Raw genomic sequence first — 57,671 nt, 5'->3', positions numbered from 1 at the left:
CGCACATTCCGTTCCTGTTCTGGCTATCGAAAGATTACCAACAAAATTTTGCCGTCAATGCTGATTGCCTGGCAAAGAAAGCTGCTGAACAAGTTTCTCAGGATAATATTTTCTCAACGCTGCTGGGAATGATGGATATTAAAACCTCAGAATATCAATCTGATATGGATATTATTGCCACATGCCGTAAAGCCTGACCCTTCAGGCGGCAGGAAAATTCTGCCGCCTGAGCCTTGCCTTAGACCGACTGGTCTATTACAGTATTCCCCATGAACAGACATCCTGAACATGACACTCGTGAACACCTCCTTGCTACCGGCGAGCAGCTTTGTCTGCAACGTGGGTTTACTGGCATGGGATTGAGCGAGCTGTTAAGCACAGCTGAAGTACCGAAAGGCTCGTTTTATCATTACTTTCGGTCAAAAGAAGCATTTGGCGTGGCGATGCTTGAGCGTTACTACACTGCTTACAACCTGCGTTTACAGCAGCACTTTTCCCACAATAGCGGTAATTATCGAGAAAAATTGCTGGCCTGGTACCAGGAAACGGTGACATGGTTTTGCCAGCACGGCAGCTTGATCAGTTGTTTAACGGTAAAGCTTTCGGCTGAAGTGTGTGATCTTTCAGAAGATATGCGCGCGGCCCTGAACAAAGGTGCCGCACAAATTGTCTCCCAGATTGCAGATGCACTGGAAAAAGGTGATGCCGAATCAAGCTTGAAATTAACCGGCTCAGCGTTAAGCCAGGCCCAGGTAATTTATGCTTTGTGGCTAGGAGCAAGTCTTCAGGCGAAGATTTCACGTAGCGCGGTACCGCTAGAATGCGCCCTCGCCCACGTAACTCAATTATTAGCGGAGCCTTTCTCCTGACAGGCTTTTTATTTAATCAAATAGTAGACGACCGGTCTATTAGAGGCGTTTTATATGTCAGCAGATAAATTATTTACTCCACTGAAAGTCGGCGCGATTACCACGCCTAACCGTATCTTTATGGCGCCATTAACCCGCCTGCGTAGCATTGTGCCTGGCGATATTCCAACGCCATTGATGGGTGAGTACTACCGTCAGCGTGCAAGTGCTGGGTTAATTATCAGCGAAGCAACGCAAATTTCAGCGCAGGCTAAAGGCTATGAAGGCGCTCCAGGCTTGCATAGCGATGAGCAAATCGCAGCATGGAAGAAAATTACCGCAGGCGTCCACGCCGCAGACGGTCGTATTGCAGTACAGCTGTGGCATACCGGCCGTATCTCCCACACCAGTATTCAGCCAGACCAGCAAGCACCGGTTGCGCCATCTGCAATTTCTGCCGGAACGCGCACCTCATTACGTGATGAAAATGGCCATGCCATTCGCGTCGATACCTCAATGCCACGTGCTCTTGAGCTTAATGAAATCCCAGGTATTGTGAATGACTTCCACCAGGCTGTAGGTAATGCACGTGATGCTGGCTTTGATATGGTCGAATTACACTCTGCACACGGTTACTTACTGCATCAATTCCTGTCACCAACATCTAACCATCGTACCGATGAATACGGTGGCAGCCGCGAAAACCGCGCACGTCTGGTATTAGAAGTGGTTGATGCTGCACGCAAAGAGTGGAGTGCCGATCGCATCGGTATTCGCGTCTCACCAATCGGTTCTTTCCAGAATGTTGATAACGGCCCGAACGAAGAAGCTGATGCACTGTATCTGATTGAAGAATTGAACAAACGTGGCATCGCGTATCTGCACATGTCTGAACCAGACTGGGCTGGTGGTCAACCTTATACCGAAGAGTTCCGTCAGAAAGTACGTGACCGCTTTAACGGTGTGATCATCGGTGCTGGTGCTTACACGCCAGAAAAAGCCGAAACATTAATCGAGAAAGGCCTAATCGACGCAGTAGCCTTTGGCCGTGACTATATTGCTAACCCGGATCTGGTTGAACGCCTGCATCACAATGCAGAACTCAACGCCCAGCGCCCTGAAACTTTCTATGGTGGTGGTGCAGAAGGTTATACCGACTACCCGACTTTATAGACCCCTCTCATTGATAGCGGCGCTAGTTCGCCGCTATACTTACCTCACATTTAGAAATTAACCCTTTAATTCTAAGAGGATTTTGTAAATATGCGCTTACTTCACACCATGCTGCGTGTCGGCGATCTGCAACGCTCCATCGAATTTTACACTAACGTGCTGGGCATGACTCTGCTGCGTACCAGTGAAAACCCTGAATACAAATACTCTCTGGCATTCGTTGGCTACGGCCCGGAAACCGAAGAAGCGGTTATCGAACTGACCTATAACTGGGGCACCGATAGCTACGATTTAGGCAATGCTTATGGTCACATCGCTCTGAGCGTTGATGACGCGGCTGAAGCCTGCGAACGTATTCGTAAAAACGGTGGCAATGTCACCCGTGAAGCTGGCCCGGTAAAAGGCGGCTCCACCGTTATCGCTTTTGTTGAAGATCCAGACGGCTACAAAATTGAGCTGATCGAAAGCAAAGACGCAGGTAAAGGGTTGGGTAATTAATATCCTGTTACGGGTGCTCTCTGCGCCCGTTAGCTTCCCTTGTTAAAATTTGCCATAATGCGCGCTGCTTTTTCCCCGTATTAAGAGATCCTGATGTCTGACAACACGCAACTGCATAGCCTGTGCGACCGTTTTCGTGGTTTTTATCCGGTAGTCATTGACGTTGAAACCGCCGGGTTTAACGCTAAAACCGATGCTTTACTTGAAGTCGCAGCCATCACTTTAAAGATGGATCAAGACGGCTGGTTATCGATTGACGAAACCCTGCATTTCCATGTTGAACCTTTTGAAGGCGCAATTCTTCAACCTGAAGCGCTGGCCTTTAATGGTATCGACCCGCATAACCCTTTGCGTGGTGCAGTGAGTGAATATGACGCGCTGCACGCAATTTTTAAAATGGTGCGCAAAGGCATTAAAGACAGCGGTTGTAACCGCGCGATCATGGTCGCCCATAATGCGACATTCGATCACAGCTTTATGATGGCAGCGGCAGAACGTGCTTCATTAAAACGTAACCCGTTCCATCCATTTGTGACCTTTGACACTGCCGCACTAAGCGGGTTAGCACTGGGCCAGACGGTGCTCGCCAAAGCATGTATCGCCGCTGGCATGCCATTTGACAGCAGCCAGGCGCACTCGGCTCTATATGATACTGAGCAAACCGCCGAGCTTTTTTGCGAAATCGTTAACCGTTGGAAACGTTTAGGCGGCTGGCCTTTACCGCTGCCAGCGGACCCCGAATCCTGAGCATAAAAAAAGCGACTTTGATAAGTCGCTTTTTTATTTCTGGCAATTACTTAGTCCAGTTGCAAATTACTCTGCGTCTGGCTCTTCAGATTTGTGTTTGGCAGCAGATTCTTTAATCAGTGTCTGCAACTCGCCACGCTGATACATCTCAATAATGATGTCGCAGCCGCCAACCAGTTCACCATCAACCCACAACTGCGGGAAAGTAGGCCAGTTAGCGTATTTTGGCAGCTCAGCACGGATGTCTGGGTTCTGTAAAATATCAACATACGCGAAACGCTCACCACAAGCGGATAGCGCCTGCACAGCCTGGGCGGAGAAGCCACAGCTAGGCAGTTTCGGAGAACCTTTCATATAAAGAAGAATTGGGTTCTCAGTAATCTGTTGTTGGATTTTTTCAATAGTGCTCATTGCTTGCTTCCTCAAACCAAGTACTGGCATTAGTCTGCCATTGTAGCGATTGACGCCCTCTCCAGAAAACACCATTTTTTAAAGGGTTTTTCTGTCATACGCGATGGAGGGACAACATGTATTAAGAATAACACTTTTCCCGCCACTGAAAATCAGCAAATGACCCTATGCCTGATCAATAAATAGCCTTACAACCATTAGTTTGGTTAATTTTTTTGCGTCCGGTAACGAAACAGCAAGGCGAATAGTAAAAGGTTATTAACTTTATCGTGGTTAATAGATTAGAATCGGCGGGTTTCGCAAAATCATACACGGGCATGATGGTTTTTCTCATGCATTCATTTTCACCAGGGGATTGTCGAGTGGCGCGGATAACAAAAATTTCTATCACGCTCTGTGCTCTGCTATTTACCTTGCCGTATACACCATTGACGCAGGCGTCTGAGCACGCTCGTCCCGTGGCTGCGCAAAAAGCGCACGTTGTGAAAAGCACAACGAAGAGCACAGAAAAGAGCAGTAAGAGTAAAACCACCACCGCCAGCAAAAAAAGCACCACCTCAGTCAAAACAGCCAGCAAGAAAAAAGAAGCAACTGCCGCAAAAAGTAAAACCGCCAAAAATGCCAGCAGCGCTAAAACAAAGAATCTTGCAAAAAACTCCCGCAATAAAACTTCTAAGCTCGCAAAAGCTCAGCCTGTTACTTTCACCGAAAAATGCAGCAAGCCGCGTAAAGGCCATAAAGCGCATTGTGTAAAAGTTAAATCAGAGCAGCCAACGACGATTGCTGCGGCGCATAAAGTCCGTGTGCAAAAAGCACAAAAAACGGCAATGAATAAATTGATGGGCCAGATTGGTAAACCGTATCGTTGGGGTGGCACCTCGCCGGTTACCGGTTTCGATTGTAGTGGTCTGGTTTACTACGCATACAAAGATTTAGTGAAGTTCCGTATTCCTCGTACCGCTAATGAGATGTATCACCTGCGTGATGCCTCATCTGTAGATCGTGGGGAATTGGAAACTGGCGATTTGGTCTTCTTCCGCACCCAAGGTCGAGGCACCGCTGACCATGTTGGCGTGTACGTGGGCAACGGTAAATTTATTCAGTCACCGCGTACCGGGCAGGATATCCAGATCACCTCATTGAGCGAAGACTACTGGCAGCGCCACTATGTCGGTGCCAAACGCGTTATGACCCCTAAAACCATTCGTTAAACACTCTTATTAGAAAACCTACGCCTGCCCTTCCCTGGGCAGGTGAGTTCCCTCTTTTGCTTATCCTTTCAATTTGTTACCCTAAACCCGCACTAAAAGTGATGTTTAACAATAGATACCCAAATTAATTCGAGTTGCATCGCAGCCAACAAAGATGCGGCTCGAAGTATGAAGGGTAATAAGGAGTCAGCAATGTCGTTCGAACTACCTGCACTACCATATGCAAAAGATGCTTTAGCACCGCATATCTCCGCCGAAACTCTGGAATACCATTACGGTAAACACCATCAAACCTATGTCACTAACCTGAACAATCTGGTTAAGGGCACCGCATTTGAAGGTAAAACTCTCGAAGAGATCGTTCGTACTTCCGAAGGTGGCGTGTTTAACAACGCAGCTCAGGTTTGGAACCACACCTTCTATTGGAATTGCCTGGCACCAAATGCAGGCGGTGAACCAACTGGGGAGCTTCTGGAAGCCATTAATAAGTCGTTTGGGAGCTTTGCTGAGTTTAAACAGCAGTTCACTGATGCGGCTATTAAAAACTTTGGCGCTGGCTGGACCTGGCTTGTCAAACAAGAAGATGGCGCTCTGGCGATTGTCTCTACCTCAAACGCGGGTACCCCATTAACAACAGCGGCAACACCGTTATTGACTGTGGATGTGTGGGAACATGCGTACTACATCGACTACCGCAATGCTCGTGCTGGCTATCTTGAGCATTTCTGGGCGTTGGTGAACTGGGAGTTTGTTGCTAAGAATCTGGCAGCATAAAACCAAAAAGATATGGGCCGCGATTGCGGCCCATTTTAATCAGAGCGATGTATCAATGCAGTACGGCGGTTAACGCGCCACACACAATCAGTGCCAAAACAACAACCGTGGTCATGATTGAAAATTTCAGATCGGTACTCATTAGCAAACTCCTTTTATTACCCTACAATCGGTGTGTCGGATTGATTTTCCCACAATCAGACATAAAAATCCCCCTGGTTTTAACCTGATATCGCTTTTCCCTCTTTCACTTTTCTCCAGGATAGGCCAAAATCCCACGCTAATTTGTTGCGTACCATCTATTCAACGCCCTCCTCCCGTTTTATGTCGCAATCCCGGCATACCTGCAACCTTAACGTTGCCTCAGGAGTTAGCGTACGCAAACGTTTAACACATTGGTTATCAGGGGTTTACGATATGGCCCGGAGTGAAATTTAATGGCGACAATCAAGGACGTAGCGAAGCTCGCAAACGTTTCCACTACAACCGTATCACATGTGATTAACAAGACCCGTTTTGTGGCGGAAGAAACACGCAATGCGGTCTGGGCAGCAATTAAACAATTGCATTATTCGCCTAGCGCCGTCGCACGTAGCTTGAAAGTTAATCACACCAAAACGATTGGTTTGCTAGCCACTTCTAGCGAAGCACCCTATTTTGCCGAGATAATCGAAGCTGTCGAAAATAGCTGCTTTGAAAAAGGCTACACCCTGATTTTGGGTAATGCGCACAATAATTTCGAAAAACAGCGCGCCTATTTATCCATGATGGCGCAAAAACGCGTCGATGGGCTGTTGGTGATGTGTTCTGAATACCCGGAATCATTACTGACTATGCTTGAAGAGTATCGTCACATCCCAATGGTTGTGATGGACTGGGGCGAAGCCCGCGCGGATTTCACCGACTCCGTTGTCGATAATGCCTTCCACGGTGGCTATCTGGCTGGCCGTTATTTGATTGAGCGTGGTCACCGCGAAATTGGTGCAATTCCCGGTCAAATGGAACGTAATACCGGTGGCGGCCGCCATGCTGGTTTTATGAAAGCGCTGGAAGAAGCTGGTATCGCTATTCCTGAGAACTGGATTGTGCAGGGTGACTTTGAACCTGAGTCAGGCTACCGCGCCATGCAGCAGATAATTGGCCAGTCTCATCGCCCTACCGCGGTATTCTGCGGCGGTGACATTATGGCGATGGGCGCAATTTGTGCTGCTGATGAAATGGGTTTACGCGTGCCGCAAGATATTTCCATTATCGGCTACGACAACGTGCGTAACGCGCGTTACTTCTCACCGGCATTGACCACTATTCATCAGCCGAAGGATTCACTGGGTGAAACAGCATTCAATATGCTGCTGGATAGAATCGTCAATAAACGCGAAGAGTCGCAGTCGATTGAAGTACATCCACGCTTAATTGAACGCCGTTCAGTGGCAGATGGTCCATTCCGCGATTATCGTCGCTAAAAACAGTCAATGGAGCCTGCCTAAGCAGGCTCCTGCAACCACTCCTGATTCATCGTCTCACTATCCCCCAAATACTCCAACAGCCAGGCCAAAGCTGGCGAAGCATCATTTTGCCGCCATGTCAGGCAACATGCCGCGTCCGGGAATGGGTTATCGAGCGTCAGCTCACTCCACTGCCCCGAAGCTAACCACGGCTTTGCTATATGCAGTGGCACCATACCAATACATAAACCCGCGCTAAGACAATCAGAGCCAGATTCCCAGTCTGGAACCACAACTCGACGCTGATTATCCAAAAGCCAGGTAATGCGCTTCGGTAGCGAGCGGGAAGTATCTTCCAGTACTAACGACGGCCAGGCCCGTAGATCATCATCACTTAAGGTTCCGCCCTGCTGTGCCAGCGGGTGATTTGATGACACCACACAGCGCCAACTCAACGTCCCCATATCGCGGAACGCATAACGCCCCCCGACGGGAATAGCTTGTGTCGCACCAATCGCGACTTCAACTCGCCCATCAGCCAGCGCATCCCACACGCCGTTAAACACTTCCTGGAAGATACGCAGTTCGATATCCGGAAAATGACGATAAAAATCCAACACTAACTGACGTGTTCGTTCAGGTTTAACGATGTTATCGACTGCAATCGCCAGGTGCCCGCGCCATCCATTTGCGATCTGTTGACACTGCTGCCGTGTCGTCATCATTTTTTTGATAACAGAACGGCCTTCTTTCAGGAAAAAGACGCCAGCGGGGGTTAATTCAACATCACGATGGCGACGTTCGAATAACGGAACCGCTAACCAATCCTCCAGTTGCCGTACCGTATAACTGATAGCTGACGGCACGCGGTGCAACTCTTGTGCTGCACCACTGAAGCTGCCATTGCGCGCTACCGCATCTATCACTTCCAGCGAATATTCTGACCACATTTCTCTGCTCACAAATTTTTTGAACGCAACCTACAAATATTAGCGTTTCACAAGCCTATTTGCACTCCGTACACTCTCGCAGCGATCAACCTGCAAGATAAAACAAGAGAAAATTATGCAACCATCAAAAGGATTTCTTATCTGGCTGGCTGGATTAAGTGTTCTGGGCTTCCTTGCCACAGACATGTATCTGCCTGCTTTCGCAGCCATTCAGCAAGATTTACAGACCGATGCCTCCGCAGTCAGTGCGAGCCTGAGCCTGTTCCTTGCGGGCTTTGCGTTTGCCCAGTTAATGTGGGGGCCGCTGTCAGATCATTTCGGACGTAAACCAGTTTTGCTGGCCGGTCTAAGTCTGTTCGCCGTCGGTTGTATTGGAATGTTGTGGGTAGAAAGTGCCACTGCTCTGCTGGTGCTGCGCTTCGTTCAGGCCGTTGGTGTTTGTTCTGCCGCGGTAAGCTGGCAGGCACTGGTGACCGATTACTACCCGGCAAACCGCGCAAATCGCATTTTTGCAACGATTATGCCGCTGGTTGGTCTATCTCCGGCACTGGCTCCACTGTTGGGTAGCTGGATTTTGACCCACTTTGACTGGCAGGCGATTTTCGCCACACTGTTTGCCATCACGCTGGTGCTGATGATTCCAACTCTGCGCCTGAAACCACGTACCCAGCATCATCCGCAAACAGAAGACAATAAAGTCAGCTTTATGTCGTTACTGCGCTCTCGTGTGTATAGCGGCAACGTGTTGATTTACGCAGCCTGCTCTGCCAGCTTCTTTGCCTGGCTGACCGGCTCTCCGTTTATTCTGAACGATATGGGTTACAGCCCGGCGGCGATTGGCCTGAGCTATGTGCCGCAAACTATCGCCTTCCTGATTGGTGGTTACGGCTGCCGTAGCGCACTGCAAAAATGGCAAGGCAAGCAAATGCTGCCGTGGTTGCTGGCGTTATATACGTTGAGCATTTTCGGCACCTGGGCGGTTGCGGTAAGCGGCCACGCCACACTCACGTTATTGCTGATTCCGTTCTGTGTAATGGCGATTGCCAACGGTGCGATTTACCCAATCGTGGTTGCTTCCGCACTGTTGCCTTTCCCGCAAGCCACGGGTAAAGCAGCTGCGCTGCAAAACACGCTGCAATTGGGCCTGTGCTTCCTGGCAAGTTTGATGGTGTCGTGGTTGGTCGCTACACCACTGCTGACTACCACCAGTGTCATGCTGGTAACAATTGCTCTGGCCATGCTGGGTTATCTGCTTCAGCGCCGTAAAAATGCCGAAGTCTGGCAACCGGCTGAATCGGATGCACATTAAGATTAAAATTGCTCAGCCTCAACATGGTTAGCTTGCTAAGAATATGTGATTGAATCACCGCTTAAGCGAGCCTATACTCATAAACGGCTCAACAAATAACACCATAATAATCACATTAAAACGGGAGCCTCTTGGCTCCCGTTTTTGTTTTACATCTGTTTTTTTGGGGCGCCAAGCCCCCTTTCTCTGTTCTACGTCGGATATCAGGCACACGGAATTTTCCGTGACATTTCTCACATGCCCAAAATAGCGTCTACGCTGTTTTAAGGTTCCTTTCACATTGGTGATGGAGAAGCTATGAGTTCATCGTGTATAGAAGAAGTCAGAATAAGAAATAACCCGTGGTATCGGATTGTGAACGATATGCTCACGCGTGCAGGGGTAGAAATTAATGGCCCACGCCCTTTCGATATACAGGTTAAGCATCCCGATTTTTTTAAGCGTGTTCTGCAAGAGGGTACACTGGGTCTTGGTGAAAGCTATATGGACGGCTGGTGGGACTGCGAACGACTGGATATTTTTTTCCATAACGCCATTCGCGCCGGACTTGAGCGGCAACTCCCCCACCATTTAAAAGACACGCTACGTGTAGCCGCCGCGCGCTTAGTTAATCTGCAATCCAAAAAACGTGCGTGGATAGTCGGTAAAGAACATTATGATCTGGGCAATGACTTATTTAGCCGCATGCTTGATGAACATATGCAATATTCCTGCGGTTATTGGAAAGACGCTACCACGCTAAGTGATGCACAAAACGCCAAGCTTAAAATGATTTGCGATAAGCTGCATCTTGAGCCAGGAATGACGTTACTTGATATTGGTTGCGGCTGGGGCGGTCTGGCAGAATTTGCTGCCCGGAATTACGGTGTAGCCGTTCATGGTGTAACTATCTCCGCCGAACAACAAAAAATGGCGCAAGAGCGTTGTGCCGGGCTTAACGTTAATATTGCGCTGCAAGATTATCGCGAACTGGATATGCAATTTGACCGCATTGTTTCTGTCGGCATGTTCGAACATGTTGGGCCGAAAAACTATGCCACCTATTTTAATGTTGCCGACCGCAATCTAAAACCTGACGGTATTTTCCTGCTACATACCATTGGCTCGAATAAAACCTTTAACGGTGTTGACCCATGGATAGACAAGTACATTTTCCCTAATGGCTGTCTGCCGTCAGTGCGCCAGATTGCCGATGCCAGCGAAGATCATTTTGTGATGGAAGATTGGCACAATTTTGGCGCCGACTACGACAAAACATTGATGGCCTGGCATGAACGCTTCAATAACTTTTGGCCGGAAATTGCAGATAACTATTCAGAACGATTCAAACGCATGTTTAGTTATTATCTGAATGCTTGTGCCGGTGCCTTCCGTGCACGTGATATCCAGCTCTGGCAAGTCGTCTTCACTCGTGGCGTCGAAAACGGTTTACGGGTTCCGCACTGATTTCAACCCCGGCAACGCCGGGGTAAACTCAATCCTCGCAAGCATGTAGCATTTTCTTAACAAAATGTGAGTCCCTTCACGTTTCTTGCGCTCCTTTCTTCACGAGTTTGATCCCGTTAACACTTATCTCTTTATTCATTGGAAACCGGTTTCCATCTTGTTTCACAATCACCCTACTTCCCAAAAACAATAGCAAGGATACCGCCATGAGCATGTACCAAAAAATGGTCAATGTGATTGAGCAAAAAGTCACGCCAATGGCAGGAGCAATGGGCTCTCAGCGCCATGTCATCGCCATTCGCGACGGTTTTATCTCCGCCCTTCCGTTTATGATTATCGGATCATTCTTGTTAGTGTTTATCTTCCCGCCGTTCTCGCCAGACAGCACCTGGGGCTTTGCCCGCTCGTGGCTGAACTTCTCGCAAACCTACCGCGAACAGTTAATGCTGCCGTTTAACCTCAGCATGGGCGTGATGACGTTCTTTATCTCCGTCGGTATCGGCGCAAGCCTCGGGAAGCACTATAAGCTCGACCCGATTATGACTGGCTTACTGGCGTTTATGGCCTTTTTACTGGTCGCCGCACCGTATAAAGACGGGCAGATCTCAACGCAGTATTTCTCCGGCCAGGGCATTTTCACTGCGCTGATTACGGCGATTTACGCCAGCGAAATATACGCTTTATTAAAACGCCACAACATTACCATCCGTTTGCCGAAAGAAGTGCCGACAGGCGTTGCGCGCTCATTTGAAATTCTGATTCCGGTTGTGGTGATTGTTGCCACCCTGCACCCGCTGAATTTGTTTATCGAGTCCACCACTGGGATGATTATTCCCGAAGCAATCATGCATCTGCTGGCACCGTTAGTATCCGCATCCGACTCGCTGCCTGCGATTTTGATTTCCGTCTTTATTTGCCAGATTTTGTGGTTCGCCGGTATTCATGGTGCGCTTATCGTCACCGGGATCATGAACCCGTTCTGGATGGCTAACCTTTCCGCTAACCAGACCGCTCTGGCTGCGGGCAATGTTCTGCCGCATATCTATCTGCAAGGTTTCTGGGACCACTATTTGCTGATTGGCGGTGTTGGGTCAACGCTGCCACTGGCATTCTTGCTGTTACGTAGCCGTGCGATTCACCTGCGTACCATTGGCAAAATGGGCGTGGTGCCTAGCTTCTTTAACATCAACGAACCCATTTTGTTCGGCACACCAATCATCATGAACCCAATGTTCTTCTTGCCGTTTACTTTGGTGCCAATGATTAACGCAACGCTTGCTTATATCGCGACAAAATTAGGTTGGGTTGCACAGGTTGTCTCTCTGACACCATGGACAACACCTGCGCCAATTGGTGCTTCATGGGCCGCAAACTGGGCGGTAAGTCCCGTAATCATGTGCCTGATTTGTATGGTCATGTCGGCTGTGATGTATTACCCATTCCTGAAAGCTTACGAACGCACCCTGCTGAAACAGGATGAAGAACGTAATACACAGGAAAATGACAGCCCGATTGCAGCAAACTGATATTTTTTATTGCCTGCCCGGATGGCAGGCACGTCAAACGAGGAACGAAAATGAAATACCTATTTCCTGATAATTTCTGGTGGGGCAGCGCCAGTTCAGCACCACAAACTGAAGGTGAAACGCTCTCTTTTGGCAAGTCTGCCACCATTTGGGATCAGTGGTTTAAAGAACAACCAACCCGTTTCCATAACGGCGTAGGCCCTGCGGATACCTCCACGTTCTACAAGAATTGGAAACAGGACATCGCGCTGCTAAAAGAGCTGAACCATAATACTTTCCGTACCTCAATTTCCTGGGCACGCCTGATCCCTGAAGGGCGCGGCGCGGTAAATCAGGAAGCTGTGACCTTCTATAATCAGGTTATTGACGAGCTGCTGGCGCAAGGTATTAAGCCATTTATCAACCTGTTCCACTTTGATATGCCGATGGTAATGCAGCAGCAAGGCGGCTGGGAAAACCGTGACGTTGTCACGGCATATGCTGAATTTGCTAATGTTTGCTTTGACCTGTTTGGCGACCGCGTGAAGCATTGGTTTACCTTTAACGAGCCGGTAGTACCTGTCGAAGGGGGCTATCTGTACGATTTCCATTATCCGAACGTGGTGGATTTTAAACGCGCAGCCACTGTCGCTTATCACACCATGATCGCCCACTCTCTGGCGGTAAAGGCTTATCACGAGCGTAATGACGGCGGTGAAATCGGTATTATTCTCAACCTCACCCCTTCTTACCCACGTTCGCAAAACCCTGCGGATGTGAAAGCGGCGAACATCGCTGACCTGATGTTTAACCGCAGCTTCCTTGACCCTGCTTTGCGTGGTGAATATCCGCAAGAGTTGGTGGCCTTGTTGAAAGAGCATGGCCAGTTGCCTCAATGCCAGCCTGGCGATAAAGAGTTGTTGGCGGCAGGTGTCGTCGATTTACTCGGTATCAACTACTACCAGCCACGCCGCATCAAATGCCGCGATTCACTGGTAAACCCTGACAGCCCGTTCATGCCGGAATGGTTCTTTGAAGCCTACGAAATGCCAGGCCGCAAAATGAACCCGTATCGCGGCTGGGAAATCTACGAGCAAGGGATTTACGACATTCTCACCAACTTGCGTGAGAATTATGGCAACCCAAATTGCTATATTTCCGAGAATGGCATGGGCGTTGAAAACGAACAGCGCTTCGACGAAAACGGCCAGATTCAGGATGACTACCGTATTGATTTCGTGCGCGACCACCTGAAGTGGCTGCATAAAGGCATCAGCGAAGGGAGCAACTGCCTTGGTTATCACATGTGGACGTTTATTGATAACTGGTCCTGGTGCAACGCTTATAAAAACCGTTACGGTTTTGTCTCGTTAAATCTCGAGACTCAGCAACGCACCATCAAGAAAAGCGGCGAGTGGTACAAAGCAACCGCCGCAGAAAATGGCTTTAACGATCGTACGTAATCTCCGCATACGGGCCGCGAGGCCCGTTTCTGGCTGAGAAGCGGGAAACTCACACCATGTCGAATATTAATGATGTAGCACGCCTGGCGCAGGTTTCTAAAGCAACCGTTTCGCGTGTTTTAAGCGGCAGTCGCGGCGTGAAAGAAGAGAGTCGTCAGGCCGTTTTACGCGCGGCGGAAATACTTAACTACAAGCCGAATGCTATCGCTCAATCTTTGAGTTCCCAGTCAACTAATTGCATTGGCGTTATCTGCGCAACCGAACATATTCAGCAGTCAACTGGCTATCTGCAAGCTCTTGAGAAACAGCTTAATCAGCATCAGAAACATTTGCTGTTACGCTTTGCCAATGACCATGACAGTGTGGCGCAGGCGGCACAGGAACTTTCTAACGGGTTGTGCGACGCACTGGTCGTGGTGGGGGCTCGTTTTCCGTTACCGGAACTTGATGACGACATCATGTTGATTGATTGCCTGAGCGGTTCACATAACCTCAGTATTCAGTGTGACCATATTTTTGCTGCAGAAACGGCAGTGCATTATTTATGTAATCAAAAGCGGCGACAAATCGCTTTGATTAACTTTGCCAGTGGTGAAGCGGCAGCGCTCACACTTGAAGGTTATCATCAGGCGCTTCACAACCATGTCGTGCCCTTCAACCGCCAGTTGGTGATTGACGATGAATCATCGGTGCGCATTGCACTGCAACGCTTGATAAACCGTGGAGTGAAGTTTTCTGCACTGCTGGTCACCGATGATACGCAGGCGCAAGAAGCAGTAATGATGCTCAATCAATACCAGTTAAAAGTACCTGAGCAGGTGATGGTGTTCAGTCTTGACGGCTCAACCCGAATGCCTGGTTCGAATGCTATTCCCGCCATTAAATATCCGCTGGAGAGTATTGCCCGTCGGGCAGTAGAGTTGTTGCTTGGTGAACGGCATACCAGTGATTTGGTGCGCGGAAGTTTGTTGATTGCTTAATACAGTCGGATGTCGCCTAAACGACATCCGACAAAAACCGTTTATCACGCCTTCGGTAGTAACGCATCCAAAGTCGCTTCACGCTGTGCGAGCACGCGCTCAACGGTATCTACAATTGCCTGGGTTTGCGGGTCAATTTCAATATTAATACGATTGCCGAGTTTCTTACTACCAAGCGTGGTGCGCTCAAGCGTTTCAGGAATTAAATGCACGCAGAAACGCGATGCCGTCACTTCACCCACCGTCAGGCTAATACCATCAATGCCGATATATCCTTTATGCAGGATATATTTCATCAACGTTTTATCGCGTATTTTAAACCAGATTTGGCGGTTATTTTCTGAAGTCAAAATTTTCGCCACTTCGGCGGTGGTCATAATATGACCGGACATGAGGTGCCCGCCGATTTCATCATTAAATTTGGCGGCGCGTTCAACGTTGACACTGTCGCCCACCACTAGCTCGCCGAGGTTGGTAATGCGCAGCGTCTCTTTCATAAGGTCAAAGCTGACGTGGTTGCCATTGATTTCTGTGACCGTCAAACAACAGCCGTTGTGCGCAACCGACGCCCCTGTTTCAAGGCCAGGTAACATCGCGTCGGGCATTTCAATGACGTGCGTACGGAAGTTAGGTTTCTCATCAATGGAGACCAGGGTCGCAGTGCCCTGCACAATACCTGTAAACATCGTAAAGCTCCTGGTAATTAAATGGTATTGAACATACCCGTTAGCATTCGAGTTACAGGTAGGCGGCCAGGGAGCAAATCCGCAGGAGCCTACTTGAGTAAGTGACTGGGGTTTGTGAGTGCAGCCAACACCCCTGTAGCTCGAAGGATGACGGGTATAATAGATAACGCAACACTTTAACAGTTGGAAAAAATGCTTACCAGCTATCCGCACTACCCCACCATTATTTGGCTGGCGTATTCGTTTTCAGCCGCTACAATAGTCAGGCTAATTCCCCTGCGATTCCTATTTTTCTGCCATTTCTGGCGGTCTTGCTGTCTTTCTAATAACTAAAAATATTCAGGTGTTCAAATGCAGAAGTACATAGTTGAAGCCCGCCAGTTACTCGCACTGGCGATACCCGTGATCCTCGCGCAAATTGCACAAACCTCAATGGGTTTTGTCGATACCGTGATGGCCGGTGGCTACAGCGCAACCGATATGGCCGCTGTGGCAATCGGTACATCCATCTGGCTACCCGCCATTCTCTTTGGTCATGGCTTGTTAATGGCGCTGACGCCAACCGTCGCGCAACTCAACGGTTCAGGGCGTCGTGAGCGCATTGCTCACCAAATTCGCCAGGGCTTCTGGTTGGCGGGATTTGTCTCGGCGCTGATCATGATTGTCCTGTGGAATGCGGGCCATATTATTCATGCGATGAAAAATATCGACCCGGAACTTGCCGATAAAGCCGTAGGTTATTTACGTGCGCTGCTGTGGGGCGTTCCGGGTTATTTGTTCTTCCAGGTTGCCCGTAACCAATGTGAAGGACTGGCAAAAACCAAACCCGGTATGGTGATGGGCTTTATTGGTCTGTTGGTCAATATTCCGGTCAACTACATCTTTATTTATGGCCACTTTGGCATGCCAGAACTCGGCGGTGTCGGTTGCGGTGTAGCAACAGCTGCGGTGTATTGGGTAATGTTTTTCTTCATGATTTCTTATGTGCGAAAAGCCCGCTCAATGCGCGATTTGAAATTGCCGAAAGGCTTTATCAAGCCCGACTGGAAAGTTATATATCGCCTTACCCAACTGGGTCTGCCGATTGCCCTGGCTCTGTTCTTTGAAGTGACACTGTTTGCGGTTGTCGCACTATTGGTCGCGCCGCTGGGTATTGTTGACGTTGCAGGTCACCAGATAGCCCTGAACTTCAGCTCGCTGATGTTCGTTTTGCCAATGTCACTTTCAGCAGCAGTCACTATCCGCGTGGGCTTCCGTCTGGGCCAGGGTTCAACACTCGATGCGCAAACCGCCGCCTGGACAGGTATTGGTGTTGGTATGTGCATGGCAACCCTCACGGCTATCTTTACCATCGTGATGCGTGAGCACATCGCCCTGCTCTACAACAGTAATCCAGAAGTTGTCGCGCTGGCGGCGCATCTGATGTTACTGGCAGCGGTTTACCAACTTTCCGATTCCGTGCAGGTTATCGGCAGCGGTGTGCTACGTGGTTATAAAGATACACGCTCCATTTTCTTTATAACGTTTATCGCCTACTGGGTGCTGGGATTGCCAAGCGGCTATATTCTTGCACTCACCGATTGGGTTGTTGAACCGATGGGGCCAGCAGGATTCTGGACCGGCTTTATCATCGGTCTGACGTCTGCTGCGATTATGATGATGCTGCGGATGCGTTGGTTGCAACGTCAGCCTTCAATCACTATTTTGCAGCGCGCCGCACGATAAACCCGAATAGCCGCCGTTTTGGCGGCTATTTTTCCAGCGGGTTGCACAGATGCGCAGCAAACGAGTGAAATATGGAAGAAAATTGTGGTTTAACGCTTGCAAGGCTCAGGAGCTGCCGCTAATATTCGTCCCCGTTGTCACAGACAACACAGTGCGTCCGTAGCTCAGTTGGTTAGAGCACTACCTTGACATGGTAGGGGTCGGTGGTTCGAGTCCACTCGGACGCACCATTCTAAGTTTTACCGCAACAAACAGTGCGTCCGTAGCTCAGTTGGTTAGAGCACCACCTTGACATGGTGGGGGTCGGTGGTTCGAGTCCACTCGGACGCACCATTCATAAAGAAACATTCAAAGCTTTATCTCTCCGGTCATAAAACCCTAACTAATCCAGCTATATTTCGACTACTCAACTCAATTCCTATTAAAACTCTTTTCTTAGTATCTCTGATTTTTGTTGCTTACCAGGGCAATGAAGACAATGTGTTACTAATGCTCCAGGCAACATTCACCAGATAACTAAATGAAGCTGGAGCCAAAAGATAGCCTCATTGGGCTACCCTTTTTGTTTAATCAGCACGTAGCGGTTGAGTAGCTGATTCAGATGCATATCCGTCTGAGTGGCCAATGCCTGTGATGGAGTCTCATCAAGCTGCCGTAACTGCTCTTCCACAGGAATCGTTTTGTTGAACGACTGTTGGATGCCAAACACCATCGTCTTAAGCTCACTGACCGTCATGTATTTGCCATGCTGCTCGTCCAATCCGTTCAGGCGGCTAGCGAGTTGCTGGAGTTGCTCCATTCCCTGATGCCAGTCATTCATCTTTTCCGGCGGCCATGCTGACTCCTTTAATTGCTGCTGCCAGCGTGAGGATATTTGCATCGCAAGCGGTGTCTGTGGCCACAATGCCTTTACCTGCCCAACGAGCTGATTACCATAATTCAGCGCCCAGTCTGGTTGGAGCATAGTGAGCTGTTTCAATCGCTGCTCTACCGCCTCAGGATAAGCGTTATCGCTAAGCCATTCGGGTTTCTTCTGCTGTAAACTTTGGATTTGCCCGGCCGAAAGAGCGGCTGGCCATGGCGCGATTAATGCCTGTAACTGAGCCAATTCAGGATCTTGTCGATGCATATAATTCCAACCGTACAGCGACATCCCACCGACCACCAGCATAGTGGCGACCCCAGAGATAAATGGCTTCCACGGTTTTACCGGCACAGAAATACTGACGGTTTCGCCCTTCGCTTGCGGCTCTGCCTGAGCAACGTACACCCATGTAGTGCGCGAACTGTTACTGGCCGTCGTTGCGGATACGTTTGCTGGCAGGACAATACCTGTAGTAGTCGCACCGTTGTTACCTGCTTTAACATCACTGTTTTCCAGCCGTATGGCCGACGCCTGTAGCTGGTTACGTAATACGTCCATCTGGCTTAAATGTTTTAGCTCGAGGCGTTGCAGCACATCACCCAGATTAGCGAGATGTTTTTCTGCCTGATAAAGCGCGCCGAGATCAGCATATTCCAGTGTAAAAGTACGCACCATCTGCTGCACTCTTTGGCTTAAACCGCTAAGAACTTCCATCCGTGCATGCGTGGCCTGCGGCCATATTGCGCCCCACTGGTAGGTAATCAGCGCCACCACAATCGCTAGTCCTTCGTTTAGCCCATAAAGCCCGGCAAGACGAGTGCGAGCCTGGGTGTACCATGCCGCCGTCTGAAGCTCTACGCCGTTACGCTCAAACAAATTCAGGCACAACGTTTCCACAAGCTGCCAGTTCACATCCGGCCGTGCCGGATGTGTAAGTTTACTCAGTTCTTCGCGCAGTGCCGCAAAATCGGCAAGCCCACGCGGGTCGCCGCCGGTTTTCAGCGTGTGTGGGTTTTTATCATTCATGGTTTTATTCTTGAGAAGAGGAAAAGAGAACGAACCCACTACATCCGGGTAGTGGTATCAAGGTAGTTCTGCTGTTTAAGATGGCGGATAAGCACCCGCCCTTCCGGCATAAAATCAGTGCCATAGCGCACCAGACCAATACCTTTCAACTCAGCATCAATCGCATAAGCCAGTTCACCCGGCATTTTTTGCTCAAGCAGCATAATCGTCAGGCTTTTTAGACGTGGCTCGTATTTCAACAGCACGCTGGAAAGCGTGTTCATCAACTGGTGCGCAGTCCCCGGTAAACCCTGCAGAATTTTGCTCATATCTGGCAGGCCATAATCCGGCAAGTGGCTTAATGTCCCCTGGCGGGCATTGAGAATGCGCTGCATATTGTCGAGCACCGAGAGAATGACCTGGTTTTGCTCGCTGACCTGATGGAGCTCAAGACCACCGGTGAAGTTCCCCGTGAGCATTTCATAAAGCGAAGGCTGCGCCATATTATTTATCCTTCAACGCAGTCAGCGTCATGCCCTGGTTATTCAGCTCAATCTGGCGCGCGTTATCCGGGTCCAGGTCATCGCGGCTTAATACCACACGCCATGTGTCGTTGGTAAAATCCGGAGACATGAACATCCCCGTCACAGCTACAAAGTGAGCTTTCTCATCCAACGGCACATCAATAGTTACAGCCGCTCCTGGGCGAATACGTATATCCTTCTCGGTGATTAAATCAGCCTTAATCGCCTGGCTGTCGTCAGCAAATAGCGACGGATAATCCGTACCATCAAAAACCTTGCGGTCTTTTAACTGATAGATACGCACTACCATGGCCAACGGTGCGCCACCTGCGTTGTTGTTGATCGCGTCACGCGCTGTGATATCCAGATGCAGCATTTTTACCTGCTTATAAAAAATGGATTTCGTCATAGCCACAGTGCTATCGCTCACTTTCTGAGTCAGGCCGCAGCCGCTCAAGGTGGCAACTATTGCCAGCGGAAGTAACACGCCATATTTTTTACCAGCGATAATCGCCATGCTCATCGGTATCCCTCCGGTTAAGATTTTCCTGAACGCGCTGATAGCGACCCAGGTTAATAGTGATCAGTTCATCTTTATGATTTGTTGTAATGTCACGCGCACGCATCACCGCAGTTCTGCCGAGCAGCACGCCACTGAGCTGTGGCTGGCAGGAGAGCTGTGCATCCGGCAGCAAACTACGCAGCACCGAAAGCTGAAAACGCACATTCAGCCGCGAGCCAAGATAGACCTGCAACAATGCCTGCAAATCTGTGTACAGTTGCCCGCCAGGCAGCCATTCATGGGCTTCATCGGCATTGTTTGTCTGCAGTCTCAGTAGTACCTGGCTATTCACATCAAGCGCGTGGCTGCCCATAACCGGGCTGTTGCTCATACTGACAGGATTACGCGCACTCATTGCAAGCTGCTTACGCAGCGGAATACGGCAGCGATCATGTGCAATCACACGCGCTTTGGTATCCGGAGCTAACAATTGGACAAGCGCGATAATCCCTTCGCTGATCCGGGTCGGCAAACGCATCATGCCGGTCAGCGCAAGAAAACGAGAAACAGGCGTGGCGATATTCTGCGCGCAGCCTTTAATTCCCAGGCCGCACAAACTCAGCAGATAGCGGGATGTCTTGTCCGTACCACCAGGTGCGAAGGTGGCCGGATAAGAGTATTTACGCCAGATGCGGTAGTGTTGGGTGATTAACCGGTGGTTAAAAATATCCAGAAAATCGCTGACCGCCTCATGCCCATCGCGGCGCTGAGTAATATCGTCGATATAGGCAGTAGGCAGCGGTGACTCCACACCATACAGCCCCATAAAAGTGGTGCGGATAGTAGGCGGTAGATGCGCTTGTTCCGGTATTTCCACTCGTTTAAATTCACTGGCCGGAAACCCCATGCCCGGATGAGGACGAAAACGCACCGGGTCGTGTTTAACCTCCCAGTGGCTTCCCAGGGCTGGCGCTTCGGGCTGACTGCGCTCCAGTAGCTGGCAAAAACGATAAAACTGGGTATACGGCAGTTTATCCTGGAGCTGTGCGATTAACCAGGCAGACGCTGGTTGTGATTCTCGTTCCATCGGATACATTTCCCGGCAGGCTGGACAATAAGGGTGAGTTGATTAAACAGGTGAATATCGGCATACAGTGCAAGGAAGCGGTTGAGCATTTCACCAAACAGGTGGATATCACCCTCACCTGTAAAGCCATTGCTATCCAGCGTCACTTCGATATCAAGACCGCGTAGCAAGAAACCTTTTTCAAAACGCTGAATCTGGTGATGCTGCACTTCAAGAATGGCGTCCAGACGGCGGTTATTGAGTTCATCGCCCTGCCAGTTGTACAACTCTAACGTGCCACGCAACACCTCAGCGCTGCTCATCAGGTTCAGATAACTCGAACCCAGATGACTCAGCACACGCCACTGGAAACTGTCTTCAGCGGGAGGATACGACGGCAAAGTTGGTTTGCAGAGATTGCGAACTTTCAGCGGTGTTTGCAGTACGACCTCGCAACGATCAAGCAATGTGCTCTGAAGTGCTTTACGCGGTAACTGGCCATTGGTGCCGGTGATTTTTAGCGAGACAGGTTCGCGGGAAATCAGTTTATCTGCTTCCCACATCTCACCGCCCAGAATAAGCCATGTGTCATGCAACCCGGTAACACCTCGCCTCACACGCGTGTGGAAGTAACGCTCCGGTGCATGGCGGCGCTGCATTCCCCCCCGATGGCGGAAACTGGTAAACGGGACATAAGTTGCGTCTGATGTTCGATTTGAACCGGTCACGGAATCCACGGAGTAAATCTCAGTATGCCCATCTTGCAGGCGGCGAGGGCGTAACAGGTATTCATTTTCCAGACCGTTGATAATCAACGGGTCCGCTTCAAGTGAGAACAGGTTAACCACCGGCACGCAGTGCAGCATCAGGGCATCATCCGTCACCGGTAAATCGCTCGGCCACTGACTGTTTAGCACCACTTCGATATCCAGATGCGTGATTCCGGCAGGCAATGTCACGGTTTCCAGACCATTGAGATGCACAAACATAAACTTCTCGCGGAAGGTGAAATACTCCAGCAGTAATTGATATCCACTGAATGCGCTTTCCCCTTTTGGCCACAGTAAGTCTTCATCGGCAAACCCGCCGGGTGAGAACCAGCCATCCACTTTTATGCGATCTGTCTGATTAGGCAGGCGCAAATAAAACGCCGCCTGCCGACGAGTTAGCGCCAGATGTAACGCGCTACTTACCGCCGCTTCTCCCGCCAGATAAAAACACAGACGCTTCAAATCCACCTGTGCCCAGTCCGCCTGAGTGCTGCATGCGAGACGCAGGCGTAACACAGATCGACCATCAGGTTCTGTTGTCATCACCACTTTTGAAACTTCAAGCGGGTTCAACACCATATCGCGCGTGGTGCGGTACTGGCAGACGGTTTTCTTCGGTCCAACGGGGCGAGAATAAACTTCCATACCCACAGGTACCGTTTCGGCTATTTTCATCGCTGGCACGTCAGGACTTAACGACACAATCGAAAGCGAAGGAATGGTGCGTAAATAATGCGGCCACAACATGCTCACCAGACCTTCGGTGAACTCCGGCAGGTCGTCATCAATTTTTTCGCGCAGTCGCCCCATCGAGAAGGCAAAACCTTCGAACAGGCGCTCAACATAAGGGTCGGGAATACCGGGCTTATCGAGATCGAGCATCGCAGCGCGGTCAGGGTGAGTTTGTGCAAATTCTTTTGCCGCATCGCGCAGATAGCGCATTTCGGCATCGTAATAACGCAGGGTTAAATCTTTCATTTTTTTCGCATAATAATGGATTGAGTAATCATTACCAGTACATAAAAATAAACGTTATGTGGCTCAGTAATTGATGGATTGTTCAGATGGATAAATAGTTTTAATAACCTTTAATAAACAGGGTTGCTATTTTATTTAAGCCGGGCGCAGGCGAACGTTGAACCCTGAGAACAGCTTAAGGTAAACAGTTCCTTTGCCCGTACACTACTTTTTTCAACACCTTTAGCCTCAGCGTACATTGTTCCCAGTAAATACTGTGCGGCTACATCACCTTTCGCCACGGCTTTTTCGAACCAATATTTCGCTTTTGAATAATCAACTTTAATACTTTCACCGTTCAAATACATATAAGCAAGATTTGACTGTGCTGTGGTATTTCCTTTCATTGCTGATTTTTCATACCAAGAAAAAGCTAGCTTATAATTCTGCTCAACCCCATCACCATTATAATAAATGTCACCTAAAGAGTTTTGGGCTCCTGCGTGACCTGCTTTAGCAGCAACTTCATACCACATTATTGCTTGAGAGATATTTTTAGGTGCACCAAAGCCTGTATGCAACATATCCCCAAGTGTATTTGCGTCGCCAGCATTAGATGCATATGCAGAAAGGGATTTATCAATATCCAAATAATCATCAGCTTGTTTATTTTCATCTTCTCCATAGCAAACAGAGAAAGAGGATACAAACAATAAAAATGACAGCGTTATTATTCTATTCAAAATTTAATCTCTCATATTCATTGATAGCACTCACCAGTTCCCATAGGGGTATTGTTTACCTTTTATGAATTCCTTTGTTTTGTTGCTATACCCTCGAGAGAAGTCACTCCCGGTCACTCCTTTGCACATATCCAAATTTTTACCCGATACAGTTGTTATTTTTGTGCTGGTTAGCTCTATATTAGGCTTGCCATTATTATTCAACCAGACTCGAATCTTTCCTTCCGGAGCCAGACCAATCGCCATATACTGAAAATAATATGTGTCTTTAGAGTCATACCAGTCTGGCTCTGAACTCAGCATTTTCTTTTGAGTGTCTGCTGCAAAAAACAGGGTGGTTTCATACACTTTCTTATCAATAATTGAGTCCCAACAGAACTGAATCATTTGTGGCGGGGATTCAGCCTGATTAAAAGGTGAAGTACCTTTGCCAAGGTATTTACTCCATGTGCCAACACTGTTTCCCTGCGGCTGGTCTATAGTCTGGTAGACATAACCATAGCCATCAGTGTCCAGTAGTTTTACCAGTGTCACCTGTGCAGGCAAGGCCTTCGGGGTTGAAAATGTGAAATACCATTTGTCCCAGGGTGCTTTAAAACTTCCGCCCGGACTCTGTGCATTACTGTCACTGCAGCCTGTTAGCAGCAACAAAGGTAACAGACCTGATATTATTCTCATGATTTTCTCCTTGCATATTCCATACCTCGATGATAATCACTCACCAGTTACCATAAGGATATTTTTTATCTTTTATGAATAACTTCATCCCTTCACTATATTCATACCCATTTGGGAAGTTTGTTTCGTCTTTGCACATATCCAAATCTTTGCCCGATACAGTTATTATTTTTGTGCTGGTTAGCTCTATATTAGGCTTGCCATTATTTTTCAACCATACACGAACTTTCCCTTCTGGGGCCAGGCCAATAACCATATGGCGAAAATAGTATGCTTCTTCTGGATTATTCCATTGTGGCTCTGATGAAGCCATTTTCCCCGAGGTGTCAGATGAAAATAATAATGTCGTTTCATATACTTTTTTATCAATAATAGAATCCCAGCAAAATGTAAGTACTTGCGGAGGTGCATCTCCTTTATTAAAAGTTGTAATACCAATACCTACACGGGGCCCCCATGAGCCAACGCTGTTCCCTTGAGGTTGGTCTATTGTCTGAAACACATAACCATAGCCATTAATATCAAGTAATTTTACTAATGTTACTTGGGCGGGAAGTGCTTTAGGTGTTGTAAAAGAAAAATACCATTTGTCCCAGGGTGCTTTAAAACTTCCGCCCGGACTCTGTACATTACTGTCACTGCAACCTGTTAGCAGCAACAAAGGTAACAGACCTGATATTATTCTCATGATTTTTCTCCTTGCATATTCCATACCTCGATGATAGTCACTCACCAGTTACCATATGGATATTTTTTCCCTTTTATGAATTCCTTTGTTTTGTTGCTATACCCTCGAGAGAAGTCACTCCCGGTCACTCCTTTGCACATATCCAAATTTTTACCCGATACAGTTGTTATTTTTGTGCTGGTTAGCTCTATATTAGGCTTGCCATTATTATTCAACCAGACTCGAACCTTTCCTTCCGGAGCCAGACCAATCGCCATATACTGAAAATAATATGTGTCTTTAGAGTCATACCAGTCTGGCTCTGAACTCAGCATTTTCTTTTGAGTGTCTGCTGCAAAAAACAGGGTGGTTTCATACACTTTCTTATCAATAATTGAGTCCCAACAGAACTGAATCATTTGTGGCGGAGATTCAGCCTGATTAAAAGGTGAAGTACCTTTTCCAAGGTATTTACTCCATGTTCCTACGCTGTTTCCCTGCGGCTGATCTATGGTCTGAAACACGTACCTATACCCCTTGGTATCCAGTAATTTTACCAATGTCACCTGAGCAGGTAATGCCTTTGGTGTTGAGAAAGTAAAATACCATTTGACCCAGAGGGGATTAATATTGTCATGCTGCTCCTGTGCTTTACTGCTAGTGCAACCTGTCAGTAATAAAAGTGATAATACAATGATTGTTATTTTCATGCTTTTCACCTTCCATATTTCAATGGTAATTACTTACCAGTTCCCGTATGGATATTTTTTCCCTTTTATGAAGTCAGGTGTATCACCATAATACACATATCCATCAGGGTGTTTAGTGATATTCTTGCACATATCCAAATCTTTACCCGATATAGTTGTTATTTTTGTGCTGGTTTGCAATAAGTCAGGATCACCATTATTCTTCAACCACACCCTGACTTTTCCTTCTGGGGCCAGGCCAATAACCATATAACGAAAATAATAGATTTCTTTAGGGTTACTCCATGCTGGCTCTGAGCTAACCATTTTCTGCTGTGTCACTGGTGCAAAAAATAAAGTGGTTTCATACACCTTTTTATCGATAATAGAATCCCAACAAAATTTGATCATCTGCGGAGGAGACTTTGCTTTATTAAAAGGTGAAAATCCCAGACCATTGTGTGTATCCCATTTCCCTATACTGTCACCTTGTGGCTGGTCTATAGTCTGGAAGACATAACCATAGCCATCAGTGTCCAGTAGTTTTACTAGTGTCACCTGAGCAGGCAATGCCTTTGGTGTTGAGAAAGTAAAATACCATTCGTCCCAGGGTGCTTTAATACTTCCGTTCTGATCCTGTGCATTACTGCCAGTGCAACCTGTCAATAATAACAAAGGTAATACAATCATTCTTATTTTCATGCTTTTTCACCCTGCATATTCCATACTGCCCGAACCCATGCAGGATTCGGGCGACTAAGAAATCCGATTAATTCTGTTGTGTTAACGGCACCATAAATTACTTTCACTTCTTTCCCATCAAGCCAGACATCTTTAACAACAACGGCATTCCAGTTTGCCGAGCAGTGGGTATATTTACCAATTACTTGTATTTCATCCGACGTGAAAGGAGCGTATCTTTCCCCTTTCATAGCTGCTTTCCCTTGGTTAATGGCTTTCTGACTTAGTGGCTCAAGTTCTGGTGGTAGCTTCATATCAGGAGATAAGGGATCAATAGCCTGAAAATTTAGACCAGCATCCTGTGCTGCATCCAGCATTACCCGTAAACTTACTTTTGACCAGTCATTAGTGACCGTTCTCTCCATTGTCACTGCTGCACCCACACGTTTTTCAATAATCCCTGAGCGTTGTTTGTTTGGGTTGACCAGGTAGTCATACCAGGTTCCAGTGATTATATCTGCTGATGACATGATGGGGCCCAGATTGGGTAAAGTTTTTAAATCCGGAATTTCTGCTGCGGTGCGTCTGTAAATATCGGTCATCTCTGCAGGAACGCTTTCCCTGACGGTTTCAAAAACTGGCCTGGTCAGAAACAGGTACTCTTTTTCCTGGGGATTGTAACCACCGCCAATATCCGAATGTACGCCGGGCAGAGCCAGTTCTGGCCAGGATTCTTTAATACTGTTCAGACTGAAGTTATAACGGCACTCATGCATAGCGGTAATCTGGAATACTTTCTGGGCAATTCCCGGAGGTAGTGCCAGTTCAATCCCCGGATTTACACCACCGTGGATCTGAAATAAGTTGGTTACCCCACCCACGGCACACACAGTATCAAATATCCCCAGAAAGCGAACTTCACCAGCGGGTTTACCATGATGATTTCGGCCATCAAGCCCTTTCAAAATGGCTTGCTGTATTTCCTTATCACCGTTTCTGACGCGGTTAGCAAAATGTCGGGCGGCTGCTGCACCACGGCTGAAGCCAAAAACATCAAACTGAATTTTCTCGATGGCACATAAAATACCTTTGCTTTCTTGAAGGAACAATCTAATTTGCTCTGCTATCTGTGCAATTCCTTCGTCAGTTTTATCCACTACACCTTCAAACCAGGCACCGATCCCCATACCAATAAGGCTATCTTCCTTATCTTTTTGGGTGCCTATCCCCTGAATATAAATTGCACGCTGAAATAACTCTTTATCTTCTGTAACTTTATTATCCTTAGAATAAAGCGTATTTAACCAATGGATATTGGAGTAATAGCCAAGATAACTTCCTGCGCCGTTGCTACTTTTATTCAATTTCTCAACGCATGACCTGGCATCTTCGGTTTTCATTCCCACATCCATATTGGTGCAGGTTTCTAAAAGTCGCTTATCGGTGTTAAAAACATTATTGCCCGTGCCGTCAAAAAACATGCCGATGGTTATTGTGATGCCCGGTACTTCTTTACGCTTACAAATTACGATTTTTTCTGAGACGTTGACGTCAGAGGTATGCTGGCCATCAATGACTTCCCACGTATTACGTTGTGCCATTCTGCGAGTTCCTTAAATTCAAAATCGTCCTATTTGGTGCCCAGAATTTCTATATTCATCTGATTTGGTACGGCGGTGTAAACTGCCGTGGTTTTGCCATTTTCATTTGAAATACCTGTATAAACTATTCCTTCCGCAGTTGTGATCCGGTATTCAGTCAAAGGAATGAGGTTGCCTTCTTCATCTTGTAAGCCATAAACCGCTCCGTAACCTTGCGGGAAAGTCACTGGTGGGGTATTCAGACTCGCCGGCCCCATTTTCTGCACATTGGTGGCTTTCAACAAAATATTATTCGGTGCCCCTAGTTCGATATTTCCACCGCTAATTTTTATATATGCACCGTCACAGGTCAGGATCAGCTCTTTCGCGGCGGTAATCGTGATGGTGCTTTCAGTGCTGGTCACGGTGATATCTTTCTTCGCCAGGGCTTCGATATTGTCATCCTGCGCCTGAATATCCACCTTGCCTTTGCCCGCAATCAGCTGCATTCCTTTCGAATTTGCATACAGGCTCACCGTTTCACCCGCTGCCGCGGTAAAGCTCTTACCCGCGCTGATATCGGTATTTGCACCTGACACGACAGCCACGCTTTCGCCACCCGAGGCCACACGCACCGCTTTCGGGCTGACAATCCCCACGCCTTCAGGTGCATGCATCACAATGCCCGCTGCCGTCAGTTGTTCCAGTGACTGATTGAGCGTGGTCTGGCTGGCCGTTTCTGCTTTCTCCGCTTTGGCTATTTCAGCCGCCTTTGACAGACTTTTTGCCAGCGACAGGGCATTTTCCAGCTGAGCAATAGCGGCCTGCATGTCCAGCATTTCAGTATCAACACCCGCCACATCCGCACTGATAAATATCCCTTTACCCGCACGAAGCGCACCCCATTCATCGGTACGCAGTTCAAAACCTTCACCGCGTTTCGCCTTTGCACCATCCACGTTGTGGCCCAGGTTCAGTTGCGTCTTGCCGCCGTACTCGGTGCTGAGCTTGATATGCTCTTCACCGCGCTTGTCTTCCATGCGCAGCTTGTTGTTCGCCGGGGTGCGCACCACGTTACGGGTGTTGTTGGCTTCCGTGACGTGGTCGGTATGCCGTGAGTCATGCAACGCATGGGCGATATACGGGCGGTCGGGGTCACCGTCATGGAACGCTATCGCCACTTCCGTGCCCTGAATCAGCGGGAAGTGAATGCCATACACATCGCCGCCGTAAGGCTTAGCGAGACGTACCGGCATGCTTTCCTGGCCCTGCGCTTTGTCGTCCTGGTCGGCGTCGAACTTCACCCGGTACAGACCGGATGCATCCTGCCAGGCGTAGATGTCGTTGGCTTTTGCACTGGTGACGCGCGCCATCATGGTGCCGCTGACCTTCGGGCGCGGTTTTAGTGCCGGGCGCCAGCACAGCGTTTCACTGTAGGGAACCGCCATCCAGTTCACCACCAGGGCGTTCTTACGGCTGGCCGTGTAGTGGGTGCCGGTGATGACAACGCCGTTATTCAGCGCGGAAGGCAGCGTCGGGACAAGGGCCGATTCCGTCACCGTCAGCACCTGAGCGGGGCTGAGGTTCGCGTCATTCGCGGAGCCGGTAATCAGCGTCTGGTTTGACAGAAAACGCTCATGGTCGAGACGGGCCAGGAAGTTACCGGTTTCGGCGGTCGGGTCGCTTTTCGCCCCGGTGTCCAGATGGCGTGGCTTATAGTGATACACCTCACCATAGGTGGTGCCTTCACCTTCGCCACGCGTCATATCTGCTTTCGCGGACTGCAGCACTTTCTGCGCTTCACGGTGGTTGTAGTCTTTGGCGGTCACGCTTGCCTCAACCACATTGTGCTGCACATTCAGCCCCCACACCGACTCCACGCCGCTGTCACTCATGCCCGACGGGCTGTTCAGTGGCAGGGTTTTACCGAATTCATAGGCGCTTTGTTTATCGGCAAAATGCACCACTTCGGTCTGCGTGTCCGGCTGCAGGGTGAAGAAATAAAATATCCCCACTTCCGAGAGCAGGCGCTGAATAAAAGCCAGGTCACTTTCCTGATACTGGTTTATCTGCTCGCGTGTCGGGTAGCTTTGTTTCAGGGAAAATTCATATTCCCAGCCCTTCAGACCATGCTCATCGAGTATCTGCGCTACCACGTCCGGCACCGATTTATTGACAAAGAAACGATGCGTGCGGAACTGTTTATCCAACAGGGCAAGGAAAGGCTCGATAATAATTGCATATTTGACTTGGTCGCGTGATCCATTCAAGCGCCGGAAGTTCGTTACAACACCGTGAACAACTTTTCCTACAAATGGATTAAATAAATCTCCTACTCCCATACTCAGAGTGACTGTTTTATTTAACATCATTTCAGTGGTGAGATCTGGATGAGGACTGGTGAAACGGATGGTGTAATGGTAGAGCTCACTCATCTGCTCCAGACCTTCAAAACTTTCTACATCAAGCGTATAAGGACAGGAAGGAACATTCAAACTGTAGCGATTAAGTGTGGTTCCAATCATTTCAGATATACTTTCCATATATAACCCTATTCCTATTAATTATATTAAATAAAATAAACCATGCTTTCGTCATCAATAACAATAGTTAGCGGTAATGATCCCACTCATTATAAATATAAGTTAGCGCAAATTTATAAAGGCCATAGCCAATAAAGAAGCCTAAAACGCCAACACACCCCAAGATAATTCTGTGAGGGCTGTGCGAAAAAAAGAAGCTCCATATTGAGTAAACTGTACTAATAAGACCTAGTGTCATTCCCGCGCCAGTGACAAGGCGGGAAATAATTATTAGAAAAAAATCTTTTATGCTCATAGGCCACCAAAAAAGTATTTGCACACTCTATTAAATTCCTCTGAATCTCTGTCAGCCACTTCACATGCTTTTTCATATGGTCTTACGATATCTTCAACTAGGTAATAAAGAAGATCATAATCCCCCATGTTATTCAATTTTGTATACATGGAGGAATTTCTTTCACGTAAGTATCTCGATGTGTAGATAGATCTGGAAGCCTCGGCACCGATTACTAATACGCCCCCCACCGCAACTCCAGAAAAATAAGCTCCAACACCTTGGGATATAATGACCTTTCCAAGATTGACGCCAGTAACCTGAGAGAATACAACCTTCCCAACTGTGGTACCTGCAACATTCTCAGCCAAGCTCGCAATTCTATTAGTATCAACATGCGAAATAAAATCATCAACAAATGGCTTGATTACTCTAGAGATAGTGTCCTTATTGAAAGAAACCTTTTTCACTAATTCAGCCAATCTGTATTTGTCGGCCCTATTTTCCCTGCGGTGGGCACTGTCTACAAAGTCATACCCCAAGTAACCAAGACTGACCGGAAATGAAATTAATCCCTTCGCAACAGCCCCCAAGAAACCAGTGCCATCAACATTGATGGCTTCAAGCATATCCCGGGCAATTTCTTTTGCACTATCCATAGCCAATATCCTTTAGTTAAAGGTGCTCACCAAATTCCAGCACAATCCCGTCTTCTTCATCCCATCCCAGCGCCAGGCTGTGGGTTTTCTGCTGCCCGGCTTTGCGTTGCAGAAGTTGTTGGCTGAGTACCGGTAGGATTTGCTGGTTCAGCAGGCTGTCTATGTTGCGCGCGCCAGTGTCTGGCAGCAGGCAGGCGGCGACCAGCGTGTCGTAGAGGTTTTCTTCGATAGTGGTGGTTAGGCCGTAGTGGTTTTTCAGGCGCTTCGCGACCTGTGCCAGCTTCATTTCCACAATGATTCTTAACGCTTTAGCATCCAGTGGACGGTAAATCAGCGTCTGGAAGCGGGCCAGCAGAGCGGGTTGGAAATGATCGCGTAGGATCGGTCGCAGTAATTCCTGTAGATCGCTGTCGGTGGCTTCCGGTTGTTCGTCCAGCAATTGCATGATGTGGTCGCTGCCAAGGTTGGCGGTCATCAGGATCACAGCGTTGCGGAAGTCGATTTCACGCCCTTCGCCGTCACGCATAAAGCCACGGTCAAATACCTGGTAGAACAGGTTGATGACGTCGCGGTGCGCTTTTTCCACTTCATCAAGCAGCACCACGCTGTACGGACGTTTGCGCACCGCTTCGGTAAGAATGCCGCCCTGGCCGTAGCCCACGTAGCCTGGAGGTGAGCCTTTAAGCTGGGAAACGGTGTGCGCTTCCTGGTATTCGGATAAGTTGATAGTGATCAGGGATTTCTCGCCGCCGAACAGGCTGTCAGCCAGCGCCAACGCGGTTTCGGTTTTACCCACGCCGCTCGGGCCGACCAGCAGGAACACGCCCAGCGGGCCGTTTTCTGGCGTAAGTCCAGTTTTCGCGGCACGCAGACGTTGCGCCATGTCGATAAGCGCCGTGTCCTGGCCGACCACGCGGTTGGCGAGGTGGTTTTCCAGCATCAGCAAATCGGTCTGTTCGTCTTTGAGCAGACTGGTCAGCGGCACGCCGGTCCAGTCTGCAATCACGGTGGCGACAGTGCGCACATCCACATCCAGCGACAGCAGTGGAGCACTACCTTGTAAATCTTTGAGTTGCTGTTGTAGCGCATTGACGTCGGCCTGGCGGCTAATGTCCTGGCGAACTTCCAGCAGTTGTTGGGTGAGCGCTTTTTCCGCGTGGTACTGGGTTTCCAGCGCGGCGAGGTGTTCGTTCAGCGCAGAAGTCTGTTGCTCAATTTGCTCCAGGCGCTCGCCATGGCTGTTGCTACCCAGCGCGATATCTTCCAGCAGCGCATGGTTTTCCATTTCCAGCGCGGTGATTTGCGCTTTGAGGCGGGTGAGTTCTTCCGGTAGCGTGTCGAGGCTCATACGCACGCGGGCAGACGCGGTGTCAAGCAAGTCAACCGCTTTGTCCGGCAACTGGCGGCCCGTGATGTAGCGGCGCGACAGACTGACTGCGGCTTTCACGGCTTCATCGGTAATATGCACGCCGTGATGTTGCGCGTAACGGGATTTCAGGCCGCGCAACATCAGGCAGGCCATCTCATCATCCGGTTCGTCTACCTTAACTATCTGGAAACGGCGCTCCAATGCAGCATCACGCTCGAAATACTGTTTGTATTCAGACCAGGTGGTGGCCGCGATAGTGCGCAATTCGCCACGTGCCAGTGCTGGTTTCAGAAGGTTGGCCGCATCCGCGCCGCCCGCCTGGTTGCCTGCGCCGATAATGGTGTGCGCTTCGTCGATAAACAGCAGCACTGGCGTCGGGGAGTGTTGTACCGCGTCGATGACGTTTTTCAGGCGCTGTTCAAATTCGCCTTTTACGCCTGCGCCCGCCTGCAAGAGGCCAAGATCCAGAGTACGAAGGCTGACGGTTTTCAGGCTGTCCGGCACGTTGCCTTCAGCAATGCGTAGCGCGAGTCCTTCCACCAATGCGGTTTTGCCCACGCCCGGCTCGCCCACCAGAATCGGGTTGTTTTTACGGCGGCGCGAGAGAATGTCGACCATCTGGCGGATTTCGTTGTCGCGGCCAAAGACCGGGTCGATTTTCCCTTCTTGCGCTTTGGCTGTTACATCGAGAGTGAATTTATCGAGTGCGGCCTGTAGTGCTTCGCTCAGGATGTTGCCGGAAACACTGGTCGGTTTTTCTTCCGTAAGTGAGGACGGTTCGCGGTTCAGGCTTTCTTGCTGTTGCAGTTCGGCACGTTCATCTGACTGCACATCCAACAGTGGTTTCAGGCGCTCAAGCTGCGAGCGGGAGAGACTCAGCAGCGGCCACAAACTGTCGCAGACCAGTATTGACGGTTTATCAGTTAACGCCGCAAGCAGATGATGACTGCGGATTTGTGCATCGTCGTCTTCAAGCGAAGCAATCAGCCACGCCTGTTTAATCAGATTCAGTAGAAGTTCGGCCAATTGTGGTCGGGTGCGCACGGAGCGCGGCATGGTATCAAGGTGTGCCAGCAAACTCTGCCAAATATTGTCCATGTCCCATTCGTAACGGCGGGCCAGCACAGTGATGTCCCCCTCCCCGAGCTCCAGCAGTTTAAGCAACCAGTGTTCGACAGTAATTTCCGCATGTGCCCTGCTCTGGCACAGCGTGGCGGCTGCTTCCAGCGCGCGGGCACAGTACGGGTTTAAACGACGAAGTAATACGGCTGACTGGTTATCCATGCTGGCTCCTTGATTGGGTACGCTACCGCCCTTAGCCTTCTCCTTTGCAGGAAACCCAGGCCCATAAGGTCGATGATTTTTTTGCTGTTTTTGTTTGCCCACACTTTGTCGGATGGCGAGTTGCGTATTCGCCCTACGCTTCGTTCGGGCAAACAAAAACAGCAGACGGTTTCCCGTCTGCTGTGAGTGCAGCCTTACGCGGTAGTACGTTCGTTCCAGGAGTCGGAATGAATGATGTTGCCGTCTTTGTAAGTCCAGGTGATTTTTTCGTAACGCAGCTCAATCATTTCCAGATGGTTGTGTTTTTCCATCGCAGGATTTTTGATGTCGTGCATTTTTGGTGCGACTTTCACCAGCTTGACGTTTTCCAGTTTGGTGTTGAAGTACTCAACTTCCTGGCCTGCGTCATTGATGCGATACCATTTGAATTCAGCAGATTTCAGCGTCTGGCCAGTCGTTACCGCTTTGTAGAGGTATGGACTGGAAGAGTCGATTTCTTTGGTAAACAGGAACGGGGTATGGATACGGGTGCCCGTTAATTTTCCGGTGTTGTTATCGGTCGGGATGTACAGGTTGTGTTCCTGCGCCACCACTTCGATGCTGCCTTCACGGTCTTTAACATCTACGGAGCCTTTAATATCCGCACCGCCGTCGTCTTTCAGCCACAGGTAGACTGGAATAGCCATGTTTACTTCTCCATTTCGTAGGTTGTGACATCACCCTTAGCCGGTGATGTTGTTTTGCCCGGTATCTGGCAAGCATCTGCCTGAGGCACCAGACTGATTTCAACGCGGCGGTTAACCGCGCGATTTGCATCTGAATCATTGGGTTTCAGTGGACGGCTTTCGCCGTAGCCCTGTACCGCAAAGCAACTTTCCGGCACATCACCGGTGTCACGCATCCAGTCACGGACTGATTCAGCGCGTTTGAGGGAAAGAATCTGGTTGGACTTGTCATTGCCGGTATCATCGGTGTGCCCAGCGACAACAATCAGCCAGCCTGGTTTGACTTTGATATTGACGAGCGCACTCACCAGCACTTTGGTAGAGCCAGGTTTAAGCTGCCATTTGCCCACATCGAACAGCGACATGCTGTCAAGACGCACGGTTTTCGGACCCTGAACAATTTTATTGATGACAGGAGGCGGTGGAGGCGGTGGAGCCCAACTATTGATGGCGGCCTCAAGTGGCGCGATGAGGCGCATCCCCTGATAGAGTCCCAAAGACATGCGTATGGGCGCACCACTACGTTGCCACTGATCAAGCAAACGGGAATCAGCACGTAACTGTTGCTGAGCAATCGTTTTGGGGGATGCAGGTGTTCCTGTAAGCCGGTGATACAACGCCAGGTGATCGCCTACGTTGCGAATTAAACGTTGGTTATTGATATATGAGGCCAGCAAGGCAAACAGCAGGAATAACCCACACAGTAAGCCGGCAATCTGCCAGGTCTGCATCAGTTGGGAGACACCCCGGCGGCGAGGAATAAATGGCAGCAGCACATCTGGTAATGGCAGGTAACTCTGCGTTGCAGATGCAGTTGGTGGCAACGAGGTTACGCCTGCAACATGTGTCTGCCAGAGATTGTTGGAACGCCCCGTAACCGGGGTCAAGCAGGCCCCCCATGCGCATGGAATCAGCGCCGGGAGATCTCCCTGACGCTGTGCCAGAACATCCTGAACGTGAGTCTTAGCCCACGCCACCAGGCACTCAATCCAGAAAACTGAACTGAGTTTTTCCTGACTGTTGCGGCCATCTTGTTCACGCTCCCACTCAACCAGCGGTATCACAACCGCACCCGCCTCACGCATCTGAATGGCTTTCTGGCCTGGAGTGGCTGTATACCAGCATTCCATTTCAGTTGATTCCATTGCTGGCGGTGAAACCCAGATGCCAATCCACAGCGGCGGAATCCCGGCAAGCCAACCTTTGCACTGCACAATCGCACGATGCCAGATGCGTAGTTTTTGAATGAAATCGTCCTCGTCCTGATGTTGTTCCGGCGCAACGGCCAGTAGCACGGAGATCTGGGCAATCAGTGCCGGGCGAACCTCAGCCAGATGCTGTGCCAATAGTGGAAGCTGTTCTGGTGCTTTGACCTGCAAATACCAGCCCTGACGGGTTTCCCTGAAGGGAACTGAAGCTGAAAACAGCGATTCGCTGTCACCACAAACCAGCACCACTGCGCCCTGGAAATCTTCCGGTGGCAGAATGGAGTCCGCAATGTGCTGATGGGCAACTTTATTGTTGCGGTCTTTACGCCACTGAAAATAGCCGGCAGCACCGCTTAAAATGACAACCAGCAGACTCAGCACCACGCGGCTGCCCGTTCCCAGCGGCCAGAAGCCAAGAATCAGCAACAGCGCGAGGCCGGTACCGAGCAGCAGCAACAGGAATTGCGTTAACCCGCGCATCAGTTATTTGATCCCTGCCAGTTGAGAGAGCTGATTCGCGAGCGTGCTTGACAGGAAAAACCACAGTGCAACAAGTATTGCGACGCCAAGTACCCACGAAAACCAGTACGTTTTGCGCCCGGTGCGCAAACGCGATGATCGGGAAACCACAGGGGTTTCCTGAACGGAGGAAAAAGGCGGCACCTGCTGGCTCAGCTTACGCACCACATCTTCACGTCGTTCGTCGCCCTGCTCGCGATAGCGACCCGCAAATCCTAACGTCAGTGCACGGTAGAAACAGGTGAGTACGGCGGTATCGGGCGCAGGCTCCTGCAAAACGGCGCGAATACGCTCCCACAGCTCCTCACCAGCGTTCAGCGTATTGAAATAGCGCGCCTGAAGAGGATTCTGCAGCCATTTAGTGTTCCCACTGTCCGGCTTCGTACGGTTCAGCACACTCTCATCAAGTAACGCACAAAGGGTGTAAAGCATATGGTCCGTGCTGGTTTCGTTGAAACCGTTACGAGAAAGAGCTTCACGCGCACCATCCACCCATCCGCAGGCACGACGATACAACGCTTCTCCGTCCTTAATTTCCTGGCCATTACGCAACTGGCTGACCATCAGCCAGCAGGGATAAAAGATCTCATCAACGACAGAAGGTTTTATTTTGCTCATGAGCGCAATACCGCAAACAGTTCGAGTTGGATATCACCAAGTGATCCTGGCGTGTAGAACGCGCAGTTACCCGCTTCCAGCATGGCCTGCGCCGCCAGGCCATTCAGATCGAGGGCGAAATACTGGTTCTCCAGACGCAGAGGAATGGCCGCCGGAACATGTGACAGTGGTTTCATCACCACACCGTTCAGCGCCACGTTCACCACATCGGATACATCTTCAAAGCTGCCCGCTTTACACAACAGCGGGAACTGCGTCTGCAATAGATGATTGGGAATAGTTGAGCGAACAGAAAGGTAGAAATCAGCCCCTTCACGCAGGCGAGCATCATGCAGCGAACCTGTCCAGAATTGCCCTTCGCGGATAAGCTCAATGGCCACCATCCGTGATGGCAGGCTAGCTTCAAGTAACGCATCCAGCAGAGTAAATAGTGGCGGGAAAACCTGTTCAGGTGCGTGATGTTGATAAAGCGGAATGTCTTCAGCTTTATGTTCAAGGGAGAACGTCAACAAACTGCCAGCCAGGCGCACCAGTTCACGATAGAACAACTCAGGATGACGCGTAGGTGCCTGATGAAGTTCAGTCAACACGGGTTCAGCGCTGTTTAATGCATTGAGCAGCCAAAACAATGACACATCTGCCACAACGAAATCGGCCATACGTTCATTGCTTTCGCGACGCATGGCCATCAGACGGCGGCGACGTGCCTGCAGGCGATGGAGAAGGTCCCCTAGCGCTGTCAACACAACGGGGCTTGCTGACAATCGCAACATCGGCGGGATGAAATTCGCATCCTGGATCCATTGCCCTTGTGCATTACGCAGCAGGCGCACCACCGGACATGTCAGGTAAGCGCTATTTTCCTGGTGAGCAAAACGCAGTGTGACGGCATGGCGCATAACAGCCAGTTCGGTACGTTCATGACCGGCAAGCTCCTGTACCGTCACCCACTCTTGTCGCCAGCGACGAGGACGTTCACTGTCCTGCCCATCATCAAGATTACCGCCATTAGCTGACAACAGCGGCAGGGCAAGCACAACGTCCACACTTTCGCGATCAGACACCAATGACAAATCGCAAGCCGGTGGCAGATTATCCGCCAGCTCAGTGTCAATCAGCGTGCCATCTGGAAAGCGAATCAACAGACGCAGTGCATTCAGCCGTGAAAGTGCCAACGAGCCGTTATCAAATGCCACATCGATAACCCCCCACGGGTCTGCCAATCCCATTTGGGCCACGTTTTCAGCGACAAAAGCATCCCAACGGGACTGTTGCTGAAATTGCTGTGGGGCCAGAAATGCCCCGTCAGTCCATAATGGACGGTAAATTTTCATCCCTGCTCCTGATTACGCTTTCGCTTTAGGCATCTGCGAAACAAGGGATAAATTCACGTCCATTCCTTCAACCTGGAAGTGCGGTACGGCGTACAGTTTCACGCGGAAGAAGCCTGGGTTATCTTCAATATCCTCCACGGTCACTTTCGCATCACGCAACGGGTGAGAAGCCTGCAGGTCGTCACCTGGATCGGTCATTTCAGTGACCAGACCACGTACCCAGGTATTCAGCTCCAGTTCAAGCAAACGGCGGTCTTTAGTAGTACCAATGTTTTCACGCTGAATAAGCTTCAGGTAGTGAGCAATACGTGACAGCAGGAAGATATATGGCAGGCGTGCGTTGATGCGGCTGTTAGCTGTCGCATCGGCTGTGTCATACAAGGCAGGTTTCTGCGCAGAGTTCGCAGAGAAGAAGCATGAGTAATCGCGGTTTTTGTAGTACGACAACGGGATAAAGCCCAGGTTGGCGAACTCAAATTCACGGGTTTCGGGAATCATCACTTCACTCGGAATTTTAACCTGATTGCCGGTGCCGAGATCATATAAGTGGATTGGCAGGTCAGTCACTGCACCACCCGCTTGCGGGCCACGGATCTGCACACACCAGCCGTTTTTGATGAAGCTTTTCACCATATTGGCAGCAAATGCGAATGATGCGTTGGTCCACAGGTATTTGTCGTGATCCGGGCCTTTCACTTCTTCAACATAGTTGAAGCTGCGGACTGGCACCGTGTCCGGGCCATATGGCAGACGGCCAAGTACACGTGGCATCACCAGACCGAGGTAACGGGAATCATCAGACTCGCGGAAAGATTTCCACTTGATGTATTCAGCACGGTCAAAGTAGTTGCCGATGTCTTTAATCGCAGCCACTTCTTCCATGGAATCTTTCAGGAAGAATTTCGGGCCAACAGAGGCGATAAACGGCATGTGTGCCGCAGCAGACACTTTAGAGATGTTGCGCATCAGCGCCACGTCTTGTGGGCTTGCGTCGAATTCGTAGTTGGAAATCACTGAACCAATTGGCTCACCACCTGGGGTGTCGTATTCAGCGATATAGGTGTGCGCGTACAAGCCACTCTGGATGATTTCCGGGGAGTCTTCGAAATCCTCACGCAGATCATCTTTGGAAACGTCCAACACTTCGATTTTCACATTCTGACGAAAATCAGTACGGTCAACCAGGTGCTTGAGGCCACGCCATGCCGATTCGACTTTCTGGAAATCGTCGTGATGCATTACTGCATCAAGCTGGCGGCTAATCTGGTAATCCAGCTCAGCAATATGGTAATCCAGCAGAGTTTTATCGAGTTTTTCAACGCTCTGACCGGAGTTTTTCAGACGCTGTAACAGCACCTGCACGGCCGCGGTTACACGTTCATCAGCAGTGGCATCAGCCAGCGCTTGATTGTCCTGCCAGACATTAATATCAGACAGACCGGAAACCGGGTTGAGGTTTATTTTTTCAAACAAAGAAGCGTAAACACCACCAGCTTCAGAGCGCTCCAGTACAGTGGTCTGGGTACCGGATGAAGTATTTTCATTATTAACTGACATCAGCATTATCTCGTGTTAATCCGTTAATTCGGGAGGGTTACGCTTTCGGTGCGAGGGCATTAAGTTCATCGCGCAGTTCATTGCTCAGCGATGGGTCTTTCAGGATATTTTCAAGCTCTTTTCGGAAAGTGACGTTATCCAACAAATTAGATTTAAGGTCGCGTAATAAATTACGCATAGCCAGCATGGCTTTTAATTGCGGGATCTGCCGAGCAACCTGTTCCGGCTCAAAATCTTTCATCTCACTGAAAGAAAGCCTGACGCTTTCTTCTGAGCCATCACCAGCAAGAGTATTTTCAACAGTAATATTTACAGTCGGGGAAAATTCCGAAAGCACGCTATTGAAGTTATTTTTATTGATATTTATCTTTTCACGTTCAGACAGTGGGCGACTCTCCTGCCCGTTGCTGTAATCACCCATAACAACTAATTTAAGAGGTAATTCAACTTTCTTTTGTGCTCCCCCTGTGTGCAAATCTAATTTTATATTTACGCGTGCTTTAGGTACTTCATTTTGAAAAGAACTTGACACAATTAACTCCTTTTATGGCATCCATGGCAAATCACCGGCGACAAAAAACGCGCTCAGCAATCCAAACGTTAAAATAAGAAGGAAATTCAAGACAAGGCAATATTCTGAGTAAAATAGCATTAACAACTGAGGGGGTGAATAATAATTCCTTATAAAGTACTTTTTCAGAATTATGACTGCATAATAAAAGCACATTACATTTTATAAACTGATATATAGAAGCGTCACCATTTTCATGATGAATACTTTAGTGGTTGATATTTTTACTACAGTGCGTTTGCTACTCTTTGATTATTTAAGAGATGATTCTCCTGTAACAGGAATATGGGATTAACGTACTTAATGTCAGACTGTCGTTATCCCCTCACCTTTTCTTCAGGCTCTGAGCAAAACATCCCTGTTCCGCTCAACTGTAGAGGCTATTTTGTTAGCTACCAATCACCCCACCATCAGCTTTAACAATAACCACAGTGGAAGATCGTGGGCGACTGTTTTTATCACCGTCAGGCCAGGTGGAGACGGCTGTAGGATTTGCCGGATCGCTGATATCGTCACCTGGTTCACCGGGGTGTTGAATATTAATAAATAGCGTGCGGTTATCTGGAGTAAAGGCGATGCCAGTTATCTCACAGCCTCGCGGACCAGTCAGGAAACGACGATATTCGTTGGTACCAGGAACAGTGGCGAGCATCTGGTTGTTGCCCATTCCCTCATAGGCTTTTTTGTTGATAGTGCTGGAGGAGACATCGGTCTGAATCCACAGTACACCGCGATGGTCGAACGATAACCCATCTGCACTGCCAAACTCCGCCCCTTTCATTGAGCCTTTTGTTTTCTCATCTGCACTATCCGGTCTGCCGCCTAGCACCAGGATATCCCACTTGAAGGCGGTTGATGCAGGGTCACCGTTCTCTTCCGTCCAGTGCATGATGTGGCCGTAGACATTATTAGCGCGCGGGTTGGCGGCATCAACGGGTGCTTTGCCCTCCTTGCCACGGTCACTATTGTTGGTCAAGGTGCAATAAACACTGCCTTTTGCATGCGAGTCGACCGCAATCCACTCAGGGCGGTCCATTTTTGTGGCACCCACGGCATCAGCAGCGAGACGCGTTTTAATTAGCAACTCACCCTGACTGGCAAATCCCTTAGTTTCATCAAGGCCCGATTGCCCGTATACCAGCGGCAGCCAGGTGCCACTACCATCGTCATTGAATTTCGCCACATACAGCGTGCCTTCGGAGAGCAGGTCCATGGCAGCATCTCGCAGGCTGGCATCATATTGATTTGTAGAAATGAACTTATAGATGTATTCGAATTTCTGATCATCCCCCATGTAAGCAACTACACGGTTATCCGCCGCCAGGGTAATCGCAGCGCCTTCATGCTTAAAGCGCCCTAATGACGTATGTTTACGCGGAGTCGACGACGGATTATAAGGGTCGATTTCTACCACCCAGCCGAAACGGTTAGGCTCATTAGGCGTTGCATCCACGCTAAAGCGTGGATCGACTTCGTTCCAGCGGTAAGATTCATCGCTGTCGCTAATGCCATAGCGCTTTTCAAGGGCATTTGGCGCAGCTTTTTTAACGAAAATATCCGACCAGTTTTCTTCGCAAGTCAGGTAAGTACCCCATGGTGTATGGCCGTTGGCACAATTTTGCATAGTACCAAGCACTCTTTCACCCTGCGGATCGTCCGCAGTTTTCATTAATTCATGATTTTTGGCAGGCCCTGTGAGGGTCATCGGTGTATTAACAGTAATACGACGCGCAAACTCAGATGGACGAACCACGCTCCAGTTATCGCCCTCTTTTTTCACTTCAATAACCGAAATGCCCATCGCATTTTGGCCCTTGCGCACTTTATCCAGATTCCAGTTCGCCACACCGTCTTTAAACAGCAAACCGTTGTCGATATATTCGTGGTTCATCGCCAGCAAACCGTGATTCGGCTCGTTTCCTCCCAGCGGCAAACTAAACCATGCCATACCATCGTGGTGCATTCCTGCCTGAGCGGCCTGTTCATCAGTAGTGTTACTGCCGTCGGTTTTAAATTCCGGCAGGTTACCCTTTAAACCTACGGCGTCTCCCCAACGGTAAAATGGTCGCGCGATGTAGCCTTCCGGCACCCGCACGGCATCATCCGTTGAAACTTCAATACTGGCAAAACCAAGGGAAGATGGACGTGCCAGAGCCGTTTCTACAGCCCATGCAGCTTGGGATTTTAGCAACGTCGGGAAGGCTACTACGGCGCCCGCGACTGCACCCATTTGCAGGAATCGGCGACGGCTCAAATACGCACTGGCAACATCTGAAAAAACGGGGTTGGTGCTGCGGTTACTGATTTCGTCGTTGTGTTCCTGTTTAAACAACGGCTTAAGAGGTCTGCTCATCATGGCTTCCTTTCGATATTGTTATCAGAAGTGAGCAGTGTAAGAAGGTTTTGTTACACATTTATAACAGCATGAGAAGGCCCTGGCTGTTTGATTACTTATGAACAAACATCCAGTATTAACTTCACCACCCTGTAACAGGCTTAATGTTTTTCGACTAAGGTTTGGTTATTTTTAATAGCGGAATTTAATGTCTGGGCCGAAGTTTTAGCTTTATTTCGTTTTTTCACGACTGAATAGTTTCGGATGCATCAACATATATTAGCTTCTACAATGTGAAAAGCCTGCCACCATAAATACCTCACGCACTCCCCCTTTTCAATAATCCCAGCCTTGAGCTATTACGTTATCTAAATAGAGAATATCTTTCTTAATTAGAATGTTAAGACACCATATCTCCTTTACTTTTGTGATTGTTTACAACTGAAATTATTCTAATTTTGCCAGTTTTTATATCCTGCATTTCAGACCGAAATGACTTATAGCAGACTTTCCTGGATGCAATTATCAAACTCGCCTAATAAAACTTAAAGTGCGCATCTGATCATATTAAAAAACTTAATACATCCTGAAATTGGCATAAAAATGCACCTCATTCTATGGTTTTAATAGACATACAACATTCATCCGTATGCATTATTGACAAACCGCAAGTATCTGAATAGGTGCAAAGATATGAAATCAATCATTAAAATGCGCATATTTTTTCCTTTCATGTTTTTTGCTTTTGTTCCATCTGCAAATGCCGTCGTGGCAACCAACACATTTCAGGTACAAATTACTATTACTGCATCTTGCGTTGTAACCACAGGCGCGGGCGCAAATATTAATCTGGGCTCTGTCGGTAGTACTGCAACTAACACAACCGGGAATAGCTCCTTTACTGTCCAGTGCTCAAGAACCACTCCTTATTTCATCGGCCTTGCACCATCCACAGCTAATGGAGGCAATACCACAGGTGCTGGGTCTATGTCATCGGTCGCTAGCAGTGGAACAAACAGCGATAAAGTCCCTTATCAGTTACATCAAACATCAGGCACAGGGCCCGTCTGGGGTAATACTGCCACCACCACAGCAGTAGGTAACGGTGTTGGAGGAACTGGCTCAGGAGTGGCGCAAACCTATACGGTTTATGCCGTCGCCGCCAGCGCCAACTTTGCACCTGATAGCTATGCGGACACCGTAACCGTTAACGTAAATTATTAATACAAAGGGTTATTTATAAAAATGAAGCCACAGACGCGAACGGCTGTTGGGGTGATGTGCCTGTTATTGGCGGCAATCTTTCCACAAAATACAGTGGCAAGCGGTCTACAAGTTTCGCCTGTGACACTGACCCTTCAAAATATACAAAATGCTGATGGCATCTGGTTAATGAACCAGGGTGAAGAGACCATAAATGCACAAGTTCGCGTTTATAGCTGGAACCAGCAAAGTTATGAAGACCAGCTCAACTCTTCTCAGAATCTGGTTATTAGCCCGCCAATGCTCAAACTGGCACCCGGAGAGAAACAGTTAATTCGAGTGATTCACATGGGGCCCGCCTCAAATAACGTGGAAGAAGCTTATAGGCTGTCAATCAATGAACTACCTCCAGCCGAACTACAAAAAAATAAAATTCAGTTCGTTTTGCATTATTCAGTTCCCGTTTTTATTCAACCGAAGGGTACCAGCGATCATTCAGCAAAATTGCAGTGGGGAATCCAACGTATTGGTGGTGAAGCATTTCTTGAAGTGAGCAATCAGGGGAATAGCCATGCTCAGTTGTCTGGTGCTTCATATATCAACACGCAAGGTAGAAGAAAAGAGATAACACAAGGGCTATTGGGATACGTTCTTCCAGGCGCTACCATGCGCTGGAAATTGCCTTTCCCTGCCTCGGATACTGCCCCCGGAAGCAAATTAGAAGTTACTATAAATGGACAAAAAAAGGTGCAGGAACTTTAAGGTAATCATTAGAATAATGATAGTTCTTCTGCTCGGTGGAATGTTAACGCCAGGAATTACCTCGGCCAATGATAATAATCCCATCACACAAGTGATGAGTAATGATAACGATCATTCCAATGCAATAGACTTGTATCTTGATGTCACCCTGAATGGAAACCATATTGGCATCGAACATTTTAGTGAGCTTGCAGATAAATTATATAGCGACAAAGAAACATTACAAAAAATAGGGTTTAAATTACCTGATGAGTCGGCTCAATCGATTCGTCTTGATAGTCTAAGCCAATTACAATTTGATTATGATGTTTCATTGCAAACACTGAAATTGACCGCCCCTCTTAGCACCTTGAATTTAAATACCACCAAAATCAATCAAGTTGATATTCCTCCGCCCGTCGTCTCCACATCGCGGGGGATGTTACTCAATTATGATGTTTACGCAGCGCAAGGCGATGGAAGTAACGTCAGCAGCTTTACTGAATTACGCGCATTTAATTCTGCAGGCGTGCTGAGCTCGACTCAATTAACTCAATACTCCACGCAAACTGATGGAGTTACGGCCGATAACAATTTCAGTCGTCTTGATACGCAGTGGCGGTCATCGTTTCCTGACAGCCTCCTTAGCTTAACCTTCGGTGACACACTCACCAGCAGCCTTACCTGGTCGCGCCCGACACGCATCGCGGGTATTCAAATTGGCACTGATTTCAACCTGCAACCTAATATGCCGACCACACCGCTACCCTCTTTTTTAGGTTCGGCAACGGTGCCTTCAAATGTGGAATTATTTATAAATGGCATGAAATATTATAACGGCGAAGTCCCTGCGGGTAATTTTGAAATCAACACCCAGCCAAATATCAGCGGTGCGGGCTACGCACAGGTGAATATGACTGATGCGTTGGGACGAACGACGACACAGAGCTTTTCCTTTTACCAGGATCAGCAGCTATTACGCGAAGGCCTGACACAATGGTCAGCTGAACTGGGTGTGGTACGCGAAAATTACGGGATCACTTCATTTGATTACGCCAGCACACCTTCGTTTAGTGGAACCTGGCGGCGGGGTATCAGTAACAGTTTTACAGGTGGCGTTCATTCTGAGGTAAGCAAACAGCTGCTCAATTCTGGATTCAGTATGGACTGGATACCTGGCGGTCGTGTTGGCACCCTATCAACGTCTCTGGCGATGAGCACAGACGCGGGAGACAACGGAATATTGTACAGCCTGGGTTATCGCTGGATTGGCGGCAACTTTAACTTCAGCACCTCGACGATTGCCACCGCAGGTGATTACCGTGATATCGCCAGCCGCTATGGTTCAGCACCACCATCACTTAATAGCAATGTTGTCGTTGGGTACAACATGCCCTCATATGGCAATGTCAGTCTGAGCTACCTGCAATATCGCTACCCACATGAAACGTCAGTACGTTACGCGGGTGCAAACTGGTATGCCGCGGTAGCAAATAATATCTACCTCACTGCTGGCGTGAATCAAAACGTAGACGACAGCCGGGATCGGAACCTGTACCTGACTGCCACATTTATCCTTAGTAATAACCTTACCGCCAGCAGCACAGTACAACGCACGAATGAGGAAACCGGTTATATGGTTAATGCCAGCCGTACCCAGCCTTCAGATGGGGGTTGGGGCTGGAACCTGGCAGCAAGCCAACAATCGTCCCGACAAAACGGCCAGGGAGAATTGGGTTACCTGGGTCGCTATGGCAAAGTTTATAGCGGTTTTAACCGCACCTCCGATACACAGTATGCCTATGCTGGGGGTAGCGGTTCCCTGGTGATGATGGGTGGCGGTTTGTTTGCCGCGCGCACAATTGATGATGGCTTTGCCGTTGTCTCCACCGACGGTATTCCTGATTTACCCATCAAACTGCAAAACAATCTCATCGGCACCAGCAACAGCCAGGGCTTGCTGTTAGTCACACCAATTAAAAGCTATGAAAATAATCTGTTAAGCATCGACCCAATGAACCTACCCGCCAACACGCGTATCGACCAGGTTAATGCTTACGCAACGCCTGCCGACCGTTCTGGCTCGCTAGTCAAATTTGGTATTACACCGGTTCGCGCCGCGCAAATAATCGTGGTTGATGCACAAGGAAAACCGATTGAGGAAGGGACACAGGTAGAGCTGAATGCTAAGCAAAGCCAGCAAACCATCGTGGGTTTTGATGGGCTGGTTTATTTCGATACGCTGGAACTGCATAACAGATTAAAAGTGATGGCCACCAAAGGCACTTGCTCAGTGCAGTTCGATTACCCGCAGAAGGCTGCCAGCATTGCGCAACTTGGCCCATTTGTTTGTCGCTAAGGACGAGATGAATTGGACCTCTTAACGGAAAGGAAACCTGTATGCGTTTAAGAGAGTTATTTTTCTTTGCCGCCTTAAGTTTGTGTCCTGGTGTTAGCCACGCGCTGAGTTGCTCAATAAGTGGCGTGCAGCCCATTAATTTTGGGAATGTAAATCCACTGTCCAGCACAGGTGCTGAAACGTCGATGACGTTCAGCTATTCGTGCAGCAAAGTCCTTACAGATGTGCTTAGCGCGATCACTCTTTGCTTTAATATTGGCGCGTCGAGTAATGGCCAGACTAACCCTCACGGCATGTCTTTTGCTGGCCCACCAGCCAGCACATTAAACTATCAACTCTATCAAAACCAAGCTCATACTGTCGTTTGGGGAAATCAGAACCAGGCTGGAACCCCTCCTCCCATGGCCCAAATAACACTCCTCAATCTCACGCCAGTAACGGGTAGTCTGACGGTTTACGCAAAGCTTACGACACCCCAAATTACCGCTGCTCCCGGTAGCTATTTAGATGTTTTTAATTCAGCCACCGCAAGTGTTACCACGAATACAGGCCTGGCCCTCCCCCCAGCTGACTGCGGCAATGGGACCGGCCCGAGTTTCCCGTTTAACGTGACCGCTGTCGTGACTAAGCAATGCAACATTAGCTTCGTCAATAATATAAGTATTGGCCCGGTAACAATGAATCAATCCAATATCGCATCGAGTAATACTCTTGGTGTCGCCTGCTCGAATAACACCCCTTATTCGATAGGGCTTAGTCCATCGAACGGCAGTACTACAGGAAGTGGGCAAATGAAAACCAGCGGGAGCGGGAGCAATACCGATTTAGTCCCTTATCAGCTGCGTTCAACGTCGGGCCAGGCCGGGACTCCATGGGGAAGTATTACAGCAAACAGTGTCAATGGCACCGGTACCGGATCGACCACTGCATATACCGTTTACGCAACCGTACCCAATGCAAACTACGCCCCGGATAATTACGCCGATACCGTTACCATTAATGTGACGTACTGAAAAAGGGAAATGGCTCACGACCTGATTAACGCGCAGAGCGGGTGCCGGTTAGACCAGGCATCACCTCTTTCATTAGCTCAATAAATTTGCGCAGACGGGCCGGGTAGTAACTCGCGTAAGGATAGAGCAGATAGATGGGTAAAGGTGCAGCCTGCCAATTAGGGAGAACATGCTGCAACGTGCCTTCCGCCAAATCCTCTTTCACAACCCATGATGAAACCATCCCTACACCCAATCCGTTTAAAGCCGCCTTACGCACCGCATACAGGCTATCAGTGCTCAGTCTTGGCGTAATATCGAAGCGGAAAGGGTCACCGCTGGTTACCTCGTTTAACGTCACTTCGTTGCGATAAAAACTACTCAGTGCCACCCAGGGGAGTGTCACCAAGTCCGTGGCTTCATTGACCGGCCCATGGCTTGCAAGCAGTGAAGGAGCAGCCACCACGATACGTGGCACTTCGGCCAGTAGGATGGCAACCACTGAAGGATCGGTGATTGCCCCAACATGAATCGCGCAATCAATCCCTTCAGGGATAAAATCCGGTGAACGATCGTTGAGAATCCACTCAATATTGATTTGCGGATAGCGCGTCAGGTAATCGCCAAGCGGCCCAATCAGCTGATCCTGCCCGAATGCGTGTGGCGCACGCACGCGCAGCACCCCGGCAGGTTCATCCCTGGCACCACTGACTTCATCTTCCAGAAGGTGCCAGTTTTCAATCAACCTGCGCGCATGCTGATAGCAGCGTTCGCCATCATCAGTCAGCTTCATGGTGTGGGTCGTACGCTGGATTAACTTAACGCCAAGCATTTGTTCAAGGCTTTGTAAGCGTCGGCTTATTGTTGGCTGGGTAGTATCCATTTGTGCGGCTGCGGCTGAAAGGCTGCCGCTCTCAACGATTCGCACAAAGGTTTGCAAAATGGCTATACGGTCGCCAGCAGGATTAAAGTTTTTATTCATACGTTAAGTGTATAACAGTTTTACCCCTGCGGGGGCTACAGCCGAAAGCAAAAAATGACAAGAATGGCCGCACATTAACCCACTGGAGCGAGCCATGAGCCAGCTTTCCACAATGACCACATCAACATCCGACACCATGCTGTCTGGAAAAATTGTTTTTCTTCTCGCCCTTGGCGCGGGCCTGAGTGTTGCCTCAATTTATTATAGCCAGCCAATGCTGGGGATTATCGGCAGCACGTTCCATGCCCGTGTCGGTGATGTCGGTCTGGTACCCACACTGACGCAAATTGGTTATGCGCTCGGCATTTTGTTACTCGCCCCACTTGGGGATCGCTTTGACCGCCGTCGTATCATTCTGATTAAAGGCACCCTGCTTTCGTTGACGTTACTGTTGTGCGGATTCTCTTCTTCCTGGCATGTGCTATTGCTCAGCAGTCTGGCGATTGGGCTGGTTGCGACCGTAGCGCAAGATATTATCCCTGCCGCCGCCACACTGGCCTCTGACAGCAATCGCGGTAAAACCGTAGGAATGGTGATGACCGGGCTTCTGGCGGGCATTCTGCTTTCACGTGTATTTAGTGGCATCGTGGCACAACTTTGGGGCTGGCGTAGTGTTTATACTATTGCAGCGGTAGGTGTCTGGGTCGTCACGCTAACACTCTGGTACGTACTGCCCTCTTTCAAGCCGCAAACCACACTCCGTTATCCCGCGCTACTGCGCTCATTAGGCCAACTGTGGATGGAGTATCCGGCTTTACGTCGTGCTGCTCTGGCACAAGGGTTGTTGTCGATTGCGTTCAGCGCTTTTTGGTCAACGCTTGCGATTATGCTGGCAGACCGCTTCCATATGGGCTCCGCCGTAGCCGGTACTTTTGGCCTCGCAGGTGCCGCAGGAGCGCTTGCCGCACCGCTGGCAGGGTCACTTGCTGACCGTCGTGGCCCTGATTTCGTCACTAAAATTGCAGCCACATTGGTTGTTATCTCCTTTGCCCTGATGTTTGTGATGCCGTTTGTTCCCGTCCCTGTGCAACTGGCTATTATCGCCATTAGTGCGGTCGGGTTTGACCTGGGTATTCAAGCCTCACTGGTGGCACACCAGACCATTATCTACGCGTTAAATCCGGCTGCCCGTAGTCGCCTGAACGCTATTATGTTTACCGTCGTGTTTGTCGGCATGGCAGTAGGTGCAACGCTGGGTAGTAAAGCTCTGGAAACCTTTGGCTGGACGGGAATGGTTGGGCTGGCAACGTTCGCGGCACTGTGTGGGCTGCTTATCCGGTTAACGGGGCGCTCCACCAGATAAACAATCACCACCGGGAGGTGGTGATTCGCCAATGAGATTCCAGCAATCACAATCGTAGGGATAACAGGAATTATTGCGCCTCATCCACCGCGTGAATTTGGCCGGTAAATCCTGTCTTAGCAATGGCCGATAGCAGTTGTTGGTTATCAAAATTGTCCGGAACAATGACTTGTGCCTGATGCGTTTTTAATGACGCCTTCGCTTTGATAACCCCGTCGGTACTGCGCAAAGCCTGATTTATCGAAATAACACACAGCGGGCAGTTCATCTGCCCTATATCTATCGTGACCATTTTATTGGCCGCCCAACTCAGAGGCGTCAACAAAAGCAGCCCCAGGCATAAAAATCGCTTCATTCCATACTTTCCCAAATCCAGGGTAAGACATACGGATAAGTGGTCAGGAACAGTACCAGTGGCACTGATAACCAATACAACAAGACCAGCACGCGACGGCTGACAACACTTGTGCATATTGGCTTAGGAGACAAATAGAGCCGCCAGAATCCACGAACCATCAATCCCAGGGAGACGATTACCATGGGAATTTGTAACCAGGGTAGCGTCGGGATCCCTGTGAGTCCTGCTGCTGAAATACCAAACAACAGATACAACAACGGCCCAATGCAGCACAGTGTTGAAGCGCCAGCGGCAATTAATGCCGCCAGCAACGTGACTAAATTACCCTTAATGCTGTTCGGTGCTGACGTAGTCATAGCTAAATGCTGCCGGATCGTAGAAGTTTAAAGGATCGCCATCTACTTCGGCATACGGGTAACCCAGGTTGTTGACATCACCTTGTTCTGCTGCTGGATAAAGCGCGAAATCACGTGCGTGATTAAAGCCCACCCAGTTCATTTCCCAATTGCCAAAGAGATAATCGCTAACCGCTTTTACAGCCGGGTCACCATTCTCTTTCTTCTCGGTCAGACGCATCTTGGTGACATCTGCCGGGTCGGCCGGGAGCCAGCCAAAGCCCACCAGCCAGAACATCGCGCGGCAATGTTGGCCCCCGTTTATTTTTGCAATACCCTGCTCATCCGCGCTACCGAAAGCTTTCTTCGAATACTCGCTAAGCTTGCGGCTGGCACCAAGACGAATACCGAACATTTCGCGCGCAGGAATACCTACCGCGCGGCACAGCGCGACAAAGACGGAGTTAATGTCGGTGCATTTACCACCAAGCTTGCCCGCTTTAAGTATTTCGCCCACATCACCCGTACCGCAACCAATCACAGCATCATCGCGATGCATATGCGTGCTAACCCAGTCGTGAATCAAACGAGCCTGTTTTATCGGTGCTTTTTCGCCAGCGACAATTTTCAGCGCTGTCTCTTTAACGATACCGTCGACAGGAATATGGGGAGTAGCCAGCAAGAAAGGTTTAATTTCGTCCGGGATGACTGCGTCTTGCTCAGGTAGCAACCAGTCGGCCAGTTTATTGTCTTTTAGCACTTCCCAATCACGGGTTTCGACCGTCATATCAACGCGAATATCCAGCGCGCCTTCAGAATCTGGCCAGGTAACAAAAAGCATTCTGGCACCATAACGGTTATTAGCCGTCAGGCTGGCTTTCTGGTAGTTACCGTTGAAGGAAAGGTCGAGCAAGGTCTGAAATGAAGTGTCTTCTGGTACAGGTATCCACAAATTAACTTTGCCCTGGGAACCTGCCGGCGCTTTGAGACTATACGTTTGTGTGACCACAAAACGGCGGGAGGTATCAGAAGATGCGATTGCCGGGTCATCAACACGTTTGGTTCCTGAAAATGCCGGACGAACCAAACCAATAGTTGATAGTGCTGCAACGCTTTTCAGAAAGTTTCGCCTTTCCATTGAGATATACCTTCGTCGCCAGAAAAAGCTGGCGCTTAACCCCGCACCTGCGGAGGTCGGCCGGTATTATGCAGTTAAGTATTCTGCTCAATTATAAACTGGATCAATTGGTCGGCTGTTTATTGCCTCTGTTTACTGATTGCATTCAACATTTCAGATGCAAACCACGCTCAGCGCTGTTCCTCAATCCATTCGTTGCTCCCGGCGGCGAAACTCACTTGGCGATAACCCAACCGCACGATGAAAATCGCGGGAAAAATGGAGCGGATCGTTATACCCCACCTGCCCTGATATTCGACCTATCGATTCCTGCGTCTCCACCAGCAAGCGGCGTGCCTGCGACAGACGGTAATTTTTTAACCAGCGTAATGGACTTTGGTTAAACGTCATTTGAAATAAACGAAATAGTTGCGACTTACTGACCTGGCAATATTGCATAAACTTATCAATATCCCAGTCATCGCTGTAATGGCTATGTATCTGATAAATCAGCCGACCAAGCCCGCGGTGAGTAATGACTGGAGACTTGGTTACCTCGGAACTGCGATTCTCCAGCAAGGTAAAAATAAGTCTGGAACAGAGTTCGTCACAATGCGCATCAGTTACTAAAGTGTGGCTTTTCATCAAACTAAAAATATGGTGATAAATGTCAGTGACCTTTTCAGGGTTATCGAACTGGAACACTGGGTTTTGCGGAACATCTAATATCTGCATGATATTACTGAGTTTTTCGCTATCAATGCGCAACCACAATATTTCCCATGGTTCATCTTTATGGGGAAAGTGTTCATGTGGCCAACGAACGGGTAACCACACCAGGCAGCCTTCCTTCACTTCATAAAGGTTATGTTCTAACCGGACAAAGCCACTTCCCTTCAGGCAAAAGATCAGCTCATGCCCAACAACCGACTGCCGCCGAACATGAAAATTTTCCGCGGTTTGGATATGGCCTGCGCGCAGAATTTGGTAATTCATCAGGGTTGAAAACTTATCTGACTCCCGATACCAGTTCGCCAGGACCTGTGTTTTTTGCGCAAGTTTTTCCATTCCGGATTTCCATTTTGAACAAGAAAATGCTGCAGACACCTTAGTTCATCGTGGCATGGACTCGCGTCAAAAACATGTTATGTCGCTAGAGCACTGATAGATTTTTGAACAAGCTCACAACTTTGTTGACATGGAAATTCTGTCCATATTGCAGGGAATCCCAACTATCACGCTTTCTGCCAAAGCTGCCTAAAGTAAACGTCAGATTCACCGCATAACTAGCCGTGCGTTAACTTAGCCAACAGGAGTAGAAGTAAATGATTGATTTTAACGATCCCCGCCAGGTAGCCAAGGCTATCCAGTTCACTAACGTCAGCCCAGATTTGACTCGTGAAGGGCTCATCCAGCACCTGAATATTTGCCTGGAGTATCAGTTTGACGCTGCGATGATCGCGCCTTGTTGGGTATCCGTAGCAAAAGATGTACTGAAAGGCAGTGGCGTACGTGTTGCAACCACCGTGAACTTCCCGCAAGCCAATGACACCACCGCAATGAAAATTGCTGTGGTGCGTGAACTGGCTAAAGAAGGTGCGGATGAGTTCGACTTCCCACCAAACCCAGGCTTTTTACTCGGTGGTATGGATGACCTTTATTTTAACGAGCTCAAAGAAGTCACCCACGTGGCACATGATTTGGGCATGAAGGTCAAAGCGATGCTGGAATTTGGCTTCATTACCGAAGAAGCAATGAAAATCAAAGCGACGCGTTTTGCCTACGAAGCAGGCATTGATTGGGTGAAACAATCCAGTGGTTGGGGCAAAGGTGGATGTGCTGCAACCGTGGAAGATGTTCAACTTCTCAAAGCGAATATTCAGGCACCTTGCCGCGTAAAAGTTTCCGGTAAAGTCAACACGCTGGAAAAAATGAGAGAAATGTTCATTGCCGGTGCAGAACTGGTAGGCACCAGCTCAGGCCCTGAACTGGTGAAAGGCCTGACCGGGGACATCAACGCTTACTGATCGATGGAAGCCGTCGGCATCTGACCGACGGCATTCTCAATGAAAACAAACAGCACAATTAACGGAGTATGTGATGAGTGTATTTATTCTCGGTAGCTACGCGAAAGCATTGGTTATGACGGCTGACCGCATTCCATTGGCTGGTGAAACGCTAATTGGCCAGGATTTTCGCCAAACCTGGGGAGGCAAAGGTTCTGACATGGCGGTGCAAGCAGCACGCCTGGGGGCTGATGTCTCTTATGCGGGTGTGGTGGGTGATGATGCGTTTGGACATGAATTTGTCAGCCTGATGCAGCAAGAAGGCGTGGATATTCAGGCGCTGACCCTGTCTGCCGAATTGCCAACGGGCGCCGGGCTCATCATCAAAGATAACGAAGCACGCAATATCATTGTCGTGGATATGGGTGCTAACAAGCTCTTTACCCCAGCGCTGGTAGATCAGGCATTGCCACAACTCAAGAAAAGCAACGTTGCCCTGGCGCAGCTTGAAATCCCTTTGGAAACTGCACTCTATGGGCTTCGAAAAGCAAAGGATTTGGGCAAAACAACGATCCTCAACCCTGCACCCGCCCGCAATTTGCGTGGGATTGACCTGAGTGCAATTGATTACCTGACACCCAATGAAACCGAAGCGCGCGTCGCACTGGGACTTGAGCCAGATGATGCCCGCAGCAACCGGGAAATTGCCGATCTCTTGCTGGAAACAGGCTGCAAATATGTCGTGATGACATTAGGTGACGCGGGTTCCGCTGTTTTTAGTCACAACGGCACGCAAGAAATCCCGCCATGTAAAGTCGACGTTGTGGACAGTAATGGCGCAGGCGACAGCTTTAATGCGGCACTCGCCGTTGCACTTGATGAAGGCCAACCGATAGCCGAAGCCGTCTTGCTGGCGAATGCCACTGCGGCCTTGTGTTGTACCGACTGGGAAACTGTCCCTTCCTATCGCTACCGCGCAGATGTGGATGGCTTTATGAAAACCATGCTCGTTGCAGAGGAATAATAAAAATGAGACCCGATAGAATCTTACACCCTGAACTCGCCGCTGCATTAGCCACTCTCGGTCACACCGACATTGTATTAGTGACAGATGCCGGCTTCCCGATCCCACCACATGCAAAACGTATTGATTTGGGATTCTGGCCTGGCACTGTTGATGTACTGGAGATCCTGCGCGTGCTGCGTCAGGAGATGTTTGCCGAAGAAGTGCATTTTGCCAGTGAAGTGCGTGATTGCCATCCGCAGCTTTATCGTGATGTACAAACCATCTACACCGGCTCCGGCGCGGAATTCCACGAAGCCAGCCACGAAATCTTATGCCACGACATTGCCCATCGGGCAAAAGTGGTCATCCGCTCGGGTTCATTCAATCCATGGGCTAATTTTGCACTGATTGCCAGTACTGACCCCTTTGCCTGGTTTACCGAACAATCGGGTGTGCAGCCCCTGCCCGCTTACGTAGCAAGACGCCAGCGTATCCGTGACAACGTTGTACCAGAGCTCAAATAACAGGGAACGATCATGAAAGCAGCCGTCGTTAGCCAGCGCCATCCTGGCAAAGTCGAAATCCAAAAGATAACGCTACGTGCGTTAGAGGCCGGGGAAGCTTTAGTCGAAGTGGAATGCTGTGGCGTATGCCATACCGATTTACATGTAGTTCAGGGAGATTTTGGCCCCGTACCGGGCCGTGTTCCTGGTCACGAAGGTATCGGTATTGTGCGTGCTATCGCCAATGACGTCACCAGTTTGCATATTGGTGACCGCGTCAGTATTGCCTGGTTCTATGAAGGATGTGGAGTCTGTGAATACTGCGTTAGTGGACGAGAAACCTTCTGTCGTAAGGTTAAAAATGCAGGTTATAGCGTTGATGGTGCTATGGCTGAGCAATGTATTGTCAAAGCTGATTACGCGGTAAAAGTGCCTGCCGGGCTTGACCCATTAATCGCCAGCAGTATTACCTGTGCCGGCGTCACCACCTATAAAGCCATCAAAGTGTCAGGTATTCGCCCTGGGCAGTGGCTGGCTATCTGGGGTGCAGGCGGGCTTGGCAACATGGCGATTCAGTATGCACGCAATGTCTTTAACGCCCGGGTTATCGCCATCGATATTCAGGACGATAAACTTGCTCTGGCTCGTGAATCAGGTGCTGAGATAACGCTAAACGCCATGCGTGATGACGTGCCTGCGCGGATCCATGAAATCACCTCGGGTGGGGCGCATAGCGCTGTTGTGGTTGCCGTAGCTCGCAGCGCATTTAATCAAGCGGTCGACAGCCTCCGAGCCGGTGGCAAAGTCGTTTGCGTCGCCGTCCCCCCTGGTAACCTGGACTTGAATATCGTCAAAACTGTTCTTGATGGTATTGAGATTGTCGGCAGCCTGGTCGGTACTCGTCAGGATTTAGCCGAAGCCTTCGAACATGCGCTTGCCGGGCGCGTTAAGCCAGTGGTTCATTCTCGTCAACTCGATGAAATAAATGACATTTTCTCAGAAATGGAGAGCGGCAGCATTCAAGGTCGCATGGTGATTGATTTACGCACGCCCCTTTCCGAAACCCAGGCGCTGGAACAGGAGTTGATCGCATGAAAATCACCGGTTGGCGCACGCTAAAAACTGTTCATCGCTGGGGTCGCCCGATTGGCGATGTTAACGGCACCGTTGAGTCTGGCGTAACAGAAGTTCCCCTGCTTATCCTGGAAACAGATGAGGGAGTTTCTGGCATCGGCCTCGGTGGGCATGCCGATATTGCACGCATCTTTCCGGCAATTGAAGGTGAAGACCCACGCGCGGTAACCGCACTTTATGACCGTATGCAGTCATGGGTATTTAAAAGCGGCCATGCCGGCAGTGTCTTTGGCGCGATTGGCGTGGTGGACATGGCGCTGTGGGACCTGAAAGCGAAACTGGCGAACCAACCGTTGTGGCGGTTACTTGGCGCGCGTCAGCCCTTTGTTCCAGGTTATGCCTCCGGGCTGGATTTCCCTTTATCGCTGGAAGAACTCGTCAACCTGCACAGCCGTTTTGCTGAACGTGGTTTCAGTGCCTTCAAAATTAAAGGTGGCCTCGATGTTGAACAAGATATTGAACGCTTACGAGCGGTGCGGGAAGTGTATCTGCTTAATTCACCGTCTCCCGCAATGATGATTGATGTGAATGAGTCGATGAGCGCCAAACAAGCGGTGCGCTATGTGCGACGCCTTGAAGAAACACTTGATCTGACCTGGATTGAAGAACCTGTCAGACGTTGGGATGCCGCAGGCCACGCGCTTATTCGCCAGCAAACAAACTGTGCTGTCGCTACCGGGGAAAACCTCACGGGTATCGAACAGTTCCAGCCGTTGTTACGCGAACAAGCGGTGGATG

54 protein-coding genes and 2 tRNA genes (2 of these 56 running past the window's edge) are annotated in these 57,671 nt (G+C 49.2%); 26 read left to right on the top strand and 30 right to left on the bottom strand.

Features of this window, described 5'->3' with window-relative positions:
- The 5 genes from eptA to rnt form a co-directional block, all read left to right on the top strand.
- Nucleotides 1-197: the 3' portion of a phosphoethanolamine transferase EptA gene (gene eptA / locus LVQ76_RS03995; protein WP_232921169.1), read on the top strand. The gene continues 1,429 nt to the left of window position 1, outside the view; only the last 197 of its 1,626 coding nucleotides appear in the window; its start codon lies beyond the left edge, outside the window; its stop codon occupies nt 195-197.
- 72 nt (nt 198-269) lie between these two features.
- The gene (locus tag LVQ76_RS03990) at nt 270-869 is read left to right on the top strand and encodes a TetR/AcrR family transcriptional regulator (RefSeq protein WP_232921053.1); all 600 of its coding nucleotides are present in this window, start codon (nt 270-272) and stop codon (nt 867-869) included.
- A gap of 54 nt (nt 870-923) precedes the next feature.
- Nucleotides 924-2,021, top strand: coding sequence for an alkene reductase (locus LVQ76_RS03985; RefSeq protein WP_232921052.1), 1,098 nt, complete (start codon nt 924-926; stop codon nt 2,019-2,021).
- Between the two features lie 90 nt (nt 2,022-2,111).
- Nucleotides 2,112-2,519: a lactoylglutathione lyase gene (gene gloA, locus LVQ76_RS03980; RefSeq protein WP_064511763.1), complete on the top strand. Its 408-nt coding sequence runs from the start codon at nt 2,112-2,114 to the stop codon at nt 2,517-2,519.
- A gap of 93 nt (nt 2,520-2,612) precedes the next feature.
- Complete coding sequence (gene rnt, locus LVQ76_RS03975) at nt 2,613-3,266, top strand: ribonuclease T (RefSeq protein ID WP_151995854.1); 654 nt, start codon at nt 2,613-2,615, stop codon at nt 3,264-3,266.
- A 66-nt stretch (nt 3,267-3,332) separates the two neighbouring features.
- On the opposite strand, the gene LVQ76_RS03970 is transcribed toward rnt, so the two are convergent.
- Nucleotides 3,333-3,677, bottom strand: coding sequence for a Grx4 family monothiol glutaredoxin (locus LVQ76_RS03970; RefSeq protein ID WP_232863549.1), 345 nt, complete (start codon nt 3,675-3,677; stop codon nt 3,333-3,335).
- Nucleotides 3,678-4,039: 362 nt separating this feature from the next.
- On the opposite strand from LVQ76_RS03970, the gene LVQ76_RS03965 reads away from it, so the two are divergent.
- Together LVQ76_RS03965 and sodB are read left to right on the top strand one after the other, a co-directional pair.
- Nucleotides 4,040-4,888, top strand: a complete 849-nt coding sequence (locus LVQ76_RS03965; RefSeq protein WP_232863548.1) for a C40 family peptidase — start codon at nt 4,040-4,042, stop codon at nt 4,886-4,888.
- Between the two features lie 192 nt (nt 4,889-5,080).
- Entirely contained in the window at nt 5,081-5,662 is a 582-nt protein-coding gene (gene sodB, locus LVQ76_RS03960) for a superoxide dismutase [Fe] (protein ID WP_034455367.1), read from the top strand.
- Between the two features lie 52 nt (nt 5,663-5,714).
- On the opposite strand, the gene cydH is transcribed toward sodB, so the two are convergent.
- Nucleotides 5,715-5,804 (bottom strand): cytochrome bd-I oxidase subunit CydH, encoded by a 90-nt coding sequence (gene cydH, locus LVQ76_RS03955; protein ID WP_034455366.1) that lies wholly within the window; start codon nt 5,802-5,804, stop codon nt 5,715-5,717.
- A 295-nt stretch (nt 5,805-6,099) separates the two neighbouring features.
- Between cydH and purR the strand changes: the two genes are divergently transcribed.
- The gene (gene purR / locus LVQ76_RS03950; RefSeq protein WP_154148953.1) at nt 6,100-7,125 is read left to right on the top strand and encodes an HTH-type transcriptional repressor PurR; all 1,026 of its coding nucleotides are present in this window, start codon (nt 6,100-6,102) and stop codon (nt 7,123-7,125) included.
- A 20-nt stretch (nt 7,126-7,145) separates the two neighbouring features.
- On the opposite strand, the gene punR is transcribed toward purR, so the two are convergent.
- The gene (punR, locus tag LVQ76_RS03945; protein ID WP_064511769.1) at nt 7,146-8,057 is read right to left on the bottom strand and encodes a DNA-binding transcriptional activator PunR; all 912 of its coding nucleotides are present in this window, start codon (nt 8,055-8,057) and stop codon (nt 7,146-7,148) included.
- A gap of 115 nt (nt 8,058-8,172) precedes the next feature.
- Between punR and punC the strand changes: the two genes are divergently transcribed.
- From punC to LVQ76_RS03920, 5 genes are all read left to right on the top strand, one after another.
- Entirely contained in the window at nt 8,173-9,366 is a 1,194-nt protein-coding gene (gene punC, locus LVQ76_RS03940; protein WP_232921051.1) for a purine nucleoside transporter PunC, read from the top strand.
- Nucleotides 9,367-9,663: 297 nt separating this feature from the next.
- Complete coding sequence (cfa, locus tag LVQ76_RS03935) at nt 9,664-10,812, top strand: cyclopropane fatty acyl phospholipid synthase (protein ID WP_232921050.1); 1,149 nt, start codon at nt 9,664-9,666, stop codon at nt 10,810-10,812.
- Nucleotides 10,813-11,018: 206 nt separating this feature from the next.
- Nucleotides 11,019-12,338, top strand: coding sequence for a PTS sugar transporter subunit IIC (locus LVQ76_RS03930; RefSeq protein WP_232863544.1), 1,320 nt, complete (start codon nt 11,019-11,021; stop codon nt 12,336-12,338).
- Between the two features lie 50 nt (nt 12,339-12,388).
- Nucleotides 12,389-13,780: a glycoside hydrolase family 1 protein gene (gmuD, locus tag LVQ76_RS03925; RefSeq protein ID WP_232921049.1), complete on the top strand. Its 1,392-nt coding sequence runs from the start codon at nt 12,389-12,391 to the stop codon at nt 13,778-13,780.
- Between the two features lie 56 nt (nt 13,781-13,836).
- Entirely contained in the window at nt 13,837-14,760 is a 924-nt protein-coding gene (locus tag LVQ76_RS03920) for a LacI family DNA-binding transcriptional regulator (protein ID WP_232903436.1), read from the top strand.
- 44 nt (nt 14,761-14,804) lie between these two features.
- Here LVQ76_RS03920 and LVQ76_RS03915 read toward each other — a convergent pair whose 3' ends face one another.
- On the bottom strand, nt 14,805-15,446 hold the full coding sequence (locus LVQ76_RS03915; protein ID WP_232921048.1) for a riboflavin synthase subunit alpha: 642 nt from the start codon (nt 15,444-15,446) through the stop codon (nt 14,805-14,807).
- A gap of 351 nt (nt 15,447-15,797) precedes the next feature.
- Between LVQ76_RS03915 and mdtK the strand changes: the two genes are divergently transcribed.
- The 3 genes from mdtK (at nt 15,798) to LVQ76_RS03900 (ending at nt 17,504) form a co-directional block, all read left to right on the top strand.
- On the top strand, nt 15,798-17,171 hold the full coding sequence (gene mdtK / locus LVQ76_RS03910) for an MdtK family multidrug efflux MATE transporter (protein ID WP_064511776.1): 1,374 nt from the start codon (nt 15,798-15,800) through the stop codon (nt 17,169-17,171).
- A 153-nt stretch (nt 17,172-17,324) separates the two neighbouring features.
- Nucleotides 17,325-17,401, top strand: a tRNA-Val gene (locus tag LVQ76_RS03905).
- Between the two features lie 26 nt (nt 17,402-17,427).
- Nucleotides 17,428-17,504: transfer RNA gene (locus LVQ76_RS03900), tRNA-Val, on the top strand.
- Nucleotides 17,505-17,724: 220 nt separating this feature from the next.
- Here the strand turns inward: LVQ76_RS03900 and LVQ76_RS03895 are convergent.
- The 21 genes from LVQ76_RS03895 to LVQ76_RS03795 form a co-directional block, all read right to left on the bottom strand.
- A complete protein-coding gene (locus tag LVQ76_RS03895) occupies nt 17,725-19,062 on the bottom strand; it encodes a VasL domain-containing protein (protein WP_232921047.1) in 1,338 nt (445 codons plus the stop codon).
- 38 nt (nt 19,063-19,100) lie between these two features.
- Entirely contained in the window at nt 19,101-19,544 is a 444-nt protein-coding gene (gene tssE / locus LVQ76_RS03890; protein WP_232921046.1) for a type VI secretion system baseplate subunit TssE, read from the bottom strand.
- A 1-nt stretch (nt 19,545) separates the two neighbouring features.
- A complete protein-coding gene (gene tssJ / locus LVQ76_RS03885; RefSeq protein WP_232903927.1) occupies nt 19,546-20,082 on the bottom strand; it encodes a type VI secretion system lipoprotein TssJ in 537 nt (178 codons plus the stop codon).
- Nucleotides 20,063-21,154 carry a type VI secretion system baseplate subunit TssG gene (gene tssG, locus LVQ76_RS03880; protein ID WP_232921045.1) on the bottom strand — a complete coding sequence of 364 codons (1,092 nt, stop codon included), beginning with the start codon at nt 21,152-21,154 and terminating at the stop codon, nt 20,063-20,065. The genes tssJ and tssG overlap by 20 nt, the downstream gene beginning before the upstream one ends.
- On the bottom strand, nt 21,118-22,881 hold the full coding sequence (gene tssF, locus LVQ76_RS03875; protein WP_232921044.1) for a type VI secretion system baseplate subunit TssF: 1,764 nt from the start codon (nt 22,879-22,881) through the stop codon (nt 21,118-21,120). The genes tssG and tssF overlap by 37 nt, the downstream gene beginning before the upstream one ends.
- A 131-nt stretch (nt 22,882-23,012) precedes the next feature.
- Nucleotides 23,013-23,603, bottom strand: a complete 591-nt coding sequence (locus tag LVQ76_RS03870; protein WP_232921043.1) for a tetratricopeptide repeat protein — start codon at nt 23,601-23,603, stop codon at nt 23,013-23,015.
- A gap of 30 nt (nt 23,604-23,633) precedes the next feature.
- Nucleotides 23,634-24,281 carry a DUF2931 family protein gene (locus tag LVQ76_RS03865; RefSeq protein ID WP_232921042.1) on the bottom strand — a complete coding sequence of 216 codons (648 nt, stop codon included), beginning with the start codon at nt 24,279-24,281 and terminating at the stop codon, nt 23,634-23,636.
- A gap of 40 nt (nt 24,282-24,321) precedes the next feature.
- Nucleotides 24,322-24,969 (bottom strand): DUF2931 family protein, encoded by a 648-nt coding sequence (locus tag LVQ76_RS03860; protein ID WP_232921041.1) that lies wholly within the window; start codon nt 24,967-24,969, stop codon nt 24,322-24,324.
- A 41-nt stretch (nt 24,970-25,010) separates the two neighbouring features.
- Nucleotides 25,011-25,658, bottom strand: a complete 648-nt coding sequence (locus LVQ76_RS03855) for a DUF2931 family protein (RefSeq protein ID WP_232921040.1) — start codon at nt 25,656-25,658, stop codon at nt 25,011-25,013.
- 33 nt (nt 25,659-25,691) lie between these two features.
- Nucleotides 25,692-26,339, bottom strand: a complete 648-nt coding sequence (locus tag LVQ76_RS03850) for a DUF2931 family protein (RefSeq protein WP_232921039.1) — start codon at nt 26,337-26,339, stop codon at nt 25,692-25,694.
- Nucleotides 26,336-27,919, bottom strand: coding sequence for a T6SS phospholipase effector Tle1-like catalytic domain-containing protein (locus tag LVQ76_RS03845; protein WP_232921038.1), 1,584 nt, complete (start codon nt 27,917-27,919; stop codon nt 26,336-26,338). Before LVQ76_RS03845 ends, LVQ76_RS03850 begins: the two co-directional genes overlap by 4 nt.
- A 29-nt stretch (nt 27,920-27,948) precedes the next feature.
- Nucleotides 27,949-30,441, bottom strand: coding sequence for a type VI secretion system Vgr family protein (locus LVQ76_RS03840; RefSeq protein WP_232921036.1), 2,493 nt, complete (start codon nt 30,439-30,441; stop codon nt 27,949-27,951).
- A gap of 291 nt (nt 30,442-30,732) precedes the next feature.
- On the bottom strand, nt 30,733-31,374 hold the full coding sequence (locus LVQ76_RS03835) for an Ssp6 family T6SS pore-forming effector (protein ID WP_232921034.1): 642 nt from the start codon (nt 31,372-31,374) through the stop codon (nt 30,733-30,735).
- A gap of 16 nt (nt 31,375-31,390) precedes the next feature.
- On the bottom strand, nt 31,391-34,027 hold the full coding sequence (gene tssH, locus LVQ76_RS03830) for a type VI secretion system ATPase TssH (protein WP_232921033.1): 2,637 nt from the start codon (nt 34,025-34,027) through the stop codon (nt 31,391-31,393).
- Nucleotides 34,028-34,221: 194 nt separating this feature from the next.
- Nucleotides 34,222-34,713, bottom strand: a complete 492-nt coding sequence (gene hcp / locus LVQ76_RS03825) for a type VI secretion system effector Hcp (RefSeq protein ID WP_151995764.1) — start codon at nt 34,711-34,713, stop codon at nt 34,222-34,224.
- Nucleotides 34,714-34,715: 2 nt separating this feature from the next.
- Nucleotides 34,716-36,440 (bottom strand): OmpA family protein, encoded by a 1,725-nt coding sequence (locus LVQ76_RS03820; protein WP_232921030.1) that lies wholly within the window; start codon nt 36,438-36,440, stop codon nt 34,716-34,718.
- Nucleotides 36,441-36,443: 3 nt separating this feature from the next.
- Nucleotides 36,444-37,097: a type VI secretion system protein TssL, short form gene (gene tssL / locus LVQ76_RS03815; protein WP_232921029.1), complete on the bottom strand. Its 654-nt coding sequence runs from the start codon at nt 37,095-37,097 to the stop codon at nt 36,444-36,446.
- Nucleotides 37,094-38,431 (bottom strand): type VI secretion system baseplate subunit TssK, encoded by a 1,338-nt coding sequence (gene tssK / locus LVQ76_RS03810; RefSeq protein ID WP_232921027.1) that lies wholly within the window; start codon nt 38,429-38,431, stop codon nt 37,094-37,096. The genes tssL and tssK overlap by 4 nt, the downstream gene beginning before the upstream one ends.
- Before the next feature lie 12 nt (nt 38,432-38,443).
- Nucleotides 38,444-39,994, bottom strand: a complete 1,551-nt coding sequence (tssC, locus tag LVQ76_RS03805) for a type VI secretion system contractile sheath large subunit (RefSeq protein WP_232863518.1) — start codon at nt 39,992-39,994, stop codon at nt 38,444-38,446.
- 31 nt (nt 39,995-40,025) lie between these two features.
- Nucleotides 40,026-40,520, bottom strand: a complete 495-nt coding sequence (gene tssB, locus LVQ76_RS03800) for a type VI secretion system contractile sheath small subunit (protein ID WP_232921024.1) — start codon at nt 40,518-40,520, stop codon at nt 40,026-40,028.
- Between the two features lie 427 nt (nt 40,521-40,947).
- Entirely contained in the window at nt 40,948-42,912 is a 1,965-nt protein-coding gene (locus LVQ76_RS03795) for a PhoX family protein (protein ID WP_232921022.1), read from the bottom strand.
- Between the two features lie 675 nt (nt 42,913-43,587).
- Here LVQ76_RS03795 and LVQ76_RS03790 point away from each other — a divergent pair.
- The 4 genes from LVQ76_RS03790 to LVQ76_RS03775 are packed head-to-tail and all read left to right on the top strand — an operon-like array spanning nt 43,588 to nt 48,210.
- Nucleotides 43,588-44,118 carry a Csu type fimbrial protein gene (locus LVQ76_RS03790; protein ID WP_370640063.1) on the top strand — a complete coding sequence of 177 codons (531 nt, stop codon included), beginning with the start codon at nt 43,588-43,590 and terminating at the stop codon, nt 44,116-44,118.
- Nucleotides 44,119-44,139: 21 nt separating this feature from the next.
- Nucleotides 44,140-44,859, top strand: coding sequence for a fimbrial biogenesis chaperone (locus LVQ76_RS03785; protein WP_370640062.1), 720 nt, complete (start codon nt 44,140-44,142; stop codon nt 44,857-44,859).
- Nucleotides 44,860-44,875: 16 nt separating this feature from the next.
- Nucleotides 44,876-47,197, top strand: a complete 2,322-nt coding sequence (locus LVQ76_RS03780; RefSeq protein WP_370640061.1) for a fimbria/pilus outer membrane usher protein — start codon at nt 44,876-44,878, stop codon at nt 47,195-47,197.
- Between the two features lie 41 nt (nt 47,198-47,238).
- Nucleotides 47,239-48,210 (top strand): Csu type fimbrial protein, encoded by a 972-nt coding sequence (locus LVQ76_RS03775; protein WP_151995755.1) that lies wholly within the window; start codon nt 47,239-47,241, stop codon nt 48,208-48,210.
- Nucleotides 48,211-48,235: 25 nt separating this feature from the next.
- Here LVQ76_RS03775 and LVQ76_RS03770 read toward each other — a convergent pair whose 3' ends face one another.
- Entirely contained in the window at nt 48,236-49,171 is a 936-nt protein-coding gene (locus tag LVQ76_RS03770) for a LysR family transcriptional regulator (RefSeq protein WP_232903416.1), read from the bottom strand.
- A gap of 94 nt (nt 49,172-49,265) precedes the next feature.
- Here LVQ76_RS03770 and LVQ76_RS03765 point away from each other — a divergent pair, with 94 nt between their 5' ends.
- Entirely contained in the window at nt 49,266-50,474 is a 1,209-nt protein-coding gene (locus tag LVQ76_RS03765) for an MFS transporter (protein ID WP_232921021.1), read from the top strand.
- A 70-nt stretch (nt 50,475-50,544) separates the two neighbouring features.
- Here LVQ76_RS03765 and LVQ76_RS03760 read toward each other — a convergent pair whose 3' ends face one another.
- From LVQ76_RS03760 to LVQ76_RS03745, 4 genes are all read right to left on the bottom strand, one after another.
- Nucleotides 50,545-50,829: a heavy-metal-associated domain-containing protein gene (locus tag LVQ76_RS03760; protein ID WP_232863514.1), complete on the bottom strand. Its 285-nt coding sequence runs from the start codon at nt 50,827-50,829 to the stop codon at nt 50,545-50,547.
- Entirely contained in the window at nt 50,826-51,188 is a 363-nt protein-coding gene (locus LVQ76_RS03755; RefSeq protein WP_134182255.1) for a mercuric transporter MerT family protein, read from the bottom strand. Before LVQ76_RS03755 ends, LVQ76_RS03760 begins: the two co-directional genes overlap by 4 nt.
- The gene (locus LVQ76_RS03750) at nt 51,160-52,305 is read right to left on the bottom strand and encodes a transglutaminase-like domain-containing protein (RefSeq protein WP_232921020.1); all 1,146 of its coding nucleotides are present in this window, start codon (nt 52,303-52,305) and stop codon (nt 51,160-51,162) included. Before LVQ76_RS03750 ends, LVQ76_RS03755 begins: the two co-directional genes overlap by 29 nt.
- 183 nt (nt 52,306-52,488) lie before the next feature.
- A complete protein-coding gene (locus LVQ76_RS03745) occupies nt 52,489-53,352 on the bottom strand; it encodes a helix-turn-helix domain-containing protein (protein WP_232903413.1) in 864 nt (287 codons plus the stop codon).
- Between the two features lie 257 nt (nt 53,353-53,609).
- Here LVQ76_RS03745 and deoC point away from each other — a divergent pair, with 257 nt between their 5' ends.
- The 5 genes from deoC to LVQ76_RS03720 all read left to right on the top strand — a co-directional run.
- On the top strand, nt 53,610-54,311 hold the full coding sequence (gene deoC, locus LVQ76_RS03740; RefSeq protein WP_232863510.1) for a deoxyribose-phosphate aldolase: 702 nt from the start codon (nt 53,610-53,612) through the stop codon (nt 54,309-54,311).
- Nucleotides 54,312-54,384: 73 nt separating this feature from the next.
- Entirely contained in the window at nt 54,385-55,314 is a 930-nt protein-coding gene (locus tag LVQ76_RS03735; RefSeq protein WP_232921019.1) for a ribokinase, read from the top strand.
- Nucleotides 55,315-55,319: 5 nt separating this feature from the next.
- Nucleotides 55,320-55,820, top strand: a complete 501-nt coding sequence (locus tag LVQ76_RS03730) for an RbsD/FucU domain-containing protein (RefSeq protein WP_232863508.1) — start codon at nt 55,320-55,322, stop codon at nt 55,818-55,820.
- Nucleotides 55,821-55,832: 12 nt separating this feature from the next.
- Nucleotides 55,833-56,894 (top strand): alcohol dehydrogenase AdhP, encoded by a 1,062-nt coding sequence (gene adhP / locus LVQ76_RS03725; RefSeq protein WP_232863507.1) that lies wholly within the window; start codon nt 55,833-55,835, stop codon nt 56,892-56,894.
- Nucleotides 56,891-57,671, top strand: the 5' portion of a protein-coding gene (locus LVQ76_RS03720) for a mandelate racemase/muconate lactonizing enzyme family protein (RefSeq protein ID WP_232863506.1). It continues 374 nt past the right edge of the window; only the first 781 of its 1,155 coding nucleotides appear in the window; it begins with the start codon at nt 56,891-56,893; its stop codon lies beyond the right edge, outside the window. Before adhP ends, LVQ76_RS03720 begins: the two co-directional genes overlap by 4 nt.

The sequence above is a fragment of the Buttiauxella cochleicola genome (assembly GCF_021283185.1).
Taxonomy (GTDB): domain Bacteria; phylum Pseudomonadota; class Gammaproteobacteria; order Enterobacterales; family Enterobacteriaceae; genus Buttiauxella; species Buttiauxella massiliensis.
Note: the sequence above shows the minus strand (reverse complement) of the source record. Positions and strands in the feature narration are given on the sequence as shown.

Excerpts from the sequence above, each read along its gene's own strand:
- LVQ76_RS03990 (WP_232921053.1), top strand. The coding sequence starts at position 270 with ATGAACAGACATCCTGAACATGACACTCGTGAACACCTCCTTGCTACC.
- LVQ76_RS03985 (WP_232921052.1), top strand. The coding sequence starts at position 924 with ATGTCAGCAGATAAATTATTTACTCCACTGAAAGTCGGCGCGATTACC.
- gloA (WP_064511763.1), top strand. The coding sequence starts at position 2,112 with ATGCGCTTACTTCACACCATGCTGCGTGTCGGCGATCTGCAACGCTCC.
- rnt (WP_151995854.1), top strand. The coding sequence starts at position 2,613 with ATGTCTGACAACACGCAACTGCATAGCCTGTGCGACCGTTTTCGTGGT.
- LVQ76_RS03970 (WP_232863549.1), bottom strand. The coding sequence starts at position 3,677 with ATGAGCACTATTGAAAAAATCCAACAACAGATTACTGAGAACCCAATT.
- sodB (WP_034455367.1), top strand. The coding sequence starts at position 5,081 with ATGTCGTTCGAACTACCTGCACTACCATATGCAAAAGATGCTTTAGCA.
- cydH (WP_034455366.1), bottom strand. The coding sequence starts at position 5,804 with ATGAGTACCGATCTGAAATTTTCAATCATGACCACGGTTGTTGTTTTG.
- purR (WP_154148953.1), top strand. The coding sequence starts at position 6,100 with ATGGCGACAATCAAGGACGTAGCGAAGCTCGCAAACGTTTCCACTACA.
- punR (WP_064511769.1), bottom strand. The coding sequence starts at position 8,057 with ATGTGGTCAGAATATTCGCTGGAAGTGATAGATGCGGTAGCGCGCAAT.
- punC (WP_232921051.1), top strand. The coding sequence starts at position 8,173 with ATGCAACCATCAAAAGGATTTCTTATCTGGCTGGCTGGATTAAGTGTT.
- cfa (WP_232921050.1), top strand. The coding sequence starts at position 9,664 with ATGAGTTCATCGTGTATAGAAGAAGTCAGAATAAGAAATAACCCGTGG.
- LVQ76_RS03930 (WP_232863544.1), top strand. The coding sequence starts at position 11,019 with ATGAGCATGTACCAAAAAATGGTCAATGTGATTGAGCAAAAAGTCACG.
- gmuD (WP_232921049.1), top strand. The coding sequence starts at position 12,389 with ATGAAATACCTATTTCCTGATAATTTCTGGTGGGGCAGCGCCAGTTCA.
- LVQ76_RS03920 (WP_232903436.1), top strand. The coding sequence starts at position 13,837 with ATGTCGAATATTAATGATGTAGCACGCCTGGCGCAGGTTTCTAAAGCA.
- LVQ76_RS03915 (WP_232921048.1), bottom strand. The coding sequence starts at position 15,446 with ATGTTTACAGGTATTGTGCAGGGCACTGCGACCCTGGTCTCCATTGAT.
- mdtK (WP_064511776.1), top strand. The coding sequence starts at position 15,798 with ATGCAGAAGTACATAGTTGAAGCCCGCCAGTTACTCGCACTGGCGATA.
- LVQ76_RS03895 (WP_232921047.1), bottom strand. The coding sequence starts at position 19,062 with ATGAATGATAAAAACCCACACACGCTGAAAACCGGCGGCGACCCGCGT.
- tssE (WP_232921046.1), bottom strand. The coding sequence starts at position 19,544 with ATGGCGCAGCCTTCGCTTTATGAAATGCTCACGGGGAACTTCACCGGT.
- tssJ (WP_232903927.1), bottom strand. The coding sequence starts at position 20,082 with ATGGCGATTATCGCTGGTAAAAAATATGGCGTGTTACTTCCGCTGGCA.
- tssG (WP_232921045.1), bottom strand. The coding sequence starts at position 21,154 with ATGGAACGAGAATCACAACCAGCGTCTGCCTGGTTAATCGCACAGCTC.
- tssF (WP_232921044.1), bottom strand. The coding sequence starts at position 22,881 with ATGAAAGATTTAACCCTGCGTTATTACGATGCCGAAATGCGCTATCTG.
- LVQ76_RS03865 (WP_232921042.1), bottom strand. The coding sequence starts at position 24,281 with ATGAGAATAATATCAGGTCTGTTACCTTTGTTGCTGCTAACAGGCTGC.
- LVQ76_RS03860 (WP_232921041.1), bottom strand. The coding sequence starts at position 24,969 with ATGAGAATAATATCAGGTCTGTTACCTTTGTTGCTGCTAACAGGTTGC.
- LVQ76_RS03855 (WP_232921040.1), bottom strand. The coding sequence starts at position 25,658 with ATGAAAATAACAATCATTGTATTATCACTTTTATTACTGACAGGTTGC.
- LVQ76_RS03850 (WP_232921039.1), bottom strand. The coding sequence starts at position 26,339 with ATGAAAATAAGAATGATTGTATTACCTTTGTTATTATTGACAGGTTGC.
- LVQ76_RS03845 (WP_232921038.1), bottom strand. The coding sequence starts at position 27,919 with ATGGCACAACGTAATACGTGGGAAGTCATTGATGGCCAGCATACCTCT.
- LVQ76_RS03840 (WP_232921036.1), bottom strand. The coding sequence starts at position 30,441 with ATGGAAAGTATATCTGAAATGATTGGAACCACACTTAATCGCTACAGT.
- LVQ76_RS03835 (WP_232921034.1), bottom strand. The coding sequence starts at position 31,374 with ATGGATAGTGCAAAAGAAATTGCCCGGGATATGCTTGAAGCCATCAAT.
- tssH (WP_232921033.1), bottom strand. The coding sequence starts at position 34,027 with ATGGATAACCAGTCAGCCGTATTACTTCGTCGTTTAAACCCGTACTGT.
- hcp (WP_151995764.1), bottom strand. The coding sequence starts at position 34,713 with ATGGCTATTCCAGTCTACCTGTGGCTGAAAGACGACGGCGGTGCGGAT.
- LVQ76_RS03820 (WP_232921030.1), bottom strand. The coding sequence starts at position 36,440 with ATGCGCGGGTTAACGCAATTCCTGTTGCTGCTGCTCGGTACCGGCCTC.
- tssL (WP_232921029.1), bottom strand. The coding sequence starts at position 37,097 with ATGAGCAAAATAAAACCTTCTGTCGTTGATGAGATCTTTTATCCCTGC.
- tssK (WP_232921027.1), bottom strand. The coding sequence starts at position 38,431 with ATGAAAATTTACCGTCCATTATGGACTGACGGGGCATTTCTGGCCCCA.
- tssC (WP_232863518.1), bottom strand. The coding sequence starts at position 39,994 with ATGCTGATGTCAGTTAATAATGAAAATACTTCATCCGGTACCCAGACC.
- LVQ76_RS03795 (WP_232921022.1), bottom strand. The coding sequence starts at position 42,912 with ATGAGCAGACCTCTTAAGCCGTTGTTTAAACAGGAACACAACGACGAA.
- LVQ76_RS03790 (WP_370640063.1), top strand. The coding sequence starts at position 43,588 with ATGAAATCAATCATTAAAATGCGCATATTTTTTCCTTTCATGTTTTTT.
- LVQ76_RS03785 (WP_370640062.1), top strand. The coding sequence starts at position 44,140 with ATGAAGCCACAGACGCGAACGGCTGTTGGGGTGATGTGCCTGTTATTG.
- LVQ76_RS03780 (WP_370640061.1), top strand. The coding sequence starts at position 44,876 with ATGATAGTTCTTCTGCTCGGTGGAATGTTAACGCCAGGAATTACCTCG.
- LVQ76_RS03775 (WP_151995755.1), top strand. The coding sequence starts at position 47,239 with ATGCGTTTAAGAGAGTTATTTTTCTTTGCCGCCTTAAGTTTGTGTCCT.
- LVQ76_RS03770 (WP_232903416.1), bottom strand. The coding sequence starts at position 49,171 with ATGAATAAAAACTTTAATCCTGCTGGCGACCGTATAGCCATTTTGCAA.
- LVQ76_RS03765 (WP_232921021.1), top strand. The coding sequence starts at position 49,266 with ATGAGCCAGCTTTCCACAATGACCACATCAACATCCGACACCATGCTG.
- LVQ76_RS03760 (WP_232863514.1), bottom strand. The coding sequence starts at position 50,829 with ATGAAGCGATTTTTATGCCTGGGGCTGCTTTTGTTGACGCCTCTGAGT.
- LVQ76_RS03755 (WP_134182255.1), bottom strand. The coding sequence starts at position 51,188 with ATGACTACGTCAGCACCGAACAGCATTAAGGGTAATTTAGTCACGTTG.
- LVQ76_RS03750 (WP_232921020.1), bottom strand. The coding sequence starts at position 52,305 with ATGGAAAGGCGAAACTTTCTGAAAAGCGTTGCAGCACTATCAACTATT.
- LVQ76_RS03745 (WP_232903413.1), bottom strand. The coding sequence starts at position 53,352 with ATGGAAAAACTTGCGCAAAAAACACAGGTCCTGGCGAACTGGTATCGG.
- deoC (WP_232863510.1), top strand. The coding sequence starts at position 53,610 with ATGATTGATTTTAACGATCCCCGCCAGGTAGCCAAGGCTATCCAGTTC.
- LVQ76_RS03735 (WP_232921019.1), top strand. The coding sequence starts at position 54,385 with ATGAGTGTATTTATTCTCGGTAGCTACGCGAAAGCATTGGTTATGACG.
- LVQ76_RS03730 (WP_232863508.1), top strand. The coding sequence starts at position 55,320 with ATGAGACCCGATAGAATCTTACACCCTGAACTCGCCGCTGCATTAGCC.
- adhP (WP_232863507.1), top strand. The coding sequence starts at position 55,833 with ATGAAAGCAGCCGTCGTTAGCCAGCGCCATCCTGGCAAAGTCGAAATC.